Annotated in this window: 46 protein-coding genes and 1 pseudogene (1 of these 47 running past the window's edge); 29 read left to right on the top strand and 18 right to left on the bottom strand. The window is 67.8% G+C overall.

What is annotated here, in order from left to right; all coding sequences use genetic code 11:
- A protein-coding gene (locus CA234_RS15705; RefSeq protein ID WP_164521845.1) for a TonB-dependent receptor crosses the window boundary here: on the top strand, nt 1–1,909 show its 3' portion. It extends 881 nt beyond the left edge of the window; only the last 1,909 of its 2,790 coding nucleotides appear in the window; the start codon falls outside the window, past its left edge; its stop codon occupies nt 1,907–1,909.
- Between the two features lie 62 nt (nt 1,910–1,971).
- Here the strand turns inward: CA234_RS15705 and CA234_RS15700 are convergent, their stop codons facing one another.
- Complete coding sequence (locus tag CA234_RS15700) at nt 1,972–2,862, bottom strand: LysR family transcriptional regulator (RefSeq protein ID WP_125976761.1); 891 nt, start codon at nt 2,860–2,862, stop codon at nt 1,972–1,974.
- 394 nt (nt 2,863–3,256) lie between these two features.
- Here CA234_RS15700 and CA234_RS15695 point away from each other — a divergent pair, with 394 nt between their 5' ends.
- A complete protein-coding gene (locus CA234_RS15695; RefSeq protein WP_164521844.1) occupies nt 3,257–6,085 on the top strand; it encodes a TonB-dependent receptor in 2,829 nt (942 codons plus the stop codon).
- A 29-nt stretch (nt 6,086–6,114) separates the two neighbouring features.
- Nucleotides 6,115–7,794 carry a carboxylesterase family protein gene (locus CA234_RS15690; RefSeq protein ID WP_126002162.1) on the top strand — a complete coding sequence of 560 codons (1,680 nt, stop codon included), beginning with the start codon at nt 6,115–6,117 and terminating at the stop codon, nt 7,792–7,794.
- Nucleotides 7,795–8,001: 207 nt separating this feature from the next.
- Here CA234_RS15690 and CA234_RS15685 read toward each other — a convergent pair whose 3' ends face one another.
- Nucleotides 8,002–8,913, bottom strand: coding sequence for a LysR family transcriptional regulator (locus tag CA234_RS15685; RefSeq protein ID WP_125976758.1), 912 nt, complete (start codon nt 8,911–8,913; stop codon nt 8,002–8,004).
- A gap of 96 nt (nt 8,914–9,009) precedes the next feature.
- Here CA234_RS15685 and CA234_RS15680 point away from each other — a divergent pair, with 96 nt between their 5' ends.
- Both CA234_RS15680 and CA234_RS15675 read left to right on the top strand, forming a co-directional pair.
- Complete coding sequence (locus CA234_RS15680; protein ID WP_126002174.1) at nt 9,010–9,339, top strand: nuclear transport factor 2 family protein; 330 nt, start codon at nt 9,010–9,012, stop codon at nt 9,337–9,339.
- Complete coding sequence (locus CA234_RS15675; protein ID WP_126002161.1) at nt 9,336–10,124, top strand: SDR family oxidoreductase; 789 nt, start codon at nt 9,336–9,338, stop codon at nt 10,122–10,124. The genes CA234_RS15680 and CA234_RS15675 overlap by 4 nt, the downstream gene beginning before the upstream one ends.
- Nucleotides 10,125–10,245: 121 nt before the next feature.
- Here CA234_RS15675 and CA234_RS15670 read toward each other — a convergent pair whose 3' ends face one another.
- Together CA234_RS15670 and CA234_RS15665 are read right to left on the bottom strand one after the other, a co-directional pair.
- A complete protein-coding gene (locus CA234_RS15670) occupies nt 10,246–10,668 on the bottom strand; it encodes an Ohr family peroxiredoxin (RefSeq protein WP_126002160.1) in 423 nt (140 codons plus the stop codon).
- A gap of 78 nt (nt 10,669–10,746) precedes the next feature.
- Entirely contained in the window at nt 10,747–11,472 is a 726-nt protein-coding gene (locus CA234_RS15665) for a hypothetical protein (protein ID WP_126002159.1), read from the bottom strand.
- A 406-nt stretch (nt 11,473–11,878) separates the two neighbouring features.
- On the opposite strand from CA234_RS15665, the gene CA234_RS15660 reads away from it, so the two are divergent.
- The 6 genes from CA234_RS15660 (at nt 11,879) to CA234_RS15635 (ending at nt 19,644) form a co-directional block, all read left to right on the top strand.
- Nucleotides 11,879–12,784 (top strand): alpha/beta hydrolase, encoded by a 906-nt coding sequence (locus CA234_RS15660; RefSeq protein ID WP_164521843.1) that lies wholly within the window; start codon nt 11,879–11,881, stop codon nt 12,782–12,784.
- Between the two features lie 77 nt (nt 12,785–12,861).
- Entirely contained in the window at nt 12,862–14,139 is a 1,278-nt protein-coding gene (locus CA234_RS15655; RefSeq protein ID WP_164521842.1) for a cytochrome P450, read from the top strand.
- A gap of 411 nt (nt 14,140–14,550) precedes the next feature.
- Nucleotides 14,551–15,633: a GAF domain-containing protein gene (locus CA234_RS15650; protein WP_125976752.1), complete on the top strand. Its 1,083-nt coding sequence runs from the start codon at nt 14,551–14,553 to the stop codon at nt 15,631–15,633.
- Between the two features lie 27 nt (nt 15,634–15,660).
- Nucleotides 15,661–16,857 carry a benzoate/H(+) symporter BenE family transporter gene (locus CA234_RS15645; protein WP_277600218.1) on the top strand — a complete coding sequence of 399 codons (1,197 nt, stop codon included), beginning with the start codon at nt 15,661–15,663 and terminating at the stop codon, nt 16,855–16,857.
- A gap of 319 nt (nt 16,858–17,176) precedes the next feature.
- Nucleotides 17,177–18,796: a GMC family oxidoreductase N-terminal domain-containing protein gene (locus CA234_RS15640; RefSeq protein WP_241213536.1), complete on the top strand. Its 1,620-nt coding sequence runs from the start codon at nt 17,177–17,179 to the stop codon at nt 18,794–18,796.
- 86 nt (nt 18,797–18,882) lie between these two features.
- Nucleotides 18,883–19,644, top strand: a complete 762-nt coding sequence (locus CA234_RS15635) for a response regulator transcription factor (protein WP_126002154.1) — start codon at nt 18,883–18,885, stop codon at nt 19,642–19,644.
- Here the strand turns inward: CA234_RS15635 and CA234_RS15630 are convergent.
- The gene (locus CA234_RS15630; RefSeq protein WP_126002173.1) at nt 19,636–20,040 is read right to left on the bottom strand and encodes a MarR family transcriptional regulator; all 405 of its coding nucleotides are present in this window, start codon (nt 20,038–20,040) and stop codon (nt 19,636–19,638) included. The genes CA234_RS15635 and CA234_RS15630 overlap by 9 nt on opposite strands.
- Before the next feature lie 188 nt (nt 20,041–20,228).
- Between CA234_RS15630 and CA234_RS15625 the strand changes: the two genes are divergently transcribed.
- The 3 genes from CA234_RS15625 (at nt 20,229) to CA234_RS15615 (ending at nt 22,164) form a co-directional block, all read left to right on the top strand.
- On the top strand, nt 20,229–20,648 hold the full coding sequence (locus CA234_RS15625) for an Ohr family peroxiredoxin (RefSeq protein WP_126002153.1): 420 nt from the start codon (nt 20,229–20,231) through the stop codon (nt 20,646–20,648).
- Between the two features lie 29 nt (nt 20,649–20,677).
- On the top strand, nt 20,678–21,487 hold the full coding sequence (locus CA234_RS15620; protein ID WP_126002152.1) for an alpha/beta hydrolase: 810 nt from the start codon (nt 20,678–20,680) through the stop codon (nt 21,485–21,487).
- A gap of 149 nt (nt 21,488–21,636) precedes the next feature.
- Nucleotides 21,637–22,164 carry a VOC family protein gene (locus tag CA234_RS15615; protein WP_125976746.1) on the top strand — a complete coding sequence of 176 codons (528 nt, stop codon included), beginning with the start codon at nt 21,637–21,639 and terminating at the stop codon, nt 22,162–22,164.
- A gap of 42 nt (nt 22,165–22,206) precedes the next feature.
- Here the strand turns inward: CA234_RS15615 and CA234_RS15610 are convergent, their stop codons facing one another.
- Entirely contained in the window at nt 22,207–23,145 is a 939-nt protein-coding gene (locus CA234_RS15610; RefSeq protein WP_126002151.1) for a hypothetical protein, read from the bottom strand.
- A gap of 295 nt (nt 23,146–23,440) precedes the next feature.
- Nucleotides 23,441–23,890, bottom strand: coding sequence for a DoxX family protein (locus tag CA234_RS15605; RefSeq protein WP_125976744.1), 450 nt, complete (start codon nt 23,888–23,890; stop codon nt 23,441–23,443).
- 444 nt (nt 23,891–24,334) lie between these two features.
- Here CA234_RS15605 and CA234_RS15600 point away from each other — a divergent pair, with 444 nt between their 5' ends.
- On the top strand, nt 24,335–25,702 hold the full coding sequence (locus tag CA234_RS15600; protein ID WP_126002150.1) for a DUF418 domain-containing protein: 1,368 nt from the start codon (nt 24,335–24,337) through the stop codon (nt 25,700–25,702).
- A 193-nt stretch (nt 25,703–25,895) separates the two neighbouring features.
- On the opposite strand, the gene CA234_RS15595 is transcribed toward CA234_RS15600, so the two are convergent.
- Nucleotides 25,896–26,321: an organic hydroperoxide resistance protein gene (locus tag CA234_RS15595; protein ID WP_126002149.1), complete on the bottom strand. Its 426-nt coding sequence runs from the start codon at nt 26,319–26,321 to the stop codon at nt 25,896–25,898.
- A gap of 741 nt (nt 26,322–27,062) precedes the next feature.
- On the opposite strand from CA234_RS15595, the gene CA234_RS15585 reads away from it, so the two are divergent.
- The 11 genes from CA234_RS15585 to CA234_RS15535 all read left to right on the top strand — a co-directional run bounded on the left by CA234_RS15585 (nt 27,063) and on the right by CA234_RS15535 (nt 41,096).
- Nucleotides 27,063–27,689 (top strand): response regulator transcription factor, encoded by a 627-nt coding sequence (locus CA234_RS15585; protein WP_126002147.1) that lies wholly within the window; start codon nt 27,063–27,065, stop codon nt 27,687–27,689.
- A 518-nt stretch (nt 27,690–28,207) separates the two neighbouring features.
- Complete coding sequence (locus CA234_RS15580) at nt 28,208–29,500, top strand: arginase family protein (protein ID WP_241213537.1); 1,293 nt, start codon at nt 28,208–28,210, stop codon at nt 29,498–29,500.
- Complete coding sequence (locus CA234_RS15575) at nt 29,493–30,542, top strand: hypothetical protein (RefSeq protein ID WP_126002145.1); 1,050 nt, start codon at nt 29,493–29,495, stop codon at nt 30,540–30,542. Before CA234_RS15580 ends, CA234_RS15575 begins: the two co-directional genes overlap by 8 nt.
- The gene (locus CA234_RS15570; protein WP_126002144.1) at nt 30,539–31,615 is read left to right on the top strand and encodes a prenyltransferase/squalene oxidase repeat-containing protein; all 1,077 of its coding nucleotides are present in this window, start codon (nt 30,539–30,541) and stop codon (nt 31,613–31,615) included. The genes CA234_RS15575 and CA234_RS15570 overlap by 4 nt, the downstream gene beginning before the upstream one ends.
- On the top strand, nt 31,612–32,415 hold the full coding sequence (locus tag CA234_RS15565) for a phytanoyl-CoA dioxygenase family protein (protein ID WP_125976736.1): 804 nt from the start codon (nt 31,612–31,614) through the stop codon (nt 32,413–32,415). The genes CA234_RS15570 and CA234_RS15565 overlap by 4 nt, the downstream gene beginning before the upstream one ends.
- Nucleotides 32,412–33,278, top strand: coding sequence for a phytanoyl-CoA dioxygenase family protein (locus CA234_RS15560; RefSeq protein ID WP_126002143.1), 867 nt, complete (start codon nt 32,412–32,414; stop codon nt 33,276–33,278). Before CA234_RS15565 ends, CA234_RS15560 begins: the two co-directional genes overlap by 4 nt.
- A 35-nt stretch (nt 33,279–33,313) precedes the next feature.
- Nucleotides 33,314–34,546: a cupin domain-containing protein gene (locus tag CA234_RS15555; protein WP_126002142.1), complete on the top strand. Its 1,233-nt coding sequence runs from the start codon at nt 33,314–33,316 to the stop codon at nt 34,544–34,546.
- 3 nt (nt 34,547–34,549) lie between these two features.
- A complete protein-coding gene (locus CA234_RS15550; RefSeq protein ID WP_126002141.1) occupies nt 34,550–35,758 on the top strand; it encodes a cupin domain-containing protein in 1,209 nt (402 codons plus the stop codon).
- Complete coding sequence (locus tag CA234_RS15545) at nt 35,751–38,924, top strand: type 2 lanthipeptide synthetase LanM family protein (protein ID WP_126002140.1); 3,174 nt, start codon at nt 35,751–35,753, stop codon at nt 38,922–38,924. The genes CA234_RS15550 and CA234_RS15545 overlap by 8 nt, the downstream gene beginning before the upstream one ends.
- Before the next feature lie 4 nt (nt 38,925–38,928).
- Entirely contained in the window at nt 38,929–40,371 is a 1,443-nt protein-coding gene (locus tag CA234_RS15540) for a S41 family peptidase (protein ID WP_126002139.1), read from the top strand.
- Nucleotides 40,353–41,096: a phytanoyl-CoA dioxygenase family protein gene (locus CA234_RS15535; RefSeq protein WP_164521840.1), complete on the top strand. Its 744-nt coding sequence runs from the start codon at nt 40,353–40,355 to the stop codon at nt 41,094–41,096. The genes CA234_RS15540 and CA234_RS15535 overlap by 19 nt, the downstream gene beginning before the upstream one ends.
- Here CA234_RS15535 and CA234_RS15530 read toward each other — a convergent pair.
- From CA234_RS15530 to CA234_RS15515, 6 genes are all read right to left on the bottom strand, one after another.
- On the bottom strand, nt 41,039–42,730 hold the full coding sequence (locus CA234_RS15530; protein ID WP_164521839.1) for a serine hydrolase domain-containing protein: 1,692 nt from the start codon (nt 42,728–42,730) through the stop codon (nt 41,039–41,041). The two genes, CA234_RS15535 and CA234_RS15530, sit on opposite strands and share 58 nt — an antisense overlap.
- A 105-nt stretch (nt 42,731–42,835) precedes the next feature.
- Entirely contained in the window at nt 42,836–42,994 is a 159-nt protein-coding gene (locus CA234_RS24410; protein ID WP_164521838.1) for a hypothetical protein, read from the bottom strand.
- A 253-nt stretch (nt 42,995–43,247) separates the two neighbouring features.
- Nucleotides 43,248–43,400, bottom strand: coding sequence for a hypothetical protein (locus tag CA234_RS24405; protein WP_164521837.1), 153 nt, complete (start codon nt 43,398–43,400; stop codon nt 43,248–43,250).
- A gap of 78 nt (nt 43,401–43,478) precedes the next feature.
- Nucleotides 43,479–43,769 (bottom strand): hypothetical protein, encoded by a 291-nt coding sequence (locus CA234_RS15525; protein WP_164521836.1) that lies wholly within the window; start codon nt 43,767–43,769, stop codon nt 43,479–43,481.
- A gap of 167 nt (nt 43,770–43,936) precedes the next feature.
- A complete protein-coding gene (locus CA234_RS15520; protein WP_126002136.1) occupies nt 43,937–46,021 on the bottom strand; it encodes a RiPP maturation radical SAM C-methyltransferase in 2,085 nt (694 codons plus the stop codon).
- On the bottom strand, nt 46,018–47,601 hold the full coding sequence (locus CA234_RS15515; protein ID WP_164521835.1) for a D-arabinono-1,4-lactone oxidase: 1,584 nt from the start codon (nt 47,599–47,601) through the stop codon (nt 46,018–46,020). The genes CA234_RS15520 and CA234_RS15515 overlap by 4 nt, the downstream gene beginning before the upstream one ends.
- A gap of 848 nt (nt 47,602–48,449) precedes the next feature.
- Here CA234_RS15515 and CA234_RS15510 point away from each other — a divergent pair.
- The gene (locus CA234_RS15510; protein WP_164521834.1) at nt 48,450–49,160 is read left to right on the top strand and encodes a LuxR family transcriptional regulator; all 711 of its coding nucleotides are present in this window, start codon (nt 48,450–48,452) and stop codon (nt 49,158–49,160) included.
- Between the two features lie 42 nt (nt 49,161–49,202).
- Here CA234_RS15510 and CA234_RS15505 read toward each other — a convergent pair whose 3' ends face one another.
- From CA234_RS15505 to CA234_RS15495, 4 genes are read right to left on the bottom strand one after another with little or no spacing between them, the layout of a single operon-like run.
- Nucleotides 49,203–50,498 (bottom strand): glycosyltransferase, encoded by a 1,296-nt coding sequence (locus CA234_RS15505; RefSeq protein ID WP_126002133.1) that lies wholly within the window; start codon nt 50,496–50,498, stop codon nt 49,203–49,205.
- Nucleotides 50,499–50,530: 32 nt separating this feature from the next.
- Nucleotides 50,531–54,538 carry a non-ribosomal peptide synthetase gene (locus CA234_RS15500; protein ID WP_164521833.1) on the bottom strand — a complete coding sequence of 1,336 codons (4,008 nt, stop codon included), beginning with the start codon at nt 54,536–54,538 and terminating at the stop codon, nt 50,531–50,533.
- 43 nt (nt 54,539–54,581) lie between these two features.
- Nucleotides 54,582–54,740: a hypothetical protein gene (locus CA234_RS24400; protein WP_164521832.1), complete on the bottom strand. Its 159-nt coding sequence runs from the start codon at nt 54,738–54,740 to the stop codon at nt 54,582–54,584.
- Nucleotides 54,741–54,778: 38 nt separating this feature from the next.
- Nucleotides 54,779–55,420: an acyl-homoserine-lactone synthase gene (locus CA234_RS15495; RefSeq protein WP_164521831.1), complete on the bottom strand. Its 642-nt coding sequence runs from the start codon at nt 55,418–55,420 to the stop codon at nt 54,779–54,781.
- A gap of 361 nt (nt 55,421–55,781) precedes the next feature.
- Here CA234_RS15495 and CA234_RS15490 point away from each other — a divergent pair, with 361 nt between their 5' ends.
- Nucleotides 55,782–57,278 carry a DHA2 family efflux MFS transporter permease subunit gene (locus CA234_RS15490; protein WP_125976770.1) on the top strand — a complete coding sequence of 499 codons (1,497 nt, stop codon included), beginning with the start codon at nt 55,782–55,784 and terminating at the stop codon, nt 57,276–57,278.
- Between the two features lie 64 nt (nt 57,279–57,342).
- Nucleotides 57,343–57,671: pseudogene (locus tag CA234_RS15485) on the top strand (hypothetical protein); the annotation flags it as partial.

The following is a 57,671-nucleotide window of genomic DNA, read 5'->3' as shown; positions in this document are numbered from 1 at the left end:
GCTGACCGTCGTCGATCCGGATTGCGGATCGGCCGCAACGCAGAGCCGCTACGTGCCGGCCGCGAACAGCCCCGGCTTCGGCCTCGGCGCGTGCCAGTTCAGCTTCCAGGCGCAGAACCCGATCCGCCCCGCCTCGCAATCGGTCCTCGTCCACAACGACACGCGGTTCAAGTTCGCCCCCGGCCATGCGCTGTACGTCGAGTTCGGCCTCTATCACCAGGATGCGCAGCGCTACGGCGTCCCCTCCTTCGCCCAGAACCGCAACGGCCCCACCCCGCCGATCGTGCCGGGCAGCAACCCGCTCAATCCCTTCGGCGTCGATGTCGGCTTCATCGGCCGCGCGATCGGATCGCAGGGCTTTGCCGGCACCCGCTACAAGGTCCAGCGCGACCAGGTTGACCAGCGGCACCTCGTGGTCGGCGCGGAAGGGGCGATCTCCAGCCGGTGGAATTATGCCGCCAGCTTCACCTGGTCGCGCGGCGAAGTGAATTCGGTCGACAAGGACACCGACATGCGGCTGTTCCAGGCCGCGCTGAACGGCTTTGGCGGCCCCAACTGCAACATCCGGTTCAACGGCGCGGGCTCGGGCGCGGTGCCGGGGTCGGGCAACTGCCTGTATCTGAGCCCCTTCGCCAAGGACAATCTGACGCAGGACCCGTCGCTGCTCTACAACATCCAGACCGAAGAGACCTCGACCAACATCCGCGAATATCTGATCGGCGAGGCGGTGCTGAACGGCACGCTGGTAGAGATCGCGGGGCGGCCGCTGGACATCGCGGTCGGCACCCAGTTCCGCAAGGATCGGCAGGTGGGCCGCTATTCGGACCTGTTCCAGAACGGCTTCGGCGCCTTCAACGGCCCGTTCCGCGATACCGACCTCAAGCGCGAGGTGAAGAGCGTCTTCGCCGAGGCGAACTTCAAGCCGCTCGACACGCTGACGCTCAATGCCGCCGCCCGCTACGAGGATTATGGCAACTTCAACACCGTCGCGCCCAAGCTGTCGGCGAACTGGCGGATCATCCCGGAAATCGCGATCCGCGCCTCGGCCAGCAAGGCGTTCCAGGCGCCGGCCATCGCCAACTCCAGCAACGCGCTGATCGGCACCAACGTCGCCAACATCATCGATCCGCGCGACGGCTCGCTCGTGTTCCGATCGGTTCTGCAATATGGCAACCCGTCGCTCCAGCCGCAAAAGGCCGACGTCTTCAATATCGGCACGACGCTGCTGCCGGTGCGCGGTGCCAGCCTGTCGGTCGACTATTGGCATTATCGCTATCGCAGCCAGATCCAGCTGCAGAACGGCCAGGCAGTGATCAACGCCGACCCCAATGGGCCGAACGTGATCCGCGATGCTGCCGGCGTGGCGCAGTCGGTGATCGTCACCTCCTATAATGCCCCCAGCGGCACTGCGACCTCGGGCATCGACGTCGCCGGACGCTATGAGGGTACCATCGGCCCGGTCGGCTTCACCTTCCGCGACAACCTCAGCATTCTGGTCAAATATGACGTCGATACCGGCACGCTGGTCTATGATGGCGTCGGCAAGCGCAACAACTACCAGACCTCGCCGCTCACCGCTGCAGCGGCGCCCCGCTACCGCAACGTCGCCGGCGTCGACGTCTCGCTGGCCGATCATGCGCTGAGCATCGACTGGCGCTACGTCTCCAGCGTCCGCGATGACTATCAGCAGGTCGTCGGTGCGCCGGAAGTGGCGCGGATCGGCGCCTGGTCCGTGTTCGACGCGCAGTACAATTTCCGCTTCGGCCCGGATCGCCGCTTCGAGCTCGGCGTCGGCGTGACCAACCTGTTCGACAAGGCGCCGCCGCACGCGATCTATACCGGCTACCTCTCCTCGGTCGCCGATCCCTATGGCCGCCAGACCTATATTCGCGCGAGCGCCCGCTTCTAGCGCGTAGCCCGACCCGATCCCTCCTCAGGGGCGCGCGAGCGATCGTGCGCCCTCTTTTTTGGTCAGCGGGCGACTTTCAGGAAATGCTCGAGAAAGCGCTGCGCCGCCGGCGGCAGCGTCCGGTCGGCCAGCCGCGCCACGCCGATCGTGCGCTCGATCACCGGATCGACCAGCGGGCGCGCCGCGATCCGGCCGCCGTGGAGCATCCGCAAGGTGGTTTCGGGGAGTGCCGTGATCCCCAGCCCCGCTTCGATCAGCGCGCCTACCGTCGCCAGCTGGGTGCAGTCGTACAGCGCCCGCGCGGCGACATTGGCCTGGAGCATCGCCGCGTCGGTAAGCGCGCGGACGCTACTGCGCGGCGCCATGGCGATGAAAGGATGCTCGGCGAAGATGCTCCACCGCGCCGGCTTGCCGGTATCGAGCGGGCCGCCGGCGGGTACCACCAGCACCATGGCATCCTGCATCAGCGGATCGAAGACGAACTTGCCGGCGTCGGGGGGCGTGGTCACCGCCAGGTCGAGCTGGCGCTCCTCCATCGCCTGGAACAGCGCGCCGGACAGGTGATCGCGCAACACGATCTCGACCTGGGGATGCAGCTCGCGGAAGCTGGCGATCGCCGCCGGCAGCGTGCCCGCCGCGACCGACGGCAGCGCGCCGATCACCACGCGACCCCGCGATCCCGCGAAATTCTGCGCCAGTTCCGAAAAGGCGTGGTCGAAGTCGGCGGTCAGCCGCTCGACGATCGGCAGCAGCGCCTCGCCGGCGCTGGTGAGCGCGACATTGCGCGAATTGCGATCGAACAGGCGCACGCCCAATTGCTCCTCGAGCAGCCGGATCGTGCGGCTGAGCGCCGGCTGCGACACATTGGCCGAGCGGCCGGTCTCGCTGAAACTGCCATGCTGGGCGACCTGCAGAAACAGCCGCAGGCTCGTTAGATTCGGCGTCCGCCGCATTCTGCCCTCTCCTCGCAAACCGATCCGCTTTTGTTATCCGATCGGCGGATCATGTTATTGCGTCGATGACGCTTCGGGCAAGTGCGCCCGCCATCGTTTCATTCTTGTAATCAATCGATCCACTAATTCTATTTCTTCGCTGAATAGCAATACGTCATACCTATTTTCGAGCGAAGCCGGTCGACACAGGCCGGGCGCGAGAGGGGATTTCTGAAAGCGCACGCGCCGGCACACGCTGCCGCGCCGACCATCGACACGCGCCCGTCCGACACCCGTTCTCGGCCCGCCCATCCGACCGACCCGCTACGGGGCGAGCGATCGACATCGCCCCGCAAGACGAAATGGGAGGATGACGATGGAAGCAACGCGACGGCTGGTTCGGTCCGCAGCGGGCATGAGCATTTTGGCGCTGACGACGGCCCTTGCCGCACCCGCCTGGGCGCAGGAGGCGGTGCCGGAAACGACGGCCGCCGAGCCGCTGCCGCCCGCCCAGGAGCAGGAAATCATCGTCACCGGCACCAACATCTCGGGGGTGAAGCCGGTCGGATCGGAAACGGTCACCGTCAATCGCGACCAGATGCTCGCCACCGGCCTTACCGACGTCGCCTCGGTGCTGCAGACGCTGCCGCAGGTGCAGAACAACCCCAATTCGGGCGGCTCCGGCCCGGTCTACCGCCAGGGCGGTACCGCCGGATATGGCGGCAACTCGACCCAGGGCACCGCGATCAACCTGCGGGGCCTGGGCACCTCCGCCACGCTGACGCTGGTCGATGGCCGGCGGGTGGTGCCGAGCGGTGCCGCGACGACCTTCACCGAAGCGATCCAGTTGCCCATCGCCGCGATCGAGCGGGTGGAAGTGGTGAGCGACGGCAACTCGGCCATCTACGGCTCGGACGCGATCTCGGGCGTGATCAACTATGTGCTGCGCAAGCACTTCACCGGCATCGAGGTCACCGGCCGCGGTACGGTGACGCGCTACAACAACCAATGGGGCGGATCGATCACCGCCGGCTATGACTGGGGCAGCGGCAACGTCATCGCCACCTATGACTATGATTATCGCGAGCCGTTCGCCAATGGCCGCTCCAGGTTCCTTCGCCGCGACCTCCGCGGGGTCGGCGGGCCCGATACGCGTGCGGTGGATGCGACCCTGGGGGTCACCGGGCCGACGCTGATCGTCGGCGGCAATGGCAGCCCATACAGCTATTACACGCTGCCGCGCGGGGCCGGCCCGGGGATCGCCTTCGGGCAGCTGACGCCGGGCGCCAATCTGGTCGACGCCGCCGATTACACCGACTTCCTCGGCAAGCAGAAGCGGCACCAGGCGGCGCTGATCCTGAACCAGGACGTGAACGACGCGATCTCGGTGTTCGCCCAGGGCTTCTACACCAAGCGCGACACGCTGAGCCGCGCCTATGGCAACAGCCGGCTCGGCAACAACATCACCATCTGCCAGGGGAGCCCCACCTATATCGGCGGCGCGCCGGCCAACGCCGCATCGTCTAGCGCCTTGTGCGGGGGTGCGCCGGGGCAGCTGATCGCGGTCGATCCGCTGCTGTTCTTCAACGGCCCGTCGGTCACCAGCAATCCGGCCGAGACGATCAGCCTCACAGGCGGCTTTACCGGCAAGCTGCCCGGCAGCTGGAAGGTGGACGGCTATTTCACCTATGCGCACGATTCCACCTGCGGCATCTGCAACTATGACAACAACGCCAATGGCGCGGCGCTGTCGGCCGAGATCCGGGCGGGCCGCATCGATCCGTTCACGACGACGCCGCTCACCGCCGCGCAATACGGCACGTTCATGGGATCGAACGTCCAGCTCGCGTACAACACCTTCTACGACAGCCTGCTGAAGCTCGACGGACCGCTGTTCGCGCTGCCCGCCGGATCGGTGCGCACCGCCTTCGGCGGCGAACTCGCCTATAATCGCCAGCATCTAGTCAACGGCAGCAACAACGCGTTCGAGAACAATCCCGCCAACAACAATTACGCCGTCACCAACGACACGACGGCGCGGCGCACCACCGCCTCGGCGTTCGCCGAGCTGTTCGTGCCGATCCTCGGTGCCGACATGGGGATACCGCTCGTCCAGTCGCTCGATCTCGATGCGGCGGTGCGCTACGACAATTATTCGGACTTCGGCTCGACCACCAACCCCAAGGTCGGCGCCACCTGGCGGGTGAACGACGCGCTTTCGATCCGCGGCTCCTGGGGCACCTCGTTCCGCGCGCCCGCGCTGACCGACACCAATCCGCGCAACTTCTCGGCGGCGGTGATCGGCGTGCCGATCGTCAACGCATCGGGCCGGCCGGACATCGGCTTCGTCTTCCCGGGCAACTCCAGCGCCTACCAGATCATCGGCGCCAATCCCGACCTCCAGCCGGAAACCGCCACGACCTGGTCCGCGGGCCTCGACTTCGCGCCCAAGACGTCGGGCTTCCGGGCGTCGGTGACCTATTACAACACGCATTACAGCGACCAGATCGTCGGCCAGAATACCGGCCTGTTCCTGTCGAACCCGACCTTCGCCTCGCTCTACAGCCGCTACATCATCCCGGTGAACAATCCGGCGACGTGCGTCAGCGGCAGCCCCGCCACCTACGACCCGGTGCTGGCCCGCTTCATCGCCGACCATCCCGCGCTCTACAACGTGCCCGTGCTCGGCGCCTGCTCGGTCAACGTCATCGTCGACGGCCGCTCGGCCAATGCCGCGACGACCTTCCAGGACGGCATCGACGTGCAGCTGAGCTACACGCTGCAGACCGGGATCGGCCGCTGGTTCGTCAGCGCCAACGCCACGCGTATCCTCAACCAGACGCTGCAGACCGTCGCCGGCGGCATGACCCAGGACGTGCTGGATACCTATTATTATCCGGTCAGCCTGCGCGGCCGCGGCCAGATCGGCTGGAACAAGTCGGGATTCGGGGTGAACCTGTTCGTCAACTATGTCGGCAGCTACACCAACACGATCCCGCTGCCCGGCCAGCCGCAATCCGAGGTGCCGTCCTGGACCACCGCCGATCTTGGCATCAGCTATGCCGTGCCCAAGGGCAGTAAACTGCTCGGCGGGTTGCGGCTCGGCCTCAACGTGCAGAACGTCACCAACGAGGATCCGCCCATCGTGTTGACCCGTGCCGGCAGCAATTTCGGTGCCTATGATCCGTCGAACGCCAATATCCTCGGGCGCACGTTCAATTTCCAGATTACCAAGAGCTTCTGAACATGAGACTTATCACGGGAGATGCGAGCATGAAGGCATGGATGACAGCGCTGGCCTGCGGGGTGGCGGCTTGCGCGATGCCCGCCGCCGCGGTGGCGCAGACCAGCGCGCCGGTGGCTGCCACCGACACGGGCAAGGTGCAGGGCGCGATCGAGGACGGCGTGGCCAGCTGGAAGGGCATTCCCTTCGCCGCACCGCCGGTGGGGCCCCTGCGCTGGCGCGCGCCGCAGCCGGCTGCGGCCTGGCAGGGCGTCCGTCCCGCCACCCAGTACAGCCATGACTGCATGCAGAAGCCCTTTCCCAGCGATGCGGCGCCGCTCGGCACCACGCCTGCGGAGGACTGCCTGTACCTCAACGTCTGGAAGCCCGCTGCCGCATCGGCCACCGCCAAGCTGCCGGTGATGGTGTGGATCTATGGCGGCGGCTTCGTGAACGGAGGCGCCTCCCCGCCCACCTATGCCGGCGCCAACATGGCCAAGCAGGGCGTGCTGTTCGTCAGCTTCAACTACCGAGTCGGGCGCTTCGGCAGCTTTGCCCTGCCCCAGCTCACCAAGGAGAATCCGGACGGCGGGCTGCTCGGCAACTACAACTTCATGGACCAGATCGCCGCGCTCAAATGGGTGCAGAAGAACATCGCGGCGTTCGGCGGCGATCCGTCGAACGTGACGATCATCGGCGAGAGCGCCGGCGGCATGTCGGTCCACACGCTGGTCACCTCGCCCTTGTCGCGCGGGCTGTTCAGCAAGGCGGTCGTGATGTCCGGCGGCAACGCGCAGACGGCGAAGAACGCGACGCTCAAGGATGCCGAGGCGATCGGCGAGAACCTCGCCCGCGCCCATGATATCGACCCCGCCGCCCCGGATGCGCTCGCCAAGCTCCGCGCGCTCAGCGCCGAGCAGGTGACCGATGGCCTCAGCATGATGGAGCTGTTCCAGCCCAAGCCGGGGCCGCGCACCTATGGCGGCCCGATGCTCGACGGCAAGCTGCTCGTCGATCAGGAAAAGGCCTATGCCAGCGGCGACTTCGCGCATGTGCCGATGCTGATCGGCGCGACCAGCGCCGACATGGGCGGCAAGTCCGGCTTCATGATCGCTGGCGCGCGCGAGGCGAGCGCGATGGTCGCCGCGCAGAAGGTGCCGGTCTGGGAGTATCGCTTCTCCTATGTTGCGGACTCGGTCGGCCAGCCGGGCGCCGGGCATGCCACTGACATCCCGTTCTTCTTCGACAATGCCCGCATCAAATATGGCGCGGCGACGACGGCGAAGGACGAGCAGGTCGGCAAGACGATCAGCGCCTATCTCGCCAACTTCGCCAAGAAGGGCGATCCCAACGGCGCGGGCCTGCCGGCCTGGCCGCGCTTCACCGCATCGGGCGACGAGATCCTCGACTTCGCCGCGGACGGCAAGGCGGTGGCGGCGCGCGATCCCTGGGGCGCGGAGATCGACGATCTGCAGGCCCGCACCAAAGCGGCGATGACGTCGGGCAAGTATAACAGCCTGACCACGCCGCTGGGCAAGATGCTCGACGATCCTGCCGCCCGGGCGGTACTCGCCAAGCATCTGCCCGACATGGTCAAGAACCCGCAAATCGACATGGCCCGCGGGCAGACGCTGGTCGGCATCCGGGCCTATTTCCCGGCGCTGCTGACCGATGCCAAGCTCAAGGCGATTGATGCGGACCTGGCGACGGTACCCACCAAGCCGAGCTGAACCTCGCCCCCCAGAGCCTTCACCACCGCGGCAGGCGCGGCGCCAAGGGCCGCCCCTGCCGCGAAGCCTCGAGGTCGCGAAGCAAAGCCCCCGGCCCGCTTCATCATACCCGCGATCCGGCCAGCACTGCCTCCGGACGCGGTTCCACATGCCGACATCTGCGAACACGATGGAGAGGATCGCGGCGACCGGGCACCCGCTCCAGGTTCAATGCTGCCGCACGCGCCCGGCCGCGAATTCGCGCGCGAGCGCGATGAACGCTTGAAAGGCCGCGGAAGAATTGCGCCGATTGGAATAATAGAGGCACAATGGAACCAGCGGCGGGGTCCAGTCTTCAAGAATGCGCACGAGCCGCCCCGCCTTTATATCGTCGCAGACATCCGCTTCCATGAAATAGCCGATGCCCAAACCGTTCGTCACCGCGATTCGGGCGAGCGAGGCTTCGTCGAGGGTCATCGGACCATCGACATCGAGCTGCAGCTGTTCGCCGTCCTTCTCGAACCGCCATCTGAACAACGCGCCATTGGGTAGCCGGACACGAATGCAAGGGTAGGCGAGCAGCTCCCGCGGCAGTTGCGGTATCGCCCGGTTCTCGAAAAAGGCGGGAGATGCGGCAATCGCCATGCGTCGGACCTGGCCGAGCGGAATGGCGATCGCGTCGGCGGGTACCAGGTCCGCGCTGCGCACGCCGAGATCAAAGCCCGCCGCGACGACGTCGACAAGCCGCCCCTCCGTCACGAGGTCGATATGAACCTGGGGATATCGCTGCAGATAGCTGAGGATCAGCGGCGCCATGATCTCGCGCGCCGCCGTCGCGAAGGCGTTGATGCGCAAGGTGCCCGACGGCGTCTCCTGCTGGGCGCGGGCCGTGTTCATCGCCTTCTGGATATCCTCGAGCGCCGGCTTGATCTGCGCAACGAACACTCTGCCCGCATAGGTGAGAGAGACGCTGCGCGTGGTGCGATTGAAAAGGCGGACGGATAGCTCGCGTTCGAGTTTGCCCACGGCATTGCTGACGGCGGTCGTCGACATGCCGAGCTCCAGCGCCGCCGCGCGAAACGAGCCGCACCGAACGATGGCAAGAACCGCCTCCAGCTCGATCAGCGAATGCCGCTTCATTATCCCGGTTTCCGTAACATGCTATGCCGATTTGTCTCGATTATCAGGCGGAAACGCAAACCCTAAATGTCCTTCGTCACCGTTCAGGAGATGAAGATGCAACCAGATCTACCCAAGCCGATTGCCGACTATATCGAGGCCAACGCCCGTCTCGATACTGAGGGCATGCTGAAGCCCTTTGGAAGGGACGCCGTTTTCATCGACAACGGCAAGCGCTTCGTCGGCCATGCGGCCATTCGCCGGCTCATCGAGGAAGAGGTGATTCCGGTGAAGGCGATCTTCACGCCCGATTCGGTTCGGGAAGAAGATGGCGATTTCGTCGTCGAAGGTCCGGCCCATGGTGCGTTCCCGGGCAGCCCGCTCCGCTTCACCTACCGGTTCACCCTGGCGCACGGCGCCATCAAGACGCTGGAAACCACGGTATGAGCGCCAAGGCCGATCCCACGGAGTTCGCCGGCAAGCGCGTGCTGGTCAGCGGTGGCACGAAGGGCCTGGGCCGCGCCACGGTCGCGCGTTTCCTCGCCGGAGGAGCGCGGGTCGTCACGGCTGCCCGCACGGTCCAGGACCCGATCGAGGGCGTCGACTATGTGCAGGCGGACCTGACCACCGCTGCAGGTGGCGAAGCCTTGGCCAGCGCGGCGCTTGCGCGGCTGGGCGGGATCGACATCCTCGTCCATGTTCTCGGCGGCTCGCATGCGCCGGCAGGCGGCTTCGCCGCGCTGACCGAGGACCATTGGCTCGCCGAGCTGAACCTCAATCTGCTGGCGGCCGTCCGGCTCGACCGCCTGCTGATCCCGCAGATGCTCGAGCGCGGCGCCGGCACCGTGGTGCACGTCACCTCGATCCAGGCCGTCCTGCCGCTGCCGGACTCCACGACCGGATATGCTGCCGCCAAGGCTGCGCTGCGGACCTACAGCAAGGCGATCTCGAAGGAGCTCGGTCCGAAGGGCGTGCGGGTCAACGCCGTCTCGCCCGGCTGGATCATGACGGAGGCTGCCGGAGCCTTCCTCGAAAGGCTTCGCGCGGCGAAGGGCGGCACGATCGAGGAGGCGCGCCAGTCCGTGCTCGATGCCCTCGGGGGGATTCCGATCGGGCGCGGTGCCGAGCCCGAAGAGGTAGCCGATCTCATCGCCTATCTCGCCGCCGATCGCGCAGCGGCGATCCACGGCGCCGAGTTCGTCATCGACGGTGGGACCATCCGCACCGTCTGAGGGGGCTGCGCGCACGGCCCTCGAGCGCGGTGTGACCGGACGGCCGGTTGCGCCGCGTTCGATGCGAAGGCGCGGGAGGAAGGCCGCCCCCGCCACGCACCTTTCCGAGCGCGATTCGACATCAGTCGCTTATCGCGATGTGGATCCCTGCCCCGTGGCGGGCAAGGTGCGAATAGGGGCTGACCCGGTCCGCCTCCTGCACGAGGCTGGCGGCAAGATCGCGCGCCAGCCCCGGCAGGCTGACCGTCAGCCGCACCTCGATCCCGAAGCCGGCGCCGTCCTCGCGCATGCCGAGCCCCACTGCCGCGACCACTGCGCTGTCGTCGGCGAGGACCAGCCGCCGCCGGTTCGCCACGAAGCGCAGTGCGCTCAGAAAGCACGCGGCATGGCTGGTGGCGAAAAGCTGTTCCGGATTGGCGCCGGCATCGTCGCCGCCCAGCGCGCGCGGCGCAGCGAGCGGGATAGCCGGCACGCCGCCCTCGATGGTCGCGCTGCCCGACCGGCCACCGACCACGCGGGCGCGCGCCTCGTACAGGATGTGCATTGCGACCTTCTCACTTTCCTCTGCAGGTCGGCACGCGGGATAGACGGGGCCGCGACGTTGGTCCGCGGCCCCTCCGCTTCAGAAGAAGAAGCGGAATCCGCCGGTCGCGATCACGTTGCTGTAGCGGGTCGAGAGCACCGAATCCAACGTACCGGCCGTCGCATTGAAGCGCTCGACCTGATGCCGCCCGATCCGGGCGTACCGCACATCGGCTACCAGTTCGAGGCCGCCGCCGAGTGATACCGAAGCGCCGGCGATGCCCTGCAGCGCGAGCTTGCCGGAAACGCTCGTCGGAATGTTGATCGCCGGACCATCGGCGGCGACCAGATAGCGCGTGTCGTAGTCGATGGCGCCATGGCCGATGCCGGCCCCCAGCGAGAAGCGCAGCCGCTCGGCGATGCGCGGCGTGTCGTAGATGAGGTTGACCATCTCGGTGGTCACCGAGCGACGGCCTTCGAGCAGCGTCCGCTGCTGCCCGTTCAGATCGAGCCGCTTGAGCGTGTTGCGGCTGGCCGAGAATTCGGCTTCGACGCGCGCGCGCCCCCAATCGCCGGTAGCGGCGACCGCACCGAGAACAACGCCACCCGTGAGACCGTCTTTCGCATCGGTTTCGATGACGCGCGGCAGGCCGGCGGGAGTCGCGCCGCGCAGGGTCTGCTCGCGGCCGAAGCGATCTCCGAGGAAGCCGCCGACATATATCGATCCGGCGCCGGGCTCTTCTGCGGTCGGTCGCGCCTGCGCAAAGGCTGGCACCGTGACGAACAACGCACCGACAGCGGCGAGTGTAGAAACCAAGTTACGCACAAATCCTCCAGAAACAACTGTTCAGCCCAAAAACGCGGCTGGCCTCGCTCCCGTAGTTTCTGGTAAACATCCGTTAAAGCTGTAATGAGTTTCAATGGTAATGGCAGCTATTGTGATGCATCATAACAAACAATGTATCTGCATTTACTATGTTGTCGGCCAGAGTATTTACATATTCCCGATGCACGGCGGTTTACCCGGCAGCACATCCCACGGACGTTACCATCGTATTCCTTACGGTGAAGACTGAAGCGGGATGGAAATCCAGCCGCGCCAAAAGGCGCGAGCGACCCGACGCCTCTTCCAGCGGAGGCGTTGCCCTGGCCCGGCGCAGCCCCAGCGCCGGGCCCTTTTTCTTCCGCGTTGCGGCGCCCCGGCGTGCCGCACGCCCGAACGGATATGGATCATGAGAAGAATCGCGAAGCATATCGTCCGGCGCGGACTTTGGCACGGCTTGGCGGCGGCGCTGGCCTGCTCGCCCGCGATGGCCCAGCACGAAGCCGAGCACCAACACCCCCCGCGCGCGATCGCCGGGGCGAAGACCCAGGGCAGCCATGTCGAGGTCGACGGCGCCCGCATCTGGTATGCGAGCATCGGCCACGGCGCGCCGGTGGTGCTGCTGCACGGTGGAATGGCGAGCAGCCGAAGCTGGGACGGCCAAGTGCCGGCACTGGTCGCGGCGGGGTATCGCGTCATCCTGATCGACAGTCGCGGCCATGGCCGCAGCACGCTGGGCCCCCATCCCCTGCGGTACGAATTGCTCGCCGACGACGTGCGCGCGGTGCTGGCGCATCTCCACCTCGTCCGGCCGATCGTGATCGGCTGGAGCGACGGCGGCATCGTCGCGCTGATGCTGGCGATGCGCGGGAATGCCCGGCCCTGCGCGGTCTATGCCTTCGGTGCCAACATGGACAAGGCGAGCGTGCGGCCGGGCGCGGACGATGCCCCCATTCTCGCCACTATCGTGCCGCGCCTCGCCGCGGACTATGCGGCACTGGCCCCCGATCCGAACGGGTTCGGCCGGCTGGCAGAGGCGACCCGTGCGATGCAGGCGGCGCAGCAGGATATCGGCCCCGCACAGCTGGCCACGATCCGCACGGCGGTCACCATCGCCGGCGCGGAAGACGACGAGTTCATCCTGCCGGCCCATTTCCGCGCGCTCGCCGGTGCCATTCCGTCGGCGCGGCTGGAGCTGTTTCCGACCGGCGGCCACTTCGTGCCATGGAAGATGCCCGACCGGTTCAATCGATCGCTGCTGACCTTCCTCGCGCACGCACCGTGCGGGCGACGGCGCGAGGCATTGCAGCGCTAACGCACGTCGCTACCCCGGTCACCACCGCCGCTCGAACGGTAGCACGACGGTAGCCGGGGGGACGGCATCATATGCCGATGAGCAACGATCCCCGCCCCGCCGAGGCCATCGGCACCCTGGACGCCGCGCATTTCGAGCAGGCGCTGCACCGGCTTCCGGTCGACGCGCTCAACGTCGCCCAGCCCGAGCTGTTCGCGGCGGGGCTGGCACCGCACTATCTCGCCCGGCTGCGCCACGAGGCGCCGGTGCATCATTGCGCGGAGAGCCGCTTCGGGCCCTATTGGTCGATCACGCGCCACAGCGACATCGAGGCGATCGAGCTCGATACCGAGACCTTCTCCTCGGCGCACGCCAATGGCGGGATCACCATCGGCTCCAGCGCCGACGACCCGCAATTCTTCCCCGCGTTCATCTCGATGGACCCGCCCCGCCATGCCGAACAGCGCCGGGCGGTGGCGCCGGCCTTCTCGCCCGAGCGGCTGGCGCAGATGGCGCCGCGGTTGCGCGAATGGGCCGCGGACATCCTCGACGGGCTCCCGCGCGGCAGCTGGTTCGACTGGGTCGACCGCGTCTCGATCGAACTGAGCGCACGCACGCTGGCGCTGCTGCTGGGCTTTCCCCAGACACGCTCGCGCGATCTGATCCGCTGGTCCGACGCGATGGTCGCGCTGCCCGGGCACCCCGCCTTCCTGTCGCTCGAGGACAAGCTGCGGGTGATGCACGAATGCTTCGGCACGTTCGACGCGATCTGGGCGGAGCGGCGCGCGGCCAGCGAAGGCGATGACCTGATTTCGCTCCTCGCGCGGGGCGCCGACACCCGCGCCATGCCGAAGGACGAATTCTACGGCAACATCCTGCTGCTCATCGTCGGCGGCAACGACACCACCCGCAACAGCATCAGCGGCAGCATCCTCGCCATGCACCGTTTCCCCGAGGAATGGCGCAAGCTCCAGGCCGATCGGGACCTGCTGGCCAATCTCACGCCCGAGTTGCTGCGCTGGCAGACGCCGATCGCGCATATGCGGCGCACCGCGACGCGCGACGTGACGGTCGGCGGCCGAACCATCCGTCGCGGCGAAAAGGTGGTGTTGTGGTACCTTTCCGCCAATCGCGACGAAGCGCTGTTCGAACGTCCCGACGACTTCCTCCTCGATCGACACAATGCCCGTCGCCATCTCGCGCTCGGCACCGGCATGCACCGCTGCATCGGCGCGCGCCTGGCAGAGCTGCAGATCCGCACCTTGTGGGAAGCCATGCTGGAACGCGCGCTGTCGTTCGAAGTGGAGGCGGAACCGCTGCGGATACCGTCCACCTTCATTCACGGATATCAGCGCGTCCGCGTGCGGCTATCGTGATCGAGGCCCCTTAGATCTGCCGCAGGCGGTCGGCCTCCCCATCCAGAGACACCCTGTCGCAAAAGGGCGAGCACAGCAGCGCCAATCGGAGCAGCCGTTCCCATTGCGCCACGCCTCCCCGATCGGCATCGCCTCTACGGAGCGATTCTTGTGGCATGTGGGAGACTCCGCCGCGTTCCTCTTTGCAGATACTTCGCCGGGATAGTTTCCATATTGGCGAGGAAGCGACGAAAATGACGTTACGTTCGCAGCGACATTGCGATCTGGCACCGTTCGCCGCGCCTTCCCAACGGCTCACCGCTCTTTAAATTGCCGATTCTATCAATATATCGGGCCCCATACCGCGCTAGCAGAGTGGAGACGCCGCAAAGACGTTGCGAGAGGGTCCGGCGGGGGCAGGGAGTCGGAAGCGTGAAGAAGGACATTTTGACCACCGCGGACGCCGCCAAATTGCTGGGGGTCTCGGTGCGCACGGCTCAGGTCCTGATCGAGGGGGGCACGATTCCGTCCTGGAAGACGCCCGGCGGCCACCGCCGGGTCTATCTCGCCGATGTGCGGGCCCTGATCGACAGCAAGCAGCCGTCCGCGGAGGCTGAGGCGTCCGCCGTTCTCGTCGTCGTTGCCGCCAGCGACCGGCTGCCGGACTATCGCGCCGCCGCCGCCAACGCAGCCGATTTCGTGATCGATTATTTCGACGATGTGCTCGCCGCATTGGTCACGATCGGCTCGGCGCGCCCTTATGCCGTGCTGGTAGACTGCACCTCGGGGCTGAACAGCCAGCCGCTGTTGCGCAGCCTCGCGGCGAACAAGACCATCGCGACGACCCGGCTCCTTGCCGTCGGCGGCGACGGCTGCGTTCCGGCAGACCTCGCCGGCCGGGTCTCGCGCGTGGCGACGCCGGCACAGGCACTCGCGCAGTTGCGCGGATCGGCGTTCGTCGCGGAGGATACGGGATTCGCCGACTGGGGCGTCGCCTTCCCGGTTTCGCAGGACGAACGGCGGCGACTGATGGCGGTCGAGCGCTCGGGCCTGCTCCACTCCGAAGCCGAAGAGAGCTTCGATCGGCTGACCTGGCTCGCCGCCCAGACCTTCGATGCGCCGATCGCGCTGCTGACGCTGCTCACCCCCACCAAGCAATGGTTCAAGTCGAAGATCGGCCTCGACATGGCCGACACGCCGCGCAGCTGGGCCTTTTGCAACCATACGATCCTGCAGCGCGACGTGTTCACCGTCGCCGACCTTTCGGCCGACCCGCGCTTCGCCGACAACCCCGCAGTGGCCGGTGAACCGGGCTTCCGCTTCTATGCCGGCGCACCGGTGATCGACGGTGACGGCTTCATCGTCGGATCGCTGTGCGTGATCGACCGCAAGCCGCGGGTGCTCCGCGAGCGCGAGGCGAAGACGATCCAGGCGCTGGCCGCCGTCGCCTCGGACGAGGTGCGGCTCCGCGCGCTGGACCGCAAGCTGCGCTCGGCCACGCGCGCCAGGCGCTAGCCTTCCCGCCGCGCGGCGTTCACGGTCGTGCGCCGTTCCCTTTCCCATCGAAAGCGCTTGCCGATGCATCGATTGCCGCCGCCGTCCGCCTGGATTTCCGCGTTCGTCGCGGCGTTGGTCGGGTTCGGCGGCACGGTCGCGCTGGTGATCCGGGCGCTGCAGGCGCTCGGCGCGACGGGGCCGCAGATCGGCACGGCGCTTACCGCCCTCTGCCTGGGAATCGCGATCGGCAGCGCGGTGCTGTCGATCCAGCAGCGGGTGCCGGTGATCCTCGCCTGGTCGACGCCCGGCGCCGCGCTGCTTGCCGGCGTGTCGGGCGTGTCCTGGAGTGTCGCCGTCGGCGCCTTCCTCTTCGCGGCACTGGTCGGGATCGCGTTCAGCCTGATCCCGGCGCTCGGCCGGCTGGCGGCGGCGATCCCGCACGCGATCGCCGCGGCGATGCTGGCCGGCGTGCTGATGCCCTTCTGCCTCAACCTGTTTCGGCTGGGCAGCGTCGACCCGCTGCTGGTGGCGAGTCTCGTCATCCTCTTCCTCGTCGCCCGATGGCGCTTCCCGGTCTATGCGCTGCTCGTCGTGCTCGCCGCGGGTATCGCGCTGGCGCTGATCCGCGGCCAGGTCGGCGCCGTGGTGCCCGGCGCGGTGTTCGGCAGCCTGGTGCCGGCGCCGATCGCGTTCGATGCCGGCGCGCTGGCGAGCATCGGGCTGCCCTTGTTCTTCGTCACCCTGGTGTCGCAGAACCTGCCCGGTCTCGCCGTGCTGCGCGGCGCGGGATATCCGGCGCGGCCGACGCCGCTGCTGCTCGGCGCGGGACTCGCCAGCCTCGCCGCCGCGCCCTTCGGCGGCCATGCGGTCAATCTGGCGGCGATCACGGCGGCGATCTGCACCAACGAGGAGGCCGATCCGGAACCACGCCGCCGCTGGAAGACGGGCCTGCTCTATGGCGGCTTCTACCTGCTGCTCGCCGCGTTCGCGCCACTGCTCGTACGCCAGTTCCTGGCATTGCCGACTACGCTGATCGCGGCGCTGACCGGCATTGCGCTGCTCCCGCCGCTGGGCGCGGCGATCGGCAGCCTGGCCACCGCGCCGGAGGATCGCGACGCCGCCATTCTCACCCTGCTCGTCACCGCCTCGGGCGTGTCGATCTTCGGCCTCGGCTCGGCGCTGTGGGGGATCGTCGCCGGGCTCCTCGCGCTCTCCGCCGCCCGCCTGCTGAAGCGGCAATAGCCCCGACAACCGCCGGTCCGGGATGCGGAGCTTCTCCGGCTACGCTGCCGTAACATGTCTGTAGCCGTATTTTCAATCCGGCAGTATTGCCATATTTGATAGAAATGATACCCCGGCACCACCGGAGGTCGAAGCACGAATCCCCAATCCTTCGGAACACCGAATGCAGCCAACGTCCCCCTGCTGCTGCGTTCGGCGGCACGATCGAGTTGCGAGCCACCCGTCCCGGGTGCGGCTGGCGGCGTGTCCCACGCCGTCGCCGCGCCAACGAGCAGGCGTGCCTCCTCCCGACGGCGCCTCAGCCATTCGAAGGAGTTTGATGATGACCGAAGCCCATCCTGCCGACCAAGCCGACATCCTGCGCCGCGCCGCCGAGAATCAGGCGCGCCTCACCGCCGAGCTCAAGCCCGCCTACAACTTCATCGTCTGCGGCGCCGGCTCCTCCGGCTCGGTGGTTGCCCGGCGGCTGGCCGAGAATGCGGCCGTTCAGGTCCTGCTCGTCGAAGCGGGCGGCAGCGACGAAGCGGAGTCGGTGCTGAACCCCGCCCTGTGGCCGACCAATCTCGGCACCGAGCGCGACTGGGGCTTCACCGCCGAGCCCAATCCGCACCTGAACGGCCGCGCCTTGCCGATGTCGATGGGCAAGGGCCTGGGCGGCGGCTCCAGCATCAACGTGATGGTCTGGGCGCGCGGCCACCGCAGCGACTGGGAACATTTCGCTGCGGAAAGCGGCGACGCGCGGTGGAACTACCAGAACGTACTCGACATCTATCGCCGCATCGAGAACTGGCGGGGCGCGCCCGACCCGAGCCATCGCGGCACGGACGGCCCGGTATGGGTGCAACCCGCCGCCGATCCGAGCCCGATCGCGCACGCGCTGCTCGATGCCGCCAGCGAACTGGGCATCCCCACCTTCGACAGCCCGAACGGCCGGATGATGGAAAGCGAAGGTGGCGCCGCGATCACCGACATGCTGGTGCGCGACGGGCGTCGCCAGTCGCTGTTCCGTGCCTATGTCCAGCCCTATCTCGATCGCCCCAACCTCACCGTGATAACCGGCGCGACGGTCGAGCGGATCGCCTTCGAGGGCAATCGCGCCGTCGGCGTCGACCTCCTTCATGGCGGCGCGCGCACCCGGATCGGCGCGCGGCAGGAAGTGGTGCTCTCGATGGGCGCGATGCAGACGCCCAAGGTGCTGATGCATTCGGGCATCGGCGACGAGGCGGAACTGCGCCGGGTGGGCATTCCCGTCCGCCAGCATCTGCCGGGTGTGGGCGCCAATCTGCAGGACCATGTGTCGTTCGGCTGCACCTGGGAATATGCCGAGCCGATCGCGCCCCGTAACAGCGGCAGCGAGGCGACGCTCTACTGGAAGAGCCGTCGCGAACTGACCGCCCCCGACCTGCTGTTCTGCCAGGTCGAGTTCCCGGTGCCGAGCGAGCGGACCGCCGCGCGCGGCGTGCCCGAGCATGGTTGGACGATGTTCGCCGGCCTCGCCCAGCCGCAGAGTCGCGGGCGTTTGCGGCTGCGCAGCGACGATCCGGCGGCGGCGTTGCAGATCGATGCGAACATGCTGTCGGACCCTGCCGACATGACCGCCGCGCTGGCGTGCATCGAGCTCTGCCGCGAACTCGGCAACGCCCGGGCGTTCCGACCGCTGGTCCGCGGCGAGGTGATGCCCGGCGATCTGCGCGGAGAGGCGCTGAAGGACTATGTCCGCGATTCGGCGGTGACCTACTGGCACCAGACCTGCACCGCCAAGATGGGTCGTGACAGCATGTCGGTCGTCGACGGGTCGCTCCGCGTCTACGGCGTCGAGGGCCTGCGCATCGCCGATGGCTCGGTCCTGCCGCGCGTCACGACCGGCAACACCCAGGCGCCCTGCGCGATCATCGGCGAACAGGCGGCGGCAAGCCTGCGCGCGGCGCATCAGCTCTGACCCGCCGGCTGCGCCGGGTGTGCCAGCGGATCGCAGGCATATCCGGCACTCCCCACCCGGGCGCACGTCCTTTGCGGAGTTCCACCATGTACCGCTTTCCCACGCATGCATTTCAGGAACAGGTCCACCGCGCGACCAGCATCGGCCGCATTCTCGTCGTCGACGAAGACGAGCGTGGACGCGACCATATCCTCGCCTATCTGCGCGACCATCGCTGGACCGCGATCGGTTCGGGCGCGCGCGATGTCGCCCACCAGCTGCACAGCCGTCAGCTGAGCCTCGTCGTCCTGAGCGCACGCCTGCGCAGCCGCAACGCGCTCGACGTGCTGCGCGAGATCCGCGGCCGCTCGGACGTGCCGGTGATCCTGTACGCCGATGGCGAGGCCGACAGCGTGAGCACGATCGTCGGCCTCGAGCTGGGCGCCGACGACTTTCTCGCGGGTACGCTCAACCTCGCCGAGCTGGTGGCACGCGTCCGCGCGGTGCTGCGCCGGCAGGAGCTGGGCCGCGTCGTCAGCGCCCCCCTCCGCGGCGGCTATCGCTTCGCCGGCTGGGAGATGCGCCATGCCGAACGCGCGCTGATCGCACCCGACGGCACCCAGATCGATCTCACCAAGGGCGAGTACAGCCTGCTCGCCGCCTTGCTCGAGGCACCCGGCCGATCACTGTCGCGCGTCCACCTGATGCGCGCTACCCGCGCCCACGACGACATCTTCGACCGCAGCGTCGACGTGCAGGTCCTGCGACTGCGCAAGAAGCTGGCGCGGGCGCCGGGCGGCGAGGCGCTGATCAAGACCGAGCGCGGGTTCGGCTATCGGCTGGAGGCCGAGGTTGAATCGCTATTCTGAGAGGGGGTCGGTGTCGTCCATGCCGCGCGCGTACACGGCATCGCGGAGGCGGATGATCCGGGCGTTGAGGTCGCCCAGCGCGCGCACCGTGTCTCCGGACGCCGCGAGCAGCGCCTCGTTGAGGCAGCGCGCCTGCGCCCGCAGCGCGCGCCCCGCATCGGTGAGCGCGACGATCACCTGGCGCTCATTCTCCGGATTGCGCGTGCGCCGCAGAAACCCCGCGGCTTCGAGCCGCTTGAGCAGCGGCGTCAGCGTGCTCGGTTCGAGCGCGAGGCGCTCGGCGATGTGGCCGATCGGCAGCTGGTCGTCGCGCCACAGCACGTTGAGCACCAGATATTGCGGATAGGTCAGCCCGAGCCGGTCGAGCAGCGGCTTGTACAGCCGCTGGATCGCCATGCCCGCCGAATAGACCGAAAAGCAGAGCTGGTGCTCCAGCCCTACCGGCCCTGCCTCCTGATCCGTCACGTCCTGCTCCTCTGGGCACCAATCCGCGAGAATATATATCGCGATAAAAATCTGGTACAAGAGCACGTGAATTAGGGATAACAGTTATCGCGATAACTGTTATCTCGATGGAGGTTGCAATGGACATGCTGTACCAGACAAGCGCCCGTGCTGCCGGTGGCGAGGAGGGCGTGCTGACCATCGCAGATGCCGGCCTGACGTTGCGCATCAGCGCACCGCCGGCGCTTGGAGGCTCCGGCGAGGGGATCAATCCCGAGCAACTGCTCGCCTCCGGATATGCCACCTGCTTCCTGCGTGCGCTCCGCACCGTCGCACGGCGCCGCAAGGTCGCGCTCCCCGTCGACAGCAGCGTCGAAGCCGTCCTTGGCATCGGCCTGCGCCAGGACGCGATCGGGTTCGATCTGTCGGTGGCCTTGTCGGTAACCCTGCCGGGCCTGCCCGAGCAGCTGGCCGGCAGCCTGATCGAAGAAGCCGGCGACATCTGCCCGCTCTCATCCCTCGCCCGCCACGGGCACCGCGTCCAGCTTTCCATCGCCTGATTTGCCAACGAACCGAGAGGAGTAGACCCATGACGACCAACAAGCGCACCTTCATCGCCGCCCTTGGCGCACTCGCCCTCACCGCGGTTGCCGCCGCCCCCGGCGTCGCCACCGCCCGGCAGGCCGCACCGGCGCCGGCCGCTGCCCGCAACGTGGTCCTGGTCCACGGCGCCTTCGCCGACGGTTCCGGCTGGCGCGCCGTTTACGATAATCTCACCCGCCGCGGCTACCGCGTGACGATCGTCCAGAACCCGCTCACCTCGCTGGCCGACGACGTCGCCGCCACCAGGCGCGCGTTGGACCAGCAGGATGGCCCCACCATCCTGGTCGGGCATAGCTGGGGCGGTACGGTCATCACAGAAGCAGGCGTCCACCCCAAGGTGACCGGCCTGGTCTACGTCTCCGCACTCTCCCCCGATGCCGGCGAAACGACGGCCGACCAGTATAAGGGCTTCACCACCCCGCCCGAGTTCGTGCTGAAGACGACGCCGGACGGGTTCGGCTATATCGACCCGGCCAAGTTCCAGGCCGGCTTCGCCGCCGATGCCACCGATGCGGAAGCCGCCTTCCTGCGGGATTCGCAGGTGCCGATCGCGATGGCCTCGTTCGGGGTCAAGCTGCAGAACGCCGCCTGGAAGACGCGGCCGAGCTGGGCGGTGATCGCTACCGACGACAAGGCGTTCGACCAGCGCATGCTGCACAGCATGGCGACCAAGATCGGCGCCGAGGTGACCGAGGTGAAGGCGAGCCATGCGGTGTTCATGACTCAGTCCGCGGTGGTCGCGGACGTGATCGACGGTGCCGCCAAGCACGCCGCGCACAAGCACAAGTCGAACTGAGCGATAGCGGCAGGGAGCAGGCGCCGCATGCTCCCTGCCCGTGCGCGACGGTGCACTACGATCGTTGGGAAACCGCCCCGCTGCGTGACGCAGCGGTAGCCGCAGCGTCCCAGATTCCGTGCTTCCACTCCAGCAGGAAAGCCTATCGCATGACCTCCCTATCTTCGCTGCTCCCGGCGCGGCTCCATCACGCCGCCTATGTCTCTTCCGACCATGAGCGCACCCGCCATTTCTACGAGGACGTGCTCGGCCTGCCGCTCACCGACTTCTGGATCGAACGGGAAGTGCTGGGCGGCGTACCGCATGCATTCGGGCTCGCCTCCTACGGCCTCGCCGATGGCAGTTCGCTTTCCTTCTTCCACTTCGCCGATGCCGAGCTGCAGGCGCGCTATGCGGCCAAGCGGCAGGGGCTGTTCGTCCATCTCGCGCTGAAGATCGCGCCCGAGCAGCAGGCCGCCTTGCGCGAGCGGCTGGAGAAAGCCGGGATCCCCGCCATGGCGTTCCACCACGGCTATGCCCGCTCGCTCTATGTCGAGGATCCCGATGGCCAGACGATCGAGCTGTGCGTCGATCCGGACCATCCCGGCGCCGACACGCGCGAGGCGCCACGCGATGCGCTGACCCGCTGGCTGGCCGGCGACCGCACGGTCAACAATCACCTTCCCCGCGACGCCTGACGCGCGGGCGCTGGGCGGCGGGCTCCGTTCCCGGCCCGCCGCTCAGGATGCCGTGCCCAGCAGCACGGCCACGCGGCGCATGCGCGCGCGGACCGCGGGTGTCGCGAGCGGCCGGTAACGAAGCCGGACCTTCGCGTCCGCACCGCGCACGACGATGGCGGGCCGAACCTTCCAGCGCGATGCAAGCTGCTGCCATGCGACCAATTCGGCGAGGTCCTCCCCCGGCGCAACACTCCCGTACAGCGATGTGAACGGCGTCTGCCGCAGGCCGCCATAGAGCGCCGCCGCCTCGCCGATCGGACGCCTGGCACCACCGCGCCAGGCAATGCTGCCGACCGGGTTCGCCGCGAGGCCCGGGGCCAGCGCCCTGCCCCCCTCTTTTGCCCAGACTCCTTCGCGGAAGGCGTCCCGCGTCGCCAAGCCGAGCACCCCGTCGACGATATGGGTGCTTTCGTGCAACAGGATATAGGGGACCGCAGGCATCTTCCCGGCCTCGATGCGCACCGTGGTGCCGGAGCCGTCGCCCTGGAACAGCCCCGCCTCCTTGGTGGTGAGGAAATCGCTCAGCGTCTCTCGGAACAGGCCAGCGCGAAGCGTGAGGTCGAACAGCGCCTCTCCGCACGCCGCTTCGACGCGGCTGGTGAGCGCGTTGCCCGCACCAGTGGAGGCCTCGATGAAGCTGATACGGCGCAGGTGCCGCCGCAGGATGTCGCGGTGTCGCTGCGGCAGCGCCGCGATCGCCGCATCCACCTGCTGCCACTCGACGTCCGAAAGCCTGTGCGGCCCGACGCCGGTGGCGCCCGATCCCCGATAGGCCGCGAGAACCTCGGACGAAGGCTCCCCCACCCGCGCGCGCAGTGGCGTCGCCGGATCGAACTGCCTTGCACAGGAGGCCGGAGGATCGAGGAGCGGCGTGGCCGATGCCTGGGGTGCGACGCAGGGCGAAGCGATCATGGCCGCAAGAACGAGGCGAAGGTTCATGGCAAATCTCCTGAGCGATCCACTGGAATCATGCAGGTGCCTCTACGCCCGCCGGCCCGGTGCGGCGATTCCGAGCGTCCGGGATCGGCACGACCAGATGCCCATCGCTTCGTCCTCAAGATGTAGGCAGCACGCTGCGGCGGCAAGCGCAGGACGGGTGCGGGACAGCGCCACGATGCGAGCGAACGCCGCGCGGCTGGCAGAATCGGTTGCCCGCTGCCTGAGCGATGCACCGAGGCGCGCCAGCATGCGCGTGGCACGGGCAAGGTCCTGAATCCGCCGGCAGCGGTGTCGATCATCGACGCACCTCCGGTCGACCATGGGCGGGCGGCTTGTGACGGGCGCGGTCCGGCTGCTCCTGGCGGACCGCGAGGACGGCGACGCAGAGCAGGCCGCCGATCAGGCCTAGATGCTCGGTCGAGACGTGCAGCGCGATGGTCCGGAAAGGCTCGTCGGCGATGGCCCAGAACCGGTGGACGAGCAGGATCGTCAACGCGGTGAACGATCCCAATGCGCCCGCACCGAGCCAGGCACCCCGGTCGAGGATGATGAGCGCCGATCCCGCCAGTTGCACCACGATCGTCGCGATATTGAAGGCGACGGCAGGTTCCAATCCGGCGCGCGCCATCTCGACGACGCCGGCGTCGAAGAACAGCAGCTTCGAGACCCCGCTGACCCAGAAGGGCAACGTCAACAGCGTGCGGGCGAGGCATGCCATCGCCGGCGCGCGCAGAAGCTTCGTCATACGTTCGGGCAAGCTCTTTCTCCAGGATGATGCGCGCGACCAGGCGGAGTGACCATGCACGGCCCCACTCTCGACGGCCGCGCCGCGGTTTCGCTTCGCGGTCCGCGCGTGCAATGCGTCCATCAAGGCCGCCGTCGAAGCCATGGGATATTGGGCATGGTGTTGGGCGCAGAAGCCCAGCAGCAGGGCATCCCAAACCGCGCGTCGTATCCCGCGCGGCCGACAGGAATCAGGCTCGGACATGCCACTCGATTGGCCCGTTGGCGCGACGCTCCGACTACCGGGCACGCACCATCGGCTACAGGTGCAATATGGACGCCCGCCGCACCGAAGTGCGCGTGCGCCCACCAAATTCCGTCGGCAACATGATTCCTCGATTTCGCAGCCTGGATGTAGCGCGACCGGCGCCACCACTGCCGCTTCCTCCCAAACAGGATCGTTCGCATGCAGGATGCAACAGAAGGCTCGCGCGCCCGCGCAGCGCAACCGGCTCCCGTACCCCAACGCGACCGGTTGGCGGCATTGGACGTGTTGCGCGGAGCCGCGCTGCTCGGAATCCTCGTGATCAACATTCAGCTGTTCGCGGGGTCACCCAGCGTCGCCTTCAACGTACCACTGCGCGTCATCTCCTCCTCGGGAGAGCAACCGGAACTGAATCTGGTCGTCATGGCGATCCAATGGCTTCTGTTCGAAGGCAAGATGCGCGCGCTCTTCTCGATGCTGTTCGGCGCCAGCGCGCTGCTTCTGCTGCAGCGCCTCGAGCAGCGACATGATGCGGGCATGGCGGCAGCCATCTTCCATCGTCGCAACTTGTGGCTGCTGCTGATCGGTGCATTGCACGGAACGCTGATCTGGAGCGGCGACGTCCTTCTCTTCTACGCGTCGGGCGCCTTGTTGGTGCTGTATCCGCTCCGTCACCTCCCCGGCCGCCGGCTCGTGGCAATCGGATTGTCGGTGGCACTCGTCGGCGGGACGTTCGGCATCTCGCAGGCGATGAACATCCCGGCCTCTTGGGCAACCGCGCAGCTGGAAGCGGACGGACGGGGCGCGCTCGCACGAGGTGCGCTGCCGACGGCCGCACAGCTGGTCGCGCTGCACGCGGCCGAGGCGGCGCGCAGCGCGCAATTGAAAGCACTGGCCACGCCGATGCCCGAGCAACCGCGTTCCTACGTCAGCAGCCTGCCCGCCGCCGCCTATCGGGAGTTCGTCACGAGCATCTTCGCCTCGGGCTGGATTCTCGAGACGCTGGGGCTTCTCATCGCCGGGATGGGCTTGTTCAGGACGGGGTTCCTCACCGGCCAGCTGACATCGGCCACGTACGCGAAGGTCGCCCTGGCCGGATATGGCATCGCCTGGTCGATCGTCCTCGGGGGGTTGGTGCAAGCCTCGCACTACGACTTCAGCAGCAGCGTCACCACGGTCGCGATGATGCTGCCCTACGAGTTCCAAGCCATTCCGGGGTGCCTCGCCAACGCGTCCATCCTCCTCCTGCTGGTACGCCAGGGCGCGTTGATGCCGCTCCAGCGCTGCCTGGCGGCGGTCGGCCGCATGGCGCTTACCAACTATCTTTTCACCAGCATCCTGTGCCGCACGCTGTTCGCCTGGACCTACCTGCTGCCGGTCGACACGCTGGAACACTATCAGATGATGCTGGTGGTGATCGGCGTCTGGACCTTCAACATCGTCTTCAGCCTGCTCTGGCTCCGCGTCTTCGAATTCGGTCCGCTCGAATGGGCGTGGCGATCGCTGACCTACTGGAAGCGCCAGCCGATTGTCCTCGCGCGCATGCGACCGCGCGCGCCCCTTTGCTGAGCGAGCCCTTGTCGTCGCCTGGGGGCCATTCCCGATGCACTGCACTTCATCCTGCGATCCGAGGGCAATGCGGCGCATCGACATTGCGCTATCCACGCGCTGCCGGAGCGGTTGTGCCCGTTCTCCCGAGGCAGGTGAGAACATGCGCGCGCAGCGGCGCCGGCCGGACGTTCCGGTTGCCCGCACGCACGCCTCAGTCGCGAATACCCACGGAGATATCCACTCCGTTCCGCATCAAGTGGGAATAGGGGCAGACCTGCTCCGCCTCCTCCACGAGTTCAGCCGCGATGCTTGGCTCCAGTCCCGGCAAGCTGATCGACAGTGTCACCGCCAAGCCAAAGCCGGCACAGTCCTCGCGCATGCCAATGCCGACCGACGCGACCACGGCGCTTCCCTCCGGGACCACCAGCGGCCGCCGATGGGCCACGAACCGAAGCGCGCTCAGGAAGCATGCCGCATAGCTGGTGGCGAATAGCTGCTCCGGATTCGTCCCGCCGCTGTCGCTGCCGCCCAGCGCGGGCGGGCTGGTGAGCCTGAGCGCAAGCGCACCGTCGTCGATCGTCGCGTTGCCGGTGCGCCCACCTACCACGCGTGCGCGTGTTTCGTAGAGGATCTCCATCACATGCCCTTTCCGGGATCCGGGGGGGCAACGGTGCGTGATGCGTGGTTGCATCCGCTCCCCATCTCCCGGCCCAATGGCCCGATCGCGGGTGGAAAGCGCCGAGCTGGGCCGCCCCCATCGCGGCGGGCTTCCCGGGCGGGCCATCGCGTCCCCTTGCGGCGCAAGCGGGCGATCCTATGCATCTCCGTTCATCCCTTCCTCCATCGACATGGCTTCATCGGCAGTCTGCAGCGGCGCGGCGGGCGGCAAATCCCCGATCGCGGCTAGCAGGCGCCCGCATGATACCGCATCCCAAGATGGGGTATCGCTGCCCTGATCTTTTGGACGGTGCCGACGCGGCATGGTCGCGCTACGCGCCCCGGCGGATCAGGGTGCACAGCAAGAGGCTATTCGGATGTACCGGGAAGCGATGTCCGATGGCCGGCAGCATGCGCGAGCAACCGCGGCGAACGTCCCGCTGGTTTGGAACCGTGGAAGGCAGTGCCTGGTGCTGCGGGACGATGGGATGGGCCTCCCGCCGGAGGTGCTGGCGCAAGACGAACGGCCGCGCCATGATGGATTGCGCCGGATGCGGGAGCCCGCCGAACCGATAGGAGGTCGACTCGTTGTGAACAGTCCGTTGGGCGATGGCACCGAACTGACGCTCGTCCTCCCCGGGCGCGCGGCAGATCGGGACGATCCGGCGCGGCGATTTGGCGTCGATGGTTTGATATGTCGCATCGCCCGGCGGGTACGGCCATGACGTCGAAGCCCATTCGCATCTTGGTGGCAGACGACCATGTGCTGCTGCGACAGGGTATCGCGGGAATAGTTGCGCCTGAGCCCGATCTCGAAATAGTCGGAGAAGCGGCAAACGGTGCGGAGGCGGTCGCGGCATTCGAGCGGATGCGACCCGACATCACGCTGATGGACCTGCAGATGCCGGTTCTGCCTGGAATCGAGGCGATCAGCCGGATCCGTGACCTTGCGCCCAATGCGCGCATCATCGTCCTGACGACCTATCCCGGCGATGTTCAGGCGGTAAAAGCGCTGAAGGCCGGAGCGTACGGATACCTCCTCAAAAGTTCTCTGATCGACGAATTGCTGACCGCGATCCGGACCGTGCATGGCGGCCGCCGGTTCATCCCCGCGGACGTCGCCCAGGAAATCGCGCTACATTCCGCCGAAGAGCCGCTCAGCGATCGCGAGGTCGAAATTCTCACGCTTGTTTCCGCAGGCAAAGCAAACAAGCTCGTGGCCCATGAGCTACGCGTATCCGAACAAACCGTGAAAGCGCATCTGCGCACGATCTTTCAGAAGTTGGGCGTCAGCGATCGAACCCAGGCGGTGACGACCGCGCTCAGGCGAGGGATCATCAACCTTTGACGCCACCGTCGCTTGGAACAGCCGCATTGCGCTGCCAGCTACGGACGGCACCGCCACGCGTGAAAGAGGGCCGCACGGCACTCTCCCCATAGGGCAGCGGCGCGAGCGACAATGCGAACGCTTCGGCCCAGCCTCCGCTCAGCCGCCTTCTTCCGACGCAAGGGCGTCCGGTATCTTGCGCCAAGCGATGATCGCACCACAACCCCGCTTCGGCAAAAGCATCAAATTCGCCGGCACGGCCGCATGGTTCTTGCGGCGCACGCTTCGCAAATCCAAGGAATGATTAGTTCCACTCGGACACAATCAACTTGACTCTCCTTTTTCTCGTAAATACCCTTCCACACAAACATAGCAAGAATCATTTTCATATCACTTTTCTGTCAAAAAATTGCCAGACTGTGATGCGCTGCGTACAAATCGGTCGCCCGTTTTAATGCCGCATTTCTCGCACATTTACAGATATTATCCGTAAAAGCGAAATACTCGGTCGAGGCGTCAGGATGAATCCCTTGGCAGATATGGTCGATACCGTGTTCGTGACCGTGCCCGGGTTGCGCATCATCGATAGAGGCGAGACGATTTCGGTAGCCAATCTGGCGGCGGGCACCGAGAAGAGCTTCCACCGGGATATAGTGGAACTTCTCGAATTTTTCGCGCGACCCAGGCCGCTTCATGAATGGTTCGGACGGGCGCAGGCTCAGGCGCGAGACGTGCCGACGGCGATCCGCCACGCGCTGCTGGTGGCGGCGGACCAGCTACTCACCCAGACCGCCGCCGCAATTGGCGGTCCGCTGACCCTGTCGAAACTCCTCGAACCGGGAAGCAAGCCCGACATCGTCCTCTTCGGCGCGCCGACCGATGTCGCATCGAGCGGTCGCGGTGGTGCACGTGCAGGCCCGTCCGAGATACGCCGCCACGCGCAGGTCCCGTTTGCCGCGCCTTCCGCGGCGGCTGGCAAGGACCGCGTCTGTCTCGATTTCGAGATGCGTCGATCCTATGCTGCCTCGCTTCCATCGGTCGGGGATCTTGGCGACGTCGCGGGACTGGTCGGCGAAGGCATCGCCAGCTATGGGCCGCGCCTCTCGCTGTTGAGCGAGATCCTCCTGTCGCAGGGCAGCGTGCCGGCGATGCTCGGCGGGGATCATTCCTGCACCGCCTTCGCGATCGAGGCGCATCTTCGCCACTGGCCGGCGCTGGGCATTCTCCATTTCGACGCGCATCACGATCTCTGGCCGCCCGCGGGCGCACAATTTCACTATGTCACGCACGCCAACGTGTTCCACCGCGCGCTGGCACGGCCGAACCTGCGCGTGTTGCGGCAGTTCGGGCTGCGCACGTTCGAAACGGCCGCTGCCGCCAGCCTGCACCACGACCCTCGAGTCGATTATGTCAGTGCGCGCGAACTGCGACAGCTTTCGACGGATGCGGTTTTCGCCGGCCTGCCGCGGGACATTCCCTATTATCTGAGCTTCGACATCGACTGCATCGACCCGATCCATGCGCCGGAGACGGGCACCCCCCTGCCCGGCGGAATCAGCTATCACCAGGCGCTCGACCTCATCGACGCGGCGGCACAGCGATTCCGGCTGGTCGGCTGGGACATCGTCGAGGTGGGACAGGCCGAGCGCGCGACCAACGGCGCCGCACTTTGCGCTGCGGGGCTGCTGCGCCGGTTGCTGCTTGCCGGCGTGCCCTTCGACCCCCTCGCCTCCTATACGCGGCGAACGACCGGTCCGGCGGAGGGGGCGACGGGAAGGACGGCGCCCACTGCGACGTCGGTACCGTCGCTGGAGCCTGCCGACCATGCATAGCCTGACCGCAGACCCCGTCGTCGAGCAGGGCAGCCTTGCCGCCGCGTTCGACCAGATCGCGCCGCTGCTGCCACCGCTGCTGATGTCCCCGACCAGCTTCGACCATAGCCGGCGGGTCGGCGCGCTGTTCCCGCTCCACGCCGTCCAGTTCTTCGGGTTCGAATGCCGCCTGGGGGAAGGCGCCGCGCAGTCGACCGATTGCGCGCTGAACCTTTCCCCGAAAGGGGCACGGCTGCTGGCAGCCGATGCGATCGGCTCGGGCACCGGCACCTGGCAGCGCATCGGCGGTTTCTATCGGCGCTGGCAGCAAACCCATGCCGATCCCTTTGCCGATGCCGCCTCGACCTGGCTGGAATTCGATGCGGGCGAGGCGGATCCCGCGCCGAACCTGCTGTTCGGCTATTGGCCCGACGAGCCGCAGACGGCGCGCCCCTGGGACTGGATGCAGCACACGCTGTTCCCCGAACTGTTCGACGGCGCGTACAGTGCGGCGCTGCACGACAGCCTCGATCGCGCCTTCCGCGCCTGCCCGGCGGGCACCGGGGATTTCCAGATCGGGGTGATGCTGAGCCGGCCGATCCAGGCGGTTCGCCTGTGCATCTTCGACCTGCCGCTCGCCGCCGTGCCGGCTTATCTCGATGCGATCGGCTGGGCCGGGGATCGCGCCGCGCTCGACCATTGGCTGGCGGCGCTGGCGCCACATTGCGATTTCATCGGCCTGCACTTCGACATCGCCGCACAGGCGTTTCCGCATATCGGCATCGAGCCGAACTTCCGCTCGGGAAGCTGGTCGCGCCAGCCGCATCGCGAAGGTCGCTGGGCGGGGATCTGGCAGGCGCTGTCCGACGGCGGCGTGCTCACGCCCGCCAAGCATGCGGCGCTGCTCGACTGGACCGGGCATCAGCACGTCGTGCTGGACGGGGTGCCGCGGTTGCTGCTGCGCGGGCTGAGCCATGTCAAGCTGGTGCTGGCCGGGGATGGCCGCGCCCAGGCCAAGGGCTATTTCGGCATCGCGCTGCGCGACGTGGAGCAGGGCGGATGACGGCGCTGCTCGATCGGCAGGCGGACATCGGCGCCGCCGCAGCGCGTACCGTGGATTTCCTGCTGGCGCGGCAGGATCCAGGCGGCAGCTGGCGCGACTTCCTGCTGCCCGCGGGTCTCAGCGACAGCTGGGTAACCGCCTATACGGCCGAAGCCCTGCTCGGCGACGGAGAGGATACGGCACCGCGCGCCGCGGCGGAGCGAGCCTGGCGATTCCTGCGGGAACACAGCCTGCCAGAAGGCGGCTGGAGCTATAACCCAGGCGTCCCTGGCGATGCCGATAGCAGCCTCTGGGCCCTCCGCCTCGCCGATGGGCTGGCGCAGGCGGAATCGCCGACCGCGCGGCGCGGCTTTGCGTTCCTGGCGCGCCATGTCCGGCCCGATGGCGGACTGGCCACCTATGCCGATCCCGCCGCCATTCGCGGCTATGTCGGCCTGCCCGCCTTCATTTCCTTTGACGGCTGGACGCAGTCGCACGCCTGCGTTTCCGCCGCCGGCGCGCACCTTGCTCCGCATGCGGATACGCTCGCCCCCTATCTGCTGGACCGGCAGGCGGACGATGGCAGCTGGCCCGCCTATTTCTGGTTCGACCGCGAATATGCCACGAGCGAGGCGGTGCGGGCACTGGCCAAGCTGGACGCCACGGCCCACCGCCCGGCGATCGAGCGCGCGACCGGCTGGCTGATCCGCCGGACCTCGCTGTTGGCGGCGGCGCAGGGCGCGATCCGTCCGGCCTTTGCCCTTGCCTGCGCCACCCATGCGCTCGCGGAAGCATCCGATCAGGCGGACGCGCGCCGTGCCGCCCGCGCCGGTGCCGCTGCGCTCGCCGTGTGGCAGCGAGATACTGGCGGATGGGGGCCGACCGCCCGGCTGCGGGTGCCCCCGCCGCACGCGATCGACCCGCCCGAGGACGTCCGTTGGACGCGCTGGCAAGGCATGCCCGCGGACGCACCGGCATCGCTGGAGGGGCTCGCCGCGACCTTTACCAATTTCAGCCCGGACCATCGCGGCATTTTCGGCGCGGCGACGGCGCTGCGCGCGCTGCGGGCGGTCACCAAGGGAGCAGCCGCGTGACCGCCGCGACGCTGCTCACGCGCGCGACCGACACGCTCGAGATCGGCACCTTCGTCGATCAGGGCCATTGCATGCTGCCCGGTGCCGCGCCGCGCGAGGCCGTTCTCGCCGCAGCAGCACCGCTTCGTGCCTATGTCGCCCAATGTCATGCCGAGCTCAACGGGTTTGAGCGGTCGCTGGGGGCAAGCGCGACCCGCACGGTGTTCAGCCTCGCCGCCGCGCCGGCGGCGGTGCGCAGCCTGGTCTGCGCGCCCGTGCTGGGCAGGATCGCCGCGCAGGCGCTGGGGGCGCCGGCGGTGCGCGTGCTCCACTTCAACGGCTTCTACAAGCCGGCCGGGGGCATGGCGACGCCCTGGCACCAGGACATGGGCTATATCCCCCTCGCCTGCGATGCCGTGGTGACGCTGTGGCTGCCGCTGGTGCCGGTTGGCGAGGACAGCGGCGCGCTGACCTTTGCCAGCGGTTCGCATCGCGCGGGGCCGATCGACCTCGCCGGCATCGAGACCCGCTATCCGCTTTTCACCAATCCGCCGATGCAGCCCGGCGACGTCTCGCTGCACAGCGGCTGGACCGCGCATCGCTCCGCGCCGAACCGGTCCGACCATCCCCGCGAGGCGCTGGCGATCAGCTATTTCCCCGATGGCGCGCTGGTCCGATCGGCCGAAGGCGGCCCGCCGATGATGGCGAGCCTGCTGGCAGCGGCACTGGGCGGCCTGGAACCCGGTGCGCCTGCCCGCGGCGACGCGGTTCCCCTGGTCTATCGCGACCCCGATATCGAAGCTGGAGGAGTGAGATCATGACGCTGCTCGTGGACCCGCCGCCCCTCGACGGCACGTTCGCCCTCGCGCCCGAGACGATCGCCAGCTTCCAAAGGGATGGCCATGTCCTGCTCCGCAACGTGCTCACGCCCGACGAGATCGCCGCCTATCGCCCCGCGCTGAAAGCGGCCGTCGCCCGCTCGAACGACGACCAGCACGCGATGGAGCAGAAGGTCGCCGGCAATGGCAAGAACTGGATGTTCGTCAACAATCTGTGGACGCTCGATCCGGTCGCGCGGCTGTTCGTGCTGGCGCCGCGGCTGGGGGAGATCGCCGCCGACCTGATGGGTGTCGATGCCGTCCGGCTTTTCCGCGACCAGAGCTATTTCAAGGGGCCGGGCGGCGCCAACACGCCGTGGCACCAGGACGCCTATTTCATGCCGCTCGATACCGATCAGATCGTCACCATGTGGATCCCGCTGACCGACATCGTGCCCGAACTGGCGCCGATGAGCTATGTCACCGGCTCGCATCGCCACGGCTTCATCGCGCCCTCGACCGGCGACGACGAAGCGATGGACGCGTTCGAGGCGGACATGCGCGCGCGGGGGCTTGCGATCCACAATTACGGCCGGCTCGACGCGGGGGACATCGCCGTGCACTCGGCCTGGACGATGCACAGTTCGCGGTCGAACACCGCCGAGCAGCTTCGGGAGGCGATCGTGATCGTGTTCTTTGCGGATGGCGCAAGGCTGGCAACCGAGCGGCCGATGACCCGCGATGCCCCGCCGCAGGACTTTTTCGCGCGGCTGATCCGCAAGCAGAACCGCGACACGTCGCTACCCGGCCTCGCGCCGGGCGAGATCGCCGCCGGCCCGATGACGCCGCTGGTGTTCGCGCGCTGAACGACATCCGGACCATCCATAAGAGGCACTCCGACATGAAGCTGGCCGCAACCGCTGCGCCCCATCTCCCCGCTCCGGCGGAGGCCAAGCCGCGCGCGCCCGAAGCGCTGCGCTTCGACGACCTGATCTTTCCGCTGTCCCGCGACGCATTTCTCGCCGACTATTGGGAGCGCAAGCCGTATGTCGCGCCGGCCCGATCGGCGAACATGTTTCGCGCGCTCTTCTCCAGCCGCGACGTCGACACCTTCATCCATTACCAGCGGCCCGAGCCCGGCAGCATCGACCTGGTCAGCGACGAAGGGTTCGTCCGCGACAATTTCCTCAACGCCGACGGCACCGCCAACCTCAATCTCGTCTACCAAAGCTATCTCAAGGGCAGCACGATCATCCTGAGCGGGCTGGAGATGCGCTGGCCGCCGCTCGCCACCTTCTGCCAGCAGCTCGAGGGCGACCTGAACCACCGGGTAGGCGTCGCGGTGTACCTTACCCCGCCGCGCTCCAAGGGGGTGAAGCCGCATTTCGATACGCAGGAGGGATTTCTCGTCCAGGTCGACGGGACGAAGCGGTGGAAGGTCTATGCCCCGCTGCAGGAAGCACCGAAAGTGGAGGGATCGTACACGCCGGTCGACCGCGCCCAGCTCGGCGAGCCGATCCTCGACACGGTCCTGTCCCCCGGCGCGGTCCTCTATATCCCGCGCGGCTTCCCACACGAAGGGGTGGCCGAAGACGATAGCCCGTCGCTCCACATCACGCTGGAAATCCATGTCCGCTCCTGGTTCGACCTGATGCACGATGCGCTCGCCGCGCTCGCCGATCGCGACACCCGGTATCGACGCTCGCTGCCGCTGGGCTTCCTGCACGATGACGCCGCCATGGAGGCGCTGCGCGAGCAGTTCGAAGGGTTCAAGCAGCACCTCCAGCAGGAAGCGACGCTCGACGATGCCGTCCACAAGCATGTCGAGCATCTGGTCGTGGAGCGCCCGCCGCTGCCCGACGGGCATTTCGCGGTGCTGTTCGAGCCGATCCAGCTCGGCACCCGCCTTGAGCGGCGATCCATCACGCTCGCGCGCCTGATCGAAACGGAAGCGCAGGCCGGGCTGCAATTCTCCGGCAACAGCATCCTCGGCCCGGCGAAGATCCGCCCGGCGCTGGCCTACATCGCCGCGAACCCGCGCTTCGCCGTGGCAGACCTGCCGAGCCTGGCCGATCGCGAGAAGCTGGTCCTGGCGCGTCGGCTGGTCGCCATCGGCCTGTTACGGCTGGCGTAAGCGATGCTGCTGCTGGAACCCGAGCAGGATACGGCATCCCGACCGATCCTCGACAGCCTCACCGCGCCGATCTCCGCGCGCGCCTTTGTCGACGACTATTGGGAGCGCCGCTCCCTTGTCGTCCCGAGCGGTGATCCCGCGCGATTCACCCGTCTGTTCCGGCTGGAGGACATCGGGCGGCTTCTCCACTATCTGAAGCCCGCGCCGCCCGAGGGCATGCTGCTCGTCAAGGACAGCCAGCATTACGGGCAGCGCTGGACCAATGCCGACGGCACCCCGCGGCTCACCGCGGTGCGGGCGGCGCTCGGCGAAGGCTATTCGCTGATCGTCAACGGTATCGACAAGCTGTGGGAGCCCGTCGAGCGCTACGCAATGGCGCTGCAGGCCGAGCTGCAGCATCCGGTCGACGTCAATCTCTATGTCACGCCCCCGGGTGCGCGCGCCTTTTCGCACCATTGGGACATCATGGACGTGTTCATCCTGCAGGTCTCCGGCAGCAAGGCCTGGCAGGTTCGCACGGCGGCGACGGACCGGCCGCTGCGCGACGAACACGCCCCGGTGACCGGAGAATTGCCGCCGCTGGTGTTCGACGGCGATCTCACCGCCGGGGGCATGCTCTACATCCCGCGCGGCCACGTCCATTCGGCCGCCGCGACCGACTGCATGTCGGTACATCTGAGCATCGGCGTCCATCCGAGGACATGGCTGGATCTCCTGCAGGCCGGGATCAAGGCGGCGCGCGCGGACGAGCGGCTGCGCGGGGCGCTACCGCCCGGCTATCTGGACGGCAGCGGGATCCGCGAGGAATTCCGCGCGCTGGTCGCCGCCCTGCCCGCCTTGCTCGATCCCGATCGCGCGCTGGGGCAACTCGCCGAGGATTGGCTGGTCGAACGCGCGCCACCGCCCGGCGACGACTTCCTGCACGCGCCACCGGCGCTCCGCGAAGACACGATCGTCCGGGTGCGGGAGGGCATCGCCTGCCAGGTGTTCGAGGCAGCAGGCATGGCCGGCATCCGCTATTCGGGCGGGCGCATCTCCGGCCCGGCCAAGATCGGCCCGGCGCTCCACCATCTTTCCCGCCACCGCCGCGCCGCGATCCGCGACCTGGATCCCGGGCTGAGCCTGCGGGAGGTGCAGGTGCTGGCGACGCGGCTGGTGCGCGAAGGCCTGCTCGAGGTCGAGCCCGTCGCCGAGCACCGGTACGATGGCTGACACCCCGGGGGAGGCATATCTGCGGCAGCTCGTCATCGGTGCCGCGACCATCGCCGAACGCCTGCACGGCCCCTTCCGCCCTGTCGACAGCCCGGCATCGGCCGAGCTCGCACAGGCCCGCCTGGCGCAGTGGCGCGCCAAGATCGGCGGGGCCGATCCCTCGGCCTTCGCCCGTCGGCTGGCCTGGCTCGACACCACGCCGGAAGCGGCGCAGCGCCGCCTCGGCCTGCTGCATCACACCGGGCCGCTGCCGGACTGGACCGACTGGATCACGCGGTCGCTCGCGGCGATCGAGCAGCATCCCACCAAGGTACCCGCCTGCCCCTTCGGTGCGCTGGTAGCGCCGTTCGTCGCCGAAGCGCGCCGCGCGCTCGCACCGGTGCTGGCGCCCGGCTTTACCGAGGCGGCGACCGACGCCCTGTTCGGCGACCTCGCCGAAGCGCTCAGCCATCTCGCCGCACCCGCTTTCTATCTGAAGTTCGCAGCCCGGCGCAGCGCCGCCGGGAGGGACGCGGCGGCAGCATCCTCGACCGCCTGCTATGACGCGTTCGTCGCGGAGATGCTCGCGGGCGGCATGCACGGCTTCCTGCTCGAATATCCGGTCCTGGCGCGGCTGCTCGCCACGACCCTCGCCGATTTCGTCGCCAACACCACCGCCATGGCCGAAGCGCTGGCCGCCGACCGGGCGGACATCGCCCGTATCTTCGCCGGCGGCAGCGCGCCGGGGAGGGTCGCGGGCCTCCGCACCTCGCTGTCGGACCGGCACAATGGCGGCCGCACCGTTTCGATCCTCACCTTCGAGCGCGGGCTGACGATCGTCCACAAGCCGCGGAACATCGATGTGGAGCGGGCATGGTTCGCCTGGCTGGCCGACCTCAACGACAACGGTGCGCATTTCGGGCTGCTGCGGGTATTGTCCCGCGAGAGCCATGGCTGGGTGGAATATGCCGCCCCTGCCCCCTGCGCGGATTCGGGTGATCTGCCCGCCTATTATCGGCGCGCCGGCATGCTGCTCGCGCTGCTCTACGCGGTCGAGGCATCCGACTGTTTCTTCGAAAACATCGTCGCGCGCGGGGCGTATCCGCTGCTGATCGACATGGAAACGCTGATGCATCCGGTGATCCGGGGCCCCAGCGATCTCTCCCCGGCCGAAGCGGTCGCCGGCGACATGCTGTTCAACTCGGTGTTTCGCGCCGGTTTCCTGCCGGCGTGGGAAATGGGACCGGCGGGGCACTGCGTCGACATCAGCGGCCTCGCCGCGGCACCGGGCCAGGTCACCTCCTATGTCCGTCGGGTCTGGCGGGACGCCGGTACCGACGCGATGACGCTCGCGCAGGAGCCGATCCTGGTCGACAGCAGCGACCATCTTCCCTCGGCCAATGGCGTACCGGGGCAGGCCGTCGACCATGTCGAAGCGCTCGTGGAAGGCTTCGCGCACATCTATCGACGCCTGATGGCCGAGGCACCGCGCTGGGCCGGGGCCGGGGGCGACGGGCTGGCGCAGCGCTTCGCCGGCAGCGAAATCCGCTTCGTCTTCCACGCCACGCGGATCTACGGACTGGTCCTCAAGCGGCTGGGCGCCCCCCGGCATCTGCGCGACGGTGCCGAACGCAGCATCGAAATGGACGTCATCAGCCGCTTCTACCTGGAAAGCCACAAGCAGATGCGCTTCCGCCCGCTGCTCGAAGCCGAGCTCGCGGCGCTCGAACGGCTGGATATCCCGAAGTTCACCGTCCGCACGACCGAGCGCGGCTTGCGGCTGCCCGCCGGCATCGCGCTCGACGACCTGTTCGAGGAATCGGCGATCGAGCGGGTGCAACGCCGCATCCGCTCGCTCGACGAAGCCGATCTGCAGCTGCAGCAGGAATTCATCCGCGCGTCGCTGGGGCTGGCGCAATCGGTGGTGCAGCATGTGCCCACGTCCCCGACTTCCGACGCGGAACCGACCCCAGCGGAGGCGCCGCGGGACCTGATCGAAGCGGCGCGCACGATCGGGGAGGAACTGGCGGGCAAGGCAATCCTGTCGGGCGGCGCGGCGACCTGGATCGCGCCGCAGCTCCTGCCGGGTGCCAATCGACACGAATTCCGCCCCCTGCGCATGGACCTCTATTCCGGCATCGCCGGCGTGGCGCTGTTCTTCGCCGCCCTGGCGCGGGTGACGGGATCGGGGCGCGACCTCGCCATCGCTGCCTTGGCGACGCTGCAGCGCCATCTGCACGCCGCAACGCCCGAACAACTGGTACGCGAAGGCTATACGCTCGGCGCTGCGACGGGGGCGGGCGCCTTCGTCGCGACGCTTGCCTGGTGCGGCGAACTGCTCGCTCAGTCCGACCTGTACGCCGAGGCCATCGCCTTCGGCAGCAGGATCAGCCCCGCCTGGATCCGCGACGACACGGCGTTCGACGTCATGTCCGGATCGGCCGGCGCGATCCTGGGATTGTTGTGCCTGCACCGCCGCTGTCCCGATCCGGTGCTGCTCGACAAGGCCCTACAGTGCGGCGACCACCTGCTGGCCAGCGCGATCCGGAGCGGGACGGGGATCGCCTGGCCCGCCCCCGGCGGAGGACCTCCTCTGACCGGCTTCTCGCATGGCGCGGCCGGTATCGCCGCTGCCCTCGACCGGCTGGCGAGGGCAACCGGCGAGGCGCGCTTCGCGGCCGCGGCGGCGCGAGCGATCGCGGCGGAGAACGACGCCTTCGATCTGGCCGAGGGCAATTGGCGCGACCATCGCCATGGCGGCGGCGACCTTGCGACCGCGCCGCGCTATATGACGACCTGGTGCCACGGCGCGCCCGGGATCGGCATCGGGCGTGCGTCGCACGGGGCACCAGCCGAGCACCGGCGCGATCTGGAAGTCGCGCTCCGCACGACAGAACGCCACGGCATCGGCGATCGCGACGGACTGTGCTGCGGCGCGCTCGGCCGGGCCGAGCTTTTCCTGCTGCCGGCGGCCCGCCTGCTCGATCCTGCGGCGCCCGCACGTGCGCAGGCCTGGGCCGGCCAAGTGCTCGCGCGGCGGCGCCAGGCGGGCGGCTACCGGCTGGCCGGACGCGGGGGGCAGGAGTTTTTCGACCCCTCTTTCTTCCAGGGATTGTCAGGCATCGGATACCAGTTGCTGCGGATCGCCGCGCCGCAGACGCTGCCCTCGGTCCTTGGCTGGGAATAGCGCCATGGATGCGCAGAGCCTGCACGCGGTGGAGGATGCGGCCTGCGCGGCACCGGCAGAGGATGCGGACCGGCTTCTGATCGATCGGGCCTTGCGCGCCTTCGACCAGATCTGCGTGCACCTGCCCGATCGGCGTGCCCAAGGAATCGATCCGCTGGCCCGGTTGCGGGCACTCGCTGCCAACCCGCCCGCGCCGCGTACCCACTTGTATCGCGCATTGATGGGAGTCTTCGCGGCGTTCGGGGATCGCCACACCCGCCTCGTCCTGCCGCCCGCCGAGAGCCAGCGCTTCGCCGCCCTGCCCTTCACCGTCGCCGCATGCTGGGACCAGGGGGGCATGACGTTGCTCGTCACCGGATCCGCCGACCCGCGGCTCCGGCGCGGGGACCGGCTCCATGCCTGGAACGGCCAGCCGACCGCAGCGGCGCTGGATGCCCATGGCACTGGGCAACTCGGCGCGAACAGCGAAGCCCGCCGCGCCAAGGCGATCCAGACGCTCACGATCCGGCCGCTCGGCCTCCTCCCGCCGCCCGAGGAGCAGGCCGTCGCCATCGAGGTGGAAACGGCCTCGGGTGCCCGCCGCATGACCGTTGAATGGCAGGTCGCGAGCGCCGAGGAGCTGGCCCGCGCATGCGCCGCCTGGATTCCGCCCGAACCGGACTTCGAGGCGGTCACCGGCGACCTGCGCCATCGACGGATTGCCACGCCGGGCGGGGATATCGGCTGGATTCGCATCGCCTCGCTCCAGGCGCCGGCCGACCCTTTCCTGCCCATGCTCGCCGAGGTGCTGGATCGCCAGCCTCGCACGGGCGTGGTGATCGATCTGCGCGGCTGCGAGGAAGGCTTTGTCCAGACCGGCGAACGCATGCTCGGCCTGTTCACCGATCGACCGATCACCCCCCTCGGCTTCGCGCTGCGCTCTACCGACTGGATGCGCGATCTCGCGAACCACTGCGCGGCCTTGGCGCCCTGGCGCGAGCCGATCGAGGCCGCCAGGCGGGCCGGCACCTCCCACACCGCCACGCGCCCGCTCACCCCGTCGCCGACCATCGGCCCGCACGTCCGGCCTTATCCCGGGCCGGTGATCGTGCTCGTCGATGCGCGCACCTACAGCACGGCGGAGATGTTCGCCGCCGGCGTGCAGGACCACCGCCTCGGCAAGGTGATCGGAGTCGCGCCGCGCACGGGCGGCGGCGGCGGCGTGGCCTGGTCGCAGCAGCTGATCCACCGGCTGAGCGGCGACCCGTTGTTCGCGCCGGACGAGGACGCCGCCAGCCTGCGGGTCGCCGTGCTGCGATGCCACCGTACCGGCGCGCAGGCCGGACGGCGCATCGAGGGCGGAGGTGTCGTGCCCGATGCGGTCCATGCCCTGACCCGGCGGGACCTGCTGGAAGGCGAAGCCGACTTGATCGAACGGGTGGTCCACGAATGCAAAATGATGCAGTGAGCAACGGCTATCACGATACCGGTTTCGCCCATCTTCGCGGTGTGCTGGACCCGGCATTGGTCGCCGCCTGGCAACCGCAGCTGATGGAGGCCGCCCACGATTTGCCCAACCGCGCGAGCGGACAGGAAATCGCAGCGGTATTCGAACCCCATCGCGCGGCGCCGGCGATCGCGCACATCCTCACCGCGCCGGTGCTCGGCAGGATCGCGGCAGACTGGCTGCGCACAGAAGCGATCCGGCTCGTCGCGGCGGCCGCCTATATCAAGCCGCCGGGCGCTCCGGCCACCTTCTGGCACCAGGACCTGTGGTTCTTTCCGATCGTCGATGCGACGATGCTGACGCTCTGGCTCCCGCTCGCCCCGATCGATGCCGCGCTCGCGCCGATGGTCTACGCCGCCGGATCGCATCGCGACGGGTTCACCGAAGCATCGTACGACACGCCACCGGAAGGAAAACTGCTGCTTCGCGCGGCGCCGATGGCGCTTGGCGACGTTGCGATCCACGATGGCTGGACGCTGCATGCCTCGGATCCAAATGGCGGAACGACGGCGCGCGAGGCAGTCGGCCTGTCCTATATTCCGGCCGATACCCGCTTCGCGACGCGGGATGCCCTGCAAGCCTCGCCCGCGCGCTGGCAGTGGCTGGCGCCGTATCTGGACGACGCCAATTACCGCGAGGGCGCGCCGGTGGACGGGCCGGCGTGCCCCGCCATCGCCTTGTCCTGATCGGCGCACAGGGTCGCCCTGCGCTCGAAGCGCAGATCCCAGACGCGCTCGGTGCTGACCAGCATCGCCGCGACCGCGCCGGCCGCGTCGCGTTCGAAGCGGATCGAGAGGCCACCCGCACAGGCGAAGTCGTCCTGCCTCAACGGCATCAGCGGGTGCGCGCCGCGCCGGCCGCGGTCCAGCACCAGCGCCTCACCTTGCAGCGCTACCCGGTACGCGACATCCAGTTCCGCGCTGTCGTAGATCCCGACATAGTCCGTGACGGGTGCCGGCGTCCCCGCGGCTTCGGGAGGCACCGCCTCCAGCGAGGCCGTCTGGGTGCCGCCATAAAAGGTCCGGAATTGCATCGGCGCACCGGGTTCCACCAGGAATTCGCAGGTCGCATCCAGGCCGAGGAAAGCAAAGCTCGCCGGGCCGGTGGGTGCGAGCTCATAGTCGGGGCCGCCCGGCGGACAGAGAAACAGGCGGCCGTCGCGGTAGCGCACCTCGACGCGATCCTGCCCCCCCGGCTCGCCATAGCTTCCGCAAAAGGCGAGCAGCGCATCGCCCGCCGGCATCTCCGCTCCCACCGCACGGCTCGCTTGCGCGGGCGCGGCGGCACGATCCGCGGCGGCCCCGAACGCGTCGGCCAGCAGATGATCGGCGATCTTCCGGGCGATCTGGCCCGGTGGCGCGGTTGCCGTGTTGCAGAAGATCGCGACGGCCAGGCGCTGCACCGGAAAGCGCAGATAATGCGCGCGGAAGGCAGCATCGCCCCCGGCATGTTCCGCGACCTCCAAGCCTCGATAGCGTCCGATCGCCAGGCCGAAGCCATAGCCGGTCGACTGCCCGTCGTTGAGCAGACCGGGGCGATGCATCGCCGCGATCAATGCCTGCGAACAGATTTGCGGCTGCAGCAGATGCTGCTCCCAGGCGGCGAAATCGGCGACGGTGGTGAACAATCCCGTCGGCCCCGCCGTCGCATAGGCGGGGTTGTTGATGCGCAGCGTGCCGTCCGCCGCGCGCGCATACGCATCGGCCCGCCCCTGCAGCGGCAGGTCGAAGGCATCGCGGAAACAGGTTCGGTGCATCCCCAGGGGCACGAACAGCGCCTCGTGCGCAAAGGCCCGCAACGCCATGCCGGTGACGCGCTCGATCGCCGCGGCAAGGATCGTGTAGCCGCTATTGATGTATTGGAAGCGCGTGCCCGTCGCGAAGTTCAGCGCGCGCTGCCGGCCGCATAGCCCAAGGATATCGGCGTCGCGCTTCACGTCCTCGTGCCGCCAGCCCGCCAGATCGAGCAGCCCCCATTGATCGCGCAGCCCGCTGCAATGGTGGAGGATCTGGCGCGGCGTGATCTCTCGTGCGATCGGGATTTCCGGGAACAGCGCCCCGAGCGGCTGATCGAGGTCCAGCATCCCGCGCTCGGCAAGCAGGGCGACGCAGAACGCCGTCACCTGCTTCGACAGCGACGCGACATGGAAGACCGTGCCGGGCGTTATCGGCATGCCATGCTCGACATTGGCCAGGCCGAAGCCGCGCAGCAACAGCGGCTGGCCGTCCCGATAGATACCCAGCGCCGCACCCGGCCCATCGTTGGTGGCCCAGGCAAACAGGCTGGTCAGGAAATCAGGACCAATATCGGCTAGAGCCATATCGGTGCAAACACGCGGAACGGGAAATGGGGGAGCGTCACAACAACGCCCCTCCATTCCATCAACGCCTGCCATCCGGGGCGTGCCTGGATTGCACGTCGCCGCTCAGCACCCCTTGTTGCAATTGGCACCCCAGGAGCACGATCCTTCCGCCATCTGCAACAGCTGCTCGTCGGTCAGTTCCTCGCCTAGCATCAGATCGATCTTGGCTTCTTCCACGCGCTCCACGCCCGTGTCGACGCCCGTATCTGATTGCACGTTCATGCGTAATTCTCCCTCAAACCAAATTGCGCTGGCAGGGACTCATCTCACCTCGACGCCCTGATCCGGACCAAAACGGGATCCTTTCGCTTCTCGGTCTCAGCAACCGCCCCGAGCGAGACCCCAATTGCCTCCTCGCGTTGCGGGGGCGACGGATCGGGCGTAGGAGTGGGCTCTTGTCAGTGCGTCTTGGTAGTATCTGCCGAACTGCCAGCAATAGGAGCATCCGGCTTCCCCAATAGCTTGCCTGCCGAGATCAGCCGCGGCAGTTGGCACCCCAAGAACAGGAACCCTCGGCCATCTGGAGCAACTGCTCATCCGTCAGCTCCTCGCCCATTTCCTGTTCGAGCGCGAGCTCCGCGATCTTGCGCGAGTCGACGTTGGTATCGATGATCTGTCCGCTTTCCATGTCCTATCCTCCAGATTGTGGATCAAGCAAATCCTTCATCCCATACAAGAATACATGCATGTATCGAATGATAGTTCTTCAATAGGTCCGCGCCGCTGCACCGGACACATGTGCGACAGTCGCACCAAGGGCGAACCATATCACCTCTGCAGGCACCGATTCCGGCTTCTCCTTGATGGTGAATTCAGCCGTCTTCTTCCCCGGATCATAGCTATACCCGACTACGGTCTTGCCCAGCCCCGGCGTATCCGTCGTTGCCGTTCCGGAATTCTCGCCATCGTACACGGTGTTATGCTGAGTCTTGCTGATTGCTTTGAGGCCTGCCCATTCTTCAGCCGAAAGGTCGGTAACGGTGTTTGTGCTCATCATCCGACTCCCAAGTTGTTTGAATCCAAAAGACTTGGATTCGATTATATATAATTTCTCCGTGCCGTGATGGTCAACGTATAAACCGATCCGATTCACGCATATTCATGACAATTGCTTGCATGACGATCACGGCATCTAGCTGCTTTGCGGGCCGTTGCGGCCAGCCTTCATGCAAGCACCTCCTCCAAGGCGGCATGATCTTCGTACCAAGCCCTCAGATTGGTCGTTCCGCCGGGGAAGTCGGCCGGACCATCCGGGATGGGGGCAAGCTGGCGCAGCGCAAGCGCGAGGTATCGGCCATTCTGCTCCAGCAGGAGCTCCCGACGCACCAGATCGGCGAGAAGTTCGCGGACCATTGCTTCGTCGACCGGCAGCGAATCCGAAGCGAGCAGCGTCATCAGTTGCGCCAAGGAAATGATGCCGTCGCACGCGGCATAGAGCCTCGCGGCGAGCCCCGTCAGCCGATAGCCGGCCGCCGGCGCTCCCGGCCGCGTGTCCGCAGCGACCAGGTCCGCCCCGTCGGGCTGGACCAGCAACGCCGGGCGGTCGGCGGGATCCTCGCGGTCCCATGCCTGCTTCCAACTGCCGACGATCCGCACCACGCGCTTCAGCTGCGGGCGCTCGGCCAGCATCCGGGCCGCCGGCGGCCGCCCCACGGCATCGAAATAATAAGCGAGCTCCTTCAGGTCCGCCGCTGCCACGGGGTACACCGATTCATAGCTGGGATATGGTGCCAGAGTGAGCCCGAAGTCCGCCGCACGCTGATGGTAGGGGCTGAAGCGGTGGAACTGGATCCGGTCGATGCCGGGCGGCTGCAGATGCGCCACCCGCGGCAGCCAATCAGCCATCTCGCCATACCATCCGTCGCACTCGCCCGGCACATCCCACAAGAAGTTCCAGGTGATGAAGATCCCGAGCTCGCGCGCCCATTTCAGCAGTTGCACATTCTGCAGCGCGGTCGTGCCCTTGTCGATCAGCCGGAGGATCTCGTCATGCATGGTCTCGATGCCGGGCTGCAGGCGCCGGATACCTGCGGCCGCGATCAGCTCCAGATGGTCGCGGCGGAGATTGGCCTTGGTTTCGAAAAACAGCCTGTAGGGCTCCTCCTCGGCCAGTTGCGGCAGCAGCGTCCGGAAATACTTCATGTCGAGGATGTTATCGACGACGTTGAACTTCCGAATCTGGTGACGCTCCGACAAATGCCGAAGCTCGCCGAGCACGCGCTCCGGCGCTTTCGAGCGGAACGCCATGTTGCCGCCGTTCAGCCCGCAGAAGGTGCAATGCTTTTTCGCGCCCCACCAGCACCCGCGCGACGTCTCCACCGCCAGGCCGGGATCGATATAGGGGCGCAGCGGCGACGCCTCGAGCGCCGCGAAGTAATCGTCGAAATTGGGCGCGGGGACGTCGTTCATGTCCCGCACCGATGCGCGGGGAGCGGCGGCGCCGGTGCCGACCCGGTCGATATTCGCCGCCCCCACCACGCCGTCCGCCAGCGCTTCGGCCGGAAGATCCCGCCCTTCCGCGAGCAGCCGCGCGCACAGTTCGGGGAACAGCGTGTCCGCTTCGCCCGAGACGACGAAATCCACCCATGGAAAACAGCGGCGGGTAGCGACGCCCATCGCCCCTTCGCAATTGGCACCGCCCATCACCGTGATGACGCTCGGGTCGAGTGCGCGGATGCGGCGGAGCAAGGCGAGCGACGCGCAATGCTGGAAGAAAGTCGACGTACAGCCGACGATCCTGGGCCGTACCGAGAGAATCTGGCGCGCGGCACGATCGACGAAGTCCGGTGCCGCCGCCCGCGCCCGCAGCAGCGCGCTGCGGGGATCGTCGCGAAACCCGCTGCGCAGCAGCAGCCCGCGCGACACCGCCGCCGAAAGCACCGTGTCGAGATAGGCCTCCTGGTCGGGCGCGAACTCCGGAAAGGCCGCCCCGGCGAAGGTCCACTCACCGACCAGAAACTCCTGCTTGCTGTCCGCAATGAACGAGAAGACGTCCAGGCCAATCTCCTCGGCGAACCAGAGGCAGGGAAACCAGCTTCGGGTGGCAATGCCGCGATGCTCGAGCGCGCTCTGCAACAAGCCCAGCGCAACCGATGGCTGGTCGATGACCGGATAGGGCATCGAGACGAGGCAGACGTCCTTCCGCCCCACCTGTCCGCCACCCGCGATGCCCGCACCCTCGGCTTCCAGTCCGCCCCCCAGGAAGGGGACGGCCGGCGCGCGCGCAGACGCTGCACCGCCCTGTCTCATCCCTCTAGCAGCGCGCGAAGATAGGGGTTGTAGAAGGTGCCGCCTGGATCCTGCGACTGGCGATAGGCGGCAAACGCCTTCAGCGGAGCTCCCCGCCGCTCGCGCAGCTCGGCGAGAAAATTGGGATTGAATGCTGCCGTGTAGTTGCCGGGCGGCCCCTTGGGATCGTAGAAGCCGTACATCTTGCCGTTGTGCGGCAGGCCCCCCATTGCCACCCATGCACGTTCGACATCGGCGAAGAACTGCAGCAGCGCAGGCGGATATTGGTCGGTGCTGACCGCCTCGACGAACCCGATCAGATCGAGATTGACGAAGAGCGTGCCGGGATCGGCCGTGTACGTCCCCGCCATGGCCACGTCGCTGCCCGTCACGAAGCGGAACTCCATCGGCGCGGCGATGTAGAAGGAGCTTCCCTGCTGCATGCGCTTGCCCACGACCTGCAGGCTGTCCCACACCCTGCCCAGCGATTCCGCATCGATGGCGGGCATCGGCAGGAAATAGGACATGAACATCACCCGCGCGGCTTCGGTCAACCAGAGATCGGAATGCGCGGCCGCCGCCTCGGCGACAGACTTGCTGATCGACGCGATCCCGGCAACGGTAAGGCCGCCGGCCGACAGCTTGGCCTTTTGCGCCTCGATCGCCACCCACTCGGCAACCGCCTCGCCCGGCAGCAAAGGCGCGCCGAATTCGTCCTCCTGCGCCAAGGTACAGGCATCCTGTGCCGGTACGGGCTGGTTGGGCAGTTTTTCCGCAGGATCGACGACGTCCCAGCAGGCGGCGAAATATTCGTTGGTGATCGGCCACACGAAATAGGGATTGTAGAAGACCTCGACGCGATCGTGGCTGGTCAGCAGTTGCTGGAAACGCTGGGCGAACGCGTCCCGACTGGTGGCATCGAACGAAACGCTGCTCGCCTGGAGCGTCGTCGCATAGGGGCGATCGAGCACATCGATCGTCACCGAGGTGACGATGCCGAGCCCGCCGAGATTGACGCGCGCGAACTGCATCGGCTTCCAGCCGTCCACCGCGCTGCTGGTCTCGTCGATCGTAACCACCGTGCCGTCGGCGCGCAGAATCGTGAAGGAGGAGACCGTGCCGGCGAAGATCGGCGCATCGATGGTCGCCCCGTGCACGTCCACCGCGGTCATGCCGCCGATGCTGAAAAAGCCGCCTGCGGTCACGGTGCGCAGCATCAGGTTGTTGCGGGTCAACAATTCGTCGACCTGATCTTCGCGAACACCGGTATTCACGGTGATGCGCTTGTTCACGACATCGACCACCATTGTCTGGTCGCCTGAAGGCCCCAGGTCGGCATAACAGGACATGTCGACCAGATAGAGCGGGCGGCCGGACGGGTCCGACGTACCGATCACCAGGGGTGGCTGCGAATGGCGCTGCCCGGACACGCGCAAGACGGCATTGTCGGAAACGGCCTTTTTCAAGACCTGCTTCAGCTCGTCCAAGTTCTTCGGCGTGAAATAATATCCCCCACCCCCTACTGGCGGCTGGTAGGTGATATTTTTTGTCCAGTTGCTCCAGGCAGTACTAGACGATGCCGCGATCTGCGTGCCCGTCATAAGCCCCCCTCCGAGTCGAACATCAGATGCATTGACCGTTATCATGAATTATCGCGAGTCGCAAAATCACGCCCGAAGATATTATCGAACTCCGAACGAGCTCATCGGAACGCCACTACATGGGCATGCATCCATATTGGCAGTACCGCGCCCGTCCTATCTTGCACCGAAGCTGCGATATCATGTTCCACACACACCAAGGGAAGCCTAAGAGGCCGAACAGGTGCGCTAAATTTCTGCGGCATATGCACCGCGACCTAGGCTTCACCTTGTTGCGGAAGGCAATTTGGTGCATTCGCTATGGCTTGGCGGCCCAAACCGCTCCGATCGCCCGCCCCCGGAACGGCCGATCGAGGCGCGCACCTTCGCCGATTTCGGCGACGCGATCATGGTAGCGATAGCGGCTGCGCGGGGATTGCAGACCAGATAGAGTCCACGTGCCATCGGGAGACCGTGCGAGGCTCCATGCCGAGCGCCGCGCGATCGCCCGGCTAAAGATGCCGGGAAGGGCGACAGGCCGAGGCGGGGCCGTACCAGCCTATGCTTTTCACCGACCGGCCCGACATTTACCGCCTGGCACAGGTATCGCTCGGGTTCGGCTGGTTACAATTGCTATACCGGCCACAAAAATTGATTGTTTAAACGTTTTTCAGATACCAATTTATGCAAACGTTCGATCAACTGGCGCCTGCGCGGGCGCCGCCATGATCGCTCCGCACGGGACGCGGTGCGGAGCGGGGCGAGGATGCAAGCGGCGCGGAGGTGTCATGTGGTTGATGCTCGATGATCGCCTATAGCCTGCCTTTCTCGCATCGGCCGCGCGCCGTGCCTTGGGTATGGCCGCTCCTATGACCGCCGCGGTCTCGCACGGCTTGCTGACGATCGCGGCGGATTTCGGGGCAGCCGTCGACGTCGATCAGCTTTGCGTGCGATTCGCCGCCGCCGTCGCCAGCGTCGGAAACTTCCACTTCGCCCTGGGGCGCTTCGGGCCCAACATGCAGCGCGCCGAAGAGGTGATCTTCGTGCACTATCCCGAAGCCTGGCAGCGCCATTACCACGCCAACGACTACATCAAGATCGACCCCACGATCAACGCGATCGCGCATCAGGACATACCGTATAGCTGGACGGAACTTGGCGGCCTCGACGGCGCCCAGCGCCGGTTGCTCGACGAGGCGCGAGCCTTCGGCGTGGTGACCGGGTTCACCGTACCGATCCACATGACCGACGGGACGACCTTCGTGGCGAGCTTCGGCGCGGGCGACGTCGATGCGCTGAATCGCGCCCGGCCGTTCCTCAGCATGATCTCGGCGCAGTTCCTCGAACGCTACAAGGCGCTGGCCGGCACGCCCAAATCGCCGATCCGCCTGACGCCGCGCGAACGCGACTGCATGACCTGGACCGCGCGCGGCAAGAGCGCGTGGGAAATCGGCGTCCTGCTCGGCATCAGCGAGAACACGGTCAATTTCCACGTCAAGAATGCCTGTGCGAAACTAGGCAGCAACGGGCGGATGCTGGCCGTGGTCAGCGCGATCATGCTGGGCGTCATCTCGCCCTGACCATGTCGCGCCGCTCCGGGCCCGCAGCGTGCTGGGCCGGGCCTATGCGAGCTGGCGGGCTCGACCGGTCTGCACCGCCGGCAACACGCCCCAGCGCTCCAGGGCATGGGTGGCATTCTCCATCCCCGTCTCGGCCCGGAGCAGGCTGCCGAGCCGTTCAGCCGCCGCGCGAACGCCTTCACGCTCCGCCAGGAAGATCGCATCGGCAAGGTCCTGCGCCGTCATCGTCCGGCGATCGAGCAGGACCGGATTGACCCCGGAGCGCTCGAGCCGCCACGCCCAGTAGAACTGATCGGCCAGGAACGGCACGACGACCTGCGGTAGCCCTGCCCGCGTGGCGGCTGCCGTCGTCCCGGCCCCGCCGTGATGCACGGCGAGCGACACCCTCGGGAACAGCCAGTCATGGGGTGCATCCCGGAGGAACAGCACGTTGGGCGGCGCCTGCGCCGCCTCCAGCGCGCCCCAACCGGTCGCAACGATCGCGCGACGACCGGTCCGCCGAACCGCGTCGAGAACCAGACGGGTGAAGCGCTGCTGATCGCCGCTGAGCATGCTGCCGAACCCGACATAGAGGGGCGGCGGCCCGGCATCGAGGAAGTCGCGCAGCGCCGGTGGCGGCGTCCAGTCGTCCCCCTGGTCGAGCGACCAGAAGCCGACGACCGCCGCCCGCCCCGGCGACCAGTCGGCCGGCTGCGGCTGCAGGTGCCTGCTGAACGCGTAGAGGACGGGTTGCGGCCGTACCCGTTGCTCGCGTTCGTACCAAGGGCCGAGGAGCGGGAAGGCGCGCAGCCCCAAGGCCTCGCGCAACGCATTGGACGGTCGCGCCATCAGCCGCCACATCGCGATGCGCAACGCATGCGAGAGGGCGAGATTGGCGGTACCGGGCAGGCGCAGGCCGGGCAGCGGCCAGATCGGCGCCAGGTGCCGCGACGGGGTCAGCGGCATGAACTGCGCCTGGACAAACGGCACGCCGATCTTTTCCGCAATCGCGGCGCCGAGGATCGTGCCCGAGCCAGAGCCGAGGACGAGATCGGCGCCCCGGGCCGCTTCCATCCCCTGCCGCGCCCATTGCGGCGCCCAGGCCATCATCGTCGCTGCGACCGACCCGGCGATCCTCAACTGGTTTCCGCCATCGATCAGCGCCCGCTCGCGCGCCATCAACGCCGCATAGTCCGATTCGATCGGGGCCAGCCGCAGGCCCACCTGGTCGATCAGCGCGCGGTGACGGTCGCTCGTGGCGATCGTCACCGCATGGCCGAGCGCCTGCAGATGGCGGCCGAAGGCGGCGAAGGGCCGTACGTCGCCCTGCGTCCCGATGGTGAAGATGGCGATGCGCATGTCGTGCCTCCGTCGCCGTGCCGCCGCCGCCGCTAGGGCCGTTCGACCGCGACCAGCGCAGAGTCCTGCGCCAGCGCATCGAGGTGGCGGGTAAGGATGCCGCCGATCCGCGCAGCATGGGCGGGCAGCATCATGTCCTGATGCCGACAATCGACCTCGTGAATGGTCAGCAGGCCCGCCAGATGGCTGCCCCACACGGTGGGGCTGTCATGGATCACCGCACCGGCGCCGTCGCCGCCGCGCAGGGCCGCGCGGAGGAACAGCGCATCGGTATCCGCATGGCCGGGCCGGTATCGCCGCGCCAGCCCGAGATTGTGTACGGTCACGGCGCGGAGACGCTCGATGAACGCGGGGACGTCGCCGATTTCCTGCCCCAGCGTCGCCGGCAGCGCGCCCATGTCGATCGCCGCAGCGATCAGCTCGACCAGCGCATCCGTCGTCTCGGGCATCGGCGCGCCCGGATCGGGCTGCAGCTTCAGGAAATCCAGCGCGGCGCGGATGAGCACCGTCTCTTCCATGTCCTCGGGATCGGCCTCGGTGCCGAGGAAGGGATAGGAATCGAGCAGCGCAAGCAGGGCCACTTCTTCGCCCGCGCTGCGCAGGTGAGAGGCGATGCCATGAGCGATCAATCCGCCCATCGACCAGCCGATCAGGTGATAGGGACCGGCCGGCTGCACCGCGCGGATCTGCTCGAGATAGATCTCGACCAGGGCCTCGATCGAGGCAGGGCGGGCCTCGCCCTGGAGCAGCCCGATATCCTGGAGCGCATAGACCGGGTGACGCTGGGGCAGATGCGGCGCCAGCGTGGCGAAGCTCCACCCCACGCCCAGCACCGGATGGAGGCAGAACAGCGGCGCGGCATCGCCTTCGCTGCGGAGCGGCAGCACCAGGTCGAGGAAGCCGGAACCTTGCGCACTGCCGTCGAACAGCGGCGCCAGTCCCGCGATAGTCGGTTCGGTGAACAGATGGCCGAGCGAGAGATCGGCGCCCAGATCGGCCAGCGCCGCCACCAGATGCACCGCGCTCAGGCTGTCACCGCCGAGATCGAAGAAATTGTCGTGGATGCCGATCTCCTCGACCCCCAGCACCGACCGCCAGATCTGCGCGAGCATGATCTCGGTGGGCGTGCGCGGTTGCGCCGAAGCCGCGCTTTCGATGACGTCCTGCTTGCCCGGACGCGGCAGCGCGCGGCGATCGAGCTTGCCGTTCGGCGTCCGCGGCAGCGCGTCGAGATAGTGGAAGCGCGACGGGATCATCTGCGGCAGCAGCATCGTCGAAAGCGCCCGGCGCAGCTTCGCGGGTTCGGCGGGCAGGTGCCCCTCGCCGGCGACGAGATAGGCGACCAGCATCGCCCCCTCGTCCCCGCGTTCGAGCACGACTGCGGCCTGTTCGATCCCGCTCAGCCGGAGCAGCGCGGATTCGATCTCCGCCGGCTCGGCACGGACGCCCTTGATCTTCACTTGGTCGTCGTTGCGCCCCAGCGTCCGCACCACGCCGTCGGCATCGCGCACCGCGCGATCGCCGGTGCGGTAGAGCCTGGCGCCGGCCGCGTCGGTGAAGCGATCGGGCGGAAAGCGTTCGGCGGTCAGCGCCGGCTGGCCGAGATAACCGGTCGCGACACCGTCGCCGCCGATCGCGAGTTCGCCGATCGTGCCGTTGGGCAGCTGGATGCCATAGGTATCGACGACATGCAGCTGGGTGTTGGCGAGCGGACGGCCGATCGCCGGGAGCACCAGGTCCGCCGTGCCGATCTGCTGCGCCGTCGACCAGATCGTCGTCTCGGTGGGGCCGTACAGGTTGAACACCGCGCGCCCGAGGCCGAGCAACCGCTCGGCGAGCTGGCCGGACAGGACTTCGCCGCCGGTCAGCAGCAGCAGCCCGCGCAATGCCTCGCCCTGGCCGGCGCCGAGGATCGCCTGCCACATGGTGGGCGTCGCCTGGAGCGCGGTCACGCCGTGGCGCGCGATCGCCTCCGCCAGCCGCTTGGGATCGCCCGCCTCCTCGCGCGTGGCGACCACGACGGTCCCACCGGCGACCAGCGGCAGCAGCAGCTCGAGCACCGCAATGTCGAAGGTCACCGTGGTGATCGCCAGCAGGCGCTCGTCGGGCGCGACCGAGAGGATTTCCCGCATCGACAGCAGCAGGTTGCGGAGGTTGGCGTGGGAGACGACCACGCCCTTCGGCCGCCCGGTGGTGCCCGAGGTATAGGTGACATAGGCGGTGCCGGCCGGAACCCGCGGGGCCGGATCAGCATCGCCGCCATGAAGCACGCCTGCCGCGCCGGCGCGTGCGAGCACCAGACGCGGAACGGCGATCGGCAGGTCCATGTCGGCGTCGCACAGCACCAGCGATGGGCGCGCGTCTTCCAGGATGGCGTGCAGGCGGTCGACCGGGCCGTGGCCGTTGAGCGGCAGCCAGGCGGCGCCGCTCTCGGCGATGGCGAGCAGCGCGGTGACCAGCCGCCGGTCGCGCGGCAGCACGACCGCGACCAGGTGGCCCGGCCCCACCCCCGCTGCGGCCAGTTGGCGCCGCAGTGCTTCGACATCCGCACCGAGCACGCGATAGCTGAGCGCTCCCGCTGTATCGATCACCGCAGGCGCATCGGGGCGATCCGCCGCCTTGCGGCGCACCAGCGCAGGTGCGTCGTCGGCGGGCCAGGCACGCTCGGCCGCGCGGACCTGTGCCGCCCAGCGCTGGCGCTCATCGCCGCCGATCAGGTCGTGCGCGACCAGCGCGACCTCCGGATCGGCGAGCACCGCGGACATCAGCCGTTCGACCCGTGCGAGATGCGCGTCGAGTTCTTCATGCGTGTAGAGCCCCGGATTGGCATCGAAATCCATCCGGATGCCTTCGCCGTCCTGCCGGTCGAACAGGAAGACGGTCAGGTCTTCCATCGCCCCGTTGCTCAGATTGTGGCTGCGGGCGGTGGCGCCGCCGAAGCGCAGCGCATAATCGAACGGCTCGATGTTGACGCTGAACCGCGCGAGGTGCTGGTTGATCTCGTTGAATCCCAGCTCGCGGCGCAGATCCTCGTAGCGGAATTGCTGGTGCCGCAACGCGCTCTGCAGCACCCGGCGGGACTGGGTGAGCAGCTCGACGAAGCTGGTCTCGCGCACCGGCCGGAAGCGCAGCGCGACCACGTTGGCGACCAGGCCGGGCACCTGGCGCAGGGTACGGCTGCCGCGCCCGGTCATCGGCATGCCAACGACGAAATCCTCCTTGCCGGTCATGCGGAACAGATAGGCGGCGAGCATGGCGGTGAGGCCCTGCGGCAGCGTCGCGCCATGGCTGCGCACCAGCACGCGCAGGCGCTCCACCATCTCGGCCGGGATCGTCCAGGACCGCCGGATGAAGCCGCCATCGGCGCCCGAGGCGGCGGTATTGCGGCGATCGAGCCGCATCGACAGCGTCGGCGCATCGGGCACGTCGCGCAGTTGCTCCACCCAGTATTTGCGATCGGTTTCGCGGCGATCGGAGTCGCGATAGCCCTGCTCCTGCTCGACGAGCAGGGCGATCGGCAGAAAGCCGTGCGGCTCGGGCGCGCGCTTCTCGACGAACGCGGTATAGACCTCGGCAAGACGCGCCGCGAGCATGCCCCCGGTGAAGCCGTCCAGCGCGATATGGTGGCAGCATTGCAACCACATAAAGCGCTGCGGGCCGAGCTTGAGCAGCGCGCTGACCCATAAGCCATCGCGCTCCAGATCGAGCTGCGCGAGGATACGGGCGCGCATCCAGGCCAGCGCCGCCGCGTCCGGATCGAGTTCACCGCTGACATCGACGAACGGGAATTCGGTGCGCACCGACGGCACCACCCGCTGCATCGGGCCTTCGGGGGTCTGGACGATCTGGATGCGGGTAGTCTCCGCTTCCTCCGACACTTGGGTGATCGCCGCCACGAACAGATGCGGGTCGATATCCCCCAGGATCTCCACCGCCTCGGCGATGTTGAAGGTGGAACCCGGCGGCGCGATCTGGCTGCCGATCCACAGGCCGCGCTGGGCGGTGGTCAGTGGCAGTAGTTGCTCGGATCCATGCTGCATCGCGTCGACTCCCCCTTGTATGCCCCAATGGTCTGAAACTGCGTCACGTCGGCCGCTTCGCCCGATCGGCGGCCGGCGCCGTGCTCGACCGGTCGACGGCTGCGCCGCCGGCGGAGCGCTCCGCATGCGCGAGTGCCGCGGCCACCTCGTCCAGCGCGGCGGCCTTGGCCTCGCGCTGCAGGTAGCGCAGCGCTTCGGCCATCCGGCTAGCGATCCTGCGGCGGTGCGGCAGGTGCATGGTCACGCCGCCTGCACGACGGGGTGGCAGGTGCCGCCCTGCCCATCGGCGAGCACCCGGTGCGGCACGCCGAGCCGCTGCCGCGCGGCCAGGAGAATCGCTTCGGAGACCGGCACATAGGCGCTCGCCACCGGCCAGCGACCGAGCGTGTCGGTCTGCTGCAGCAGGCGGTGCGGCAACCCGGCCGCAGCCAGCGCGCCACGCAACACCCAGAGCGGCGAAATCAGCAGATAGCGCTCGATCCCTTGGCAGATTCCGAATTCCAGCGAGGCCAGGATGAGCTCGCTCGTCACCATCCGGCGCAGCGGCGCCGGCAGCGCGCGGTCGACCGCGAAACGGGTATTCTCCCAGACCGTCTCGGTGCGCGGCGGCCCCTCTTCGGGTGCGAGTTCGGGCCACAAGGTCTCGGTCATGTAGGGGCGCGTGGTGGGGAGCAGCCGCACCATCCCGCGGACCCGCGTGGCATGGTCCCGCCACAGCAGATAGCGCGCGGCGGGGGTGTCGAACTGGTCATATTCCATGCCGTCGAAATGCGGGACGTTCCACCCGGACCGGACGACGAACTGGTCATGCCGGAAGCGATATTGATCGGCGAGCGCATCGCCGAACAGATGCGCCGATTGCCACGTCACCAAGTCGATCATGACCGCCCCTCGTCGTGTTCGCTGCGGCGCACAATCGGTGTTGGAGGGCGCTGCGCCTACTCCCAGATCTGGTAGGGTCGGGCGCCCGGCCGCCCGTTTCCGAGGAGTCCCAGGGAGCGGAAGGCCTTGGAGGTGCGGGTGCGCCGCCGCGTTTGCGGCAGGCGGGCGCATCGGACCCAGTATCGGCGCGGTGGCGCCTGCCCGCATACACATCCGCACAGCCGATGGCGCAGGGGGTGCGAAAACGATTTCATCGACCTATCGCCGTAGCAGGTTTATCGAACGAGCAGATCAGCTTCCGGGAATGGACGGAAAAGAGCAAAGGACCGGCATGCGGTGGAGACGACGTAACCTGGCCTCGATGAGCGCCGATGTCGGCGACGGGCTGGCACCGGCGGTGGAGGCGGTCACCACGCCGACCAAGGCGCCCCCTGGCGGCGGCAGCGGCTACCGCGCGATCGCGCTCGTCGTCGCGGCCGCCCTGTTCATGCAGCAGCTCGACGGCACGGTGCTGACCGTAGCGCTGCCGACGATGGCACGCGACCTCGGCACCTCCGCCACCAGCCTCAGCCTCGCGCTGACCAGCTACCTTCTGGCCCTCGCGCTGTTCATTCCGGCGAGCGGCACGCTGGCCGACCGATTCGGCTCGCGCACCATCTTCTGCGTGGCGATCGCCATCTTCCTCGCCGGTTCCATCCTCTGCGCGCAGGCCGGCACGCTGCCGATGCTCGTCGCCGCCCGCTTCCTGCAAGGGATCGGCGGCGCGATGATGGTGCCCGTCGGCCGGCTGGTGCTGCTGCGCAGCGTCGCCAAGGAAGACATGGTCCAGGCGCTGTCCTGGCTGGTGATGCCCGCGCTGATCGGGCCGATCCTGGGGCCGCCGCTGGGCGGCTTCATCGTCACCTGGCTCGACTGGCGCTGGATCTTCTACCTCAACCTACCGATCGGCATCGCCGGCATCGTCGGCGCGCTGTTGCTGGTACCCGAGATCCGCGGCGACTCGCGGCCGCGGTTCGATACCAGCGGCTTCTTCCTCTCCGGCGTGGCGCTGGGCTGCCTGTTGTTCGGCTTCGAACTGTCGAGCCGCCCCGGCACCGGCCGCGTGGCGCTGGCGCTGCTCGGCATCGGCCTGGTCTTCGGCCTCGGCTATGTCCGGCACGCCCGGCGCACCAGCGACCCGATCCTCGATCCGCGGCTGATGCGGATCGACACCTTCCGGCTGTCGGTGATCGCCGGTTCGCTCACCCGCATCACCCAGGGTGCGCAGCCCTTCCTGCTGCCGCTGCTGTTCCAGCTCGGCTTCGGCCTTTCCGCCGCGACCACCGGCACCATCACCATGGTGGGCGCGATCGGCGCGCTGGCGATGAAGGCGCTGGCGCCGCGCGTCCTGCGCCGCTGGGGCTTTCGCGACAGCCTGATCGTCTCTGGGCTGGTGAGCAGCCTCGGCTATGCCAGCTGCGCGCTGTTCCGGCCGGACTGGCCGGTCGCCGCGATGGTAGCGGTGCTGGCGCTGTCGGGCTTCTTCACCTCGTTCCAGTTCACCGGCTACAACGCCATCGCCTATGCCGATGTCGAGAAGCAGGAGATGAGCGCGGCGACCAGCCTATACGCGACCTTCCAGCAGCTGACCCTGTCGCTCGGCATCTGCACCGCCGCGACCGCGCTGGAGCTGGGGCCGCGGCTGGCGCACCGCGAGGCGCTCCACCTCGGCGACTTCTCGCTGGCCTTCGTGATCGTCGCCGGCATCTCGGCCTCGGCGCTGTTCTGGAACCGCCGCTTCGCGCACGACGCCGGCGCGGCGATGAGCGGCCATCGCAGGCATTCGGAGACGAATGGCCGCACCGCCGGACAGGGCTGACGGCCTCGCTACCCTATGGCGCGACAACCGGCATGCGGCTAGCGTTGCCCCAGATTGGGGGATCATGAAGATGCGGCGTGTGCGTTCGGGCGTTTCGGCGATGGTGTTGGCCGCATTGCTGGCCGGCTGCGGCGGTGGCGGCAGCAGCGGGCCTGGTACCATCGTCCAGCCCGGCACCGGCACCGGCACCACCACCCCCGCCCCGACCAGCGCCCCCAGCCCCGTCCCGACCGCCCTGAACCCCTCGACCAGCCCCAGCCGCGCCCCGCCGCCGCCCCCGGTCGCCACCACCGCCTGCACGACACTCGCGCCGACCCGGCCCAAGGCCCCGCCGGCCGCCCGCCCCACCACCCCCCCCACCCCGCCCACATCCCCCACCCCCCCGCCACGCTC

This window comes from Sphingomonas sp. ABOLE, from assembly GCF_003950455.1.
In the GTDB taxonomy this organism is placed as follows: domain Bacteria; phylum Pseudomonadota; class Alphaproteobacteria; order Sphingomonadales; family Sphingomonadaceae; genus Sphingomonas; species Sphingomonas trueperi.
This window is presented reverse-complemented; position numbering and strand designations above follow the sequence as displayed.

Bases quoted from the DNA above. Each gene is read 5' to 3' on its own strand.
- CA234_RS15700 (WP_125976761.1), bottom strand. From the start codon at position 2,862: ATGCGGCGGACGCCGAATCTAACGAGCCTGCGGCTGTTTCTGCAGGTC.
- CA234_RS15695 (WP_164521844.1), top strand. From the start codon at position 3,257: ATGAGCATTTTGGCGCTGACGACGGCCCTTGCCGCACCCGCCTGGGCG.
- CA234_RS15690 (WP_126002162.1), top strand. From the start codon at position 6,115: ATGAAGGCATGGATGACAGCGCTGGCCTGCGGGGTGGCGGCTTGCGCG.
- CA234_RS15685 (WP_125976758.1), bottom strand. From the start codon at position 8,913: ATGAAGCGGCATTCGCTGATCGAGCTGGAGGCGGTTCTTGCCATCGTT.
- CA234_RS15680 (WP_126002174.1), top strand. From the start codon at position 9,010: ATGCAACCAGATCTACCCAAGCCGATTGCCGACTATATCGAGGCCAAC.
- CA234_RS15675 (WP_126002161.1), top strand. From the start codon at position 9,336: ATGAGCGCCAAGGCCGATCCCACGGAGTTCGCCGGCAAGCGCGTGCTG.
- CA234_RS15670 (WP_126002160.1), bottom strand. From the start codon at position 10,668: ATGCACATCCTGTACGAGGCGCGCGCCCGCGTGGTCGGTGGCCGGTCG.
- CA234_RS15660 (WP_164521843.1), top strand. From the start codon at position 11,879: ATGAGAAGAATCGCGAAGCATATCGTCCGGCGCGGACTTTGGCACGGC.
- CA234_RS15655 (WP_164521842.1), top strand. From the start codon at position 12,862: ATGAGCAACGATCCCCGCCCCGCCGAGGCCATCGGCACCCTGGACGCC.
- CA234_RS15640 (WP_241213536.1), top strand. From the start codon at position 17,177: ATGATGACCGAAGCCCATCCTGCCGACCAAGCCGACATCCTGCGCCGC.
- CA234_RS15635 (WP_126002154.1), top strand. From the start codon at position 18,883: ATGTACCGCTTTCCCACGCATGCATTTCAGGAACAGGTCCACCGCGCG.
- CA234_RS15630 (WP_126002173.1), bottom strand. From the start codon at position 20,040: ATGGCGATCCAGCGGCTGTACAAGCCGCTGCTCGACCGGCTCGGGCTG.
- CA234_RS15625 (WP_126002153.1), top strand. From the start codon at position 20,229: ATGGACATGCTGTACCAGACAAGCGCCCGTGCTGCCGGTGGCGAGGAG.
- CA234_RS15620 (WP_126002152.1), top strand. From the start codon at position 20,678: ATGACGACCAACAAGCGCACCTTCATCGCCGCCCTTGGCGCACTCGCC.
- CA234_RS15615 (WP_125976746.1), top strand. From the start codon at position 21,637: ATGACCTCCCTATCTTCGCTGCTCCCGGCGCGGCTCCATCACGCCGCC.
- CA234_RS15610 (WP_126002151.1), bottom strand. From the start codon at position 23,145: ATGAACCTTCGCCTCGTTCTTGCGGCCATGATCGCTTCGCCCTGCGTC.
- CA234_RS15605 (WP_125976744.1), bottom strand. From the start codon at position 23,890: ATGACGAAGCTTCTGCGCGCGCCGGCGATGGCATGCCTCGCCCGCACG.
- CA234_RS15600 (WP_126002150.1), top strand. From the start codon at position 24,335: ATGCAGGATGCAACAGAAGGCTCGCGCGCCCGCGCAGCGCAACCGGCT.
- CA234_RS15595 (WP_126002149.1), bottom strand. From the start codon at position 26,321: ATGGAGATCCTCTACGAAACACGCGCACGCGTGGTAGGTGGGCGCACC.
- CA234_RS15585 (WP_126002147.1), top strand. From the start codon at position 27,063: ATGACGTCGAAGCCCATTCGCATCTTGGTGGCAGACGACCATGTGCTG.
- CA234_RS15580 (WP_241213537.1), top strand. From the start codon at position 28,208: ATGGTCGATACCGTGTTCGTGACCGTGCCCGGGTTGCGCATCATCGAT.
- CA234_RS15575 (WP_126002145.1), top strand. From the start codon at position 29,493: ATGCATAGCCTGACCGCAGACCCCGTCGTCGAGCAGGGCAGCCTTGCC.
- CA234_RS15570 (WP_126002144.1), top strand. From the start codon at position 30,539: ATGACGGCGCTGCTCGATCGGCAGGCGGACATCGGCGCCGCCGCAGCG.
- CA234_RS15560 (WP_126002143.1), top strand. From the start codon at position 32,412: ATGACGCTGCTCGTGGACCCGCCGCCCCTCGACGGCACGTTCGCCCTC.
- CA234_RS15555 (WP_126002142.1), top strand. From the start codon at position 33,314: ATGAAGCTGGCCGCAACCGCTGCGCCCCATCTCCCCGCTCCGGCGGAG.
- CA234_RS15550 (WP_126002141.1), top strand. From the start codon at position 34,550: ATGCTGCTGCTGGAACCCGAGCAGGATACGGCATCCCGACCGATCCTC.
- CA234_RS15545 (WP_126002140.1), top strand. From the start codon at position 35,751: ATGGCTGACACCCCGGGGGAGGCATATCTGCGGCAGCTCGTCATCGGT.
- CA234_RS15540 (WP_126002139.1), top strand. From the start codon at position 38,929: ATGGATGCGCAGAGCCTGCACGCGGTGGAGGATGCGGCCTGCGCGGCA.
- CA234_RS15535 (WP_164521840.1), top strand. From the start codon at position 40,353: ATGCAAAATGATGCAGTGAGCAACGGCTATCACGATACCGGTTTCGCC.
- CA234_RS15530 (WP_164521839.1), bottom strand. From the start codon at position 42,730: ATGGCTCTAGCCGATATTGGTCCTGATTTCCTGACCAGCCTGTTTGCC.
- CA234_RS24410 (WP_164521838.1), bottom strand. From the start codon at position 42,994: ATGAACGTGCAATCAGATACGGGCGTCGACACGGGCGTGGAGCGCGTG.
- CA234_RS24405 (WP_164521837.1), bottom strand. From the start codon at position 43,400: ATGGAAAGCGGACAGATCATCGATACCAACGTCGACTCGCGCAAGATC.
- CA234_RS15525 (WP_164521836.1), bottom strand. From the start codon at position 43,769: ATGATGAGCACAAACACCGTTACCGACCTTTCGGCTGAAGAATGGGCA.
- CA234_RS15520 (WP_126002136.1), bottom strand. From the start codon at position 46,021: ATGAGACAGGGCGGTGCAGCGTCTGCGCGCGCGCCGGCCGTCCCCTTC.
- CA234_RS15515 (WP_164521835.1), bottom strand. From the start codon at position 47,601: ATGACGGGCACGCAGATCGCGGCATCGTCTAGTACTGCCTGGAGCAAC.
- CA234_RS15510 (WP_164521834.1), top strand. From the start codon at position 48,450: ATGACCGCCGCGGTCTCGCACGGCTTGCTGACGATCGCGGCGGATTTC.
- CA234_RS15505 (WP_126002133.1), bottom strand. From the start codon at position 50,498: ATGCGCATCGCCATCTTCACCATCGGGACGCAGGGCGACGTACGGCCC.
- CA234_RS15500 (WP_164521833.1), bottom strand. From the start codon at position 54,538: ATGCAGCATGGATCCGAGCAACTACTGCCACTGACCACCGCCCAGCGC.
- CA234_RS24400 (WP_164521832.1), bottom strand. From the start codon at position 54,740: ATGGCCGAAGCGCTGCGCTACCTGCAGCGCGAGGCCAAGGCCGCCGCG.
- CA234_RS15495 (WP_164521831.1), bottom strand. From the start codon at position 55,420: ATGATCGACTTGGTGACGTGGCAATCGGCGCATCTGTTCGGCGATGCG.
- CA234_RS15490 (WP_125976770.1), top strand. From the start codon at position 55,782: ATGAGCGCCGATGTCGGCGACGGGCTGGCACCGGCGGTGGAGGCGGTC.